The 56992-nt window shown below is 65.7% G+C and carries 52 protein-coding genes, 1 pseudogene and 1 riboswitch (1 of these 54 cut by a window edge); of the genes and pseudogenes, 36 read left to right on the top strand and 17 right to left on the bottom strand.

Going from position 1 to position 56992, the window contains the following annotated elements; all coding sequences use genetic code 11:
- From cydB to QX128_RS09995, 6 genes are all read right to left on the bottom strand, one after another.
- Positions 1-143: the start of a cytochrome d ubiquinol oxidase subunit II gene (gene cydB, locus QX128_RS10020; RefSeq protein ID WP_315801640.1), read on the bottom strand. It extends 868 nt beyond the left edge of the window; 143 of the gene's 1011 nt are visible here — the first part of the coding sequence; its start codon is at positions 141-143; the stop codon falls past the left edge of the window.
- The gene (locus tag QX128_RS10015) at positions 140-1546 is read right to left on the bottom strand and encodes a cytochrome ubiquinol oxidase subunit I (protein WP_315801639.1); all 1407 of its coding nucleotides are present in this window, start codon (positions 1544-1546) and stop codon (positions 140-142) included. Before QX128_RS10015 ends, cydB begins: the two co-directional genes overlap by 4 nt.
- Before the next feature lie 369 nt (positions 1547-1915).
- On the bottom strand, positions 1916-2527 hold the full coding sequence (locus tag QX128_RS10010) for a sigma-70 family RNA polymerase sigma factor (protein ID WP_315801638.1): 612 nt from the start codon (positions 2525-2527) through the stop codon (positions 1916-1918).
- A 231-nt stretch (positions 2528-2758) separates the two neighbouring features.
- On the bottom strand, positions 2759-3502 hold the full coding sequence (locus QX128_RS10005; protein WP_315801637.1) for a response regulator: 744 nt from the start codon (positions 3500-3502) through the stop codon (positions 2759-2761).
- Positions 3499-5244 (bottom strand): DUF3369 domain-containing protein, encoded by a 1746-nt coding sequence (locus QX128_RS10000; protein ID WP_316182052.1) that lies wholly within the window; start codon positions 5242-5244, stop codon positions 3499-3501. Before QX128_RS10000 ends, QX128_RS10005 begins: the two co-directional genes overlap by 4 nt.
- Positions 5214-7199, bottom strand: a complete 1986-nt coding sequence (locus QX128_RS09995; protein WP_409997902.1) for an ATP-binding protein — start codon at positions 7197-7199, stop codon at positions 5214-5216. Before QX128_RS09995 ends, QX128_RS10000 begins: the two co-directional genes overlap by 31 nt.
- A gap of 518 nt (positions 7200-7717) precedes the next feature.
- Between QX128_RS09995 and ugpB the strand changes: the two genes are divergently transcribed.
- The 10 genes from ugpB (at position 7718) to QX128_RS09945 (ending at position 18643) form a co-directional block, all read left to right on the top strand.
- Positions 7718-9043 carry a sn-glycerol-3-phosphate ABC transporter substrate-binding protein UgpB gene (ugpB, locus tag QX128_RS09990; RefSeq protein ID WP_410053141.1) on the top strand — a complete coding sequence of 442 codons (1326 nt, stop codon included), beginning with the start codon at positions 7718-7720 and terminating at the stop codon, positions 9041-9043.
- A gap of 27 nt (positions 9044-9070) precedes the next feature.
- The gene (locus QX128_RS09985) at positions 9071-10024 is read left to right on the top strand and encodes an aminoglycoside 3'-phosphotransferase/choline kinase family protein (protein ID WP_316237371.1); all 954 of its coding nucleotides are present in this window, start codon (positions 9071-9073) and stop codon (positions 10022-10024) included.
- Positions 10025-10237: 213 nt separating this feature from the next.
- On the top strand, positions 10238-11860 hold the full coding sequence (locus QX128_RS09980) for an ABC transporter substrate-binding protein (RefSeq protein ID WP_316237370.1): 1623 nt from the start codon (positions 10238-10240) through the stop codon (positions 11858-11860).
- 196 nt (positions 11861-12056) lie between these two features.
- Entirely contained in the window at positions 12057-13070 is a 1014-nt protein-coding gene (locus QX128_RS09975) for an ABC transporter permease (protein ID WP_316218731.1), read from the top strand.
- Positions 13067-13966, top strand: a complete 900-nt coding sequence (locus tag QX128_RS09970; protein WP_316237369.1) for an ABC transporter permease — start codon at positions 13067-13069, stop codon at positions 13964-13966. The genes QX128_RS09975 and QX128_RS09970 overlap by 4 nt, the downstream gene beginning before the upstream one ends.
- A gap of 138 nt (positions 13967-14104) precedes the next feature.
- Complete coding sequence (locus QX128_RS09965) at positions 14105-15919, top strand: ABC transporter ATP-binding protein (protein WP_316237368.1); 1815 nt, start codon at positions 14105-14107, stop codon at positions 15917-15919.
- A 26-nt stretch (positions 15920-15945) separates the two neighbouring features.
- Positions 15946-16125 carry a DUF4089 domain-containing protein gene (locus tag QX128_RS09960; protein WP_315801629.1) on the top strand — a complete coding sequence of 60 codons (180 nt, stop codon included), beginning with the start codon at positions 15946-15948 and terminating at the stop codon, positions 16123-16125.
- 10 nt (positions 16126-16135) lie between these two features.
- Positions 16136-17536: an AtzE family amidohydrolase gene (locus QX128_RS09955; protein WP_316237367.1), complete on the top strand. Its 1401-nt coding sequence runs from the start codon at positions 16136-16138 to the stop codon at positions 17534-17536.
- Entirely contained in the window at positions 17517-17909 is a 393-nt protein-coding gene (hpxZ, locus tag QX128_RS09950; RefSeq protein ID WP_316237366.1) for an oxalurate catabolism protein HpxZ, read from the top strand. The genes QX128_RS09955 and hpxZ overlap by 20 nt, the downstream gene beginning before the upstream one ends.
- A 2-nt stretch (positions 17910-17911) precedes the next feature.
- Positions 17912-18643 (top strand): GntR family transcriptional regulator, encoded by a 732-nt coding sequence (locus QX128_RS09945; protein WP_315801626.1) that lies wholly within the window; start codon positions 17912-17914, stop codon positions 18641-18643.
- A 175-nt stretch (positions 18644-18818) separates the two neighbouring features.
- Here the strand turns inward: QX128_RS09945 and atzF are convergent, their stop codons facing one another.
- From atzF to QX128_RS09930, 3 genes are all read right to left on the bottom strand, one after another.
- The gene (gene atzF, locus QX128_RS09940) at positions 18819-20606 is read right to left on the bottom strand and encodes an allophanate hydrolase (protein ID WP_316237365.1); all 1788 of its coding nucleotides are present in this window, start codon (positions 20604-20606) and stop codon (positions 18819-18821) included.
- 249 nt (positions 20607-20855) lie between these two features.
- The gene (locus QX128_RS09935; RefSeq protein ID WP_316237364.1) at positions 20856-21398 is read right to left on the bottom strand and encodes a DUF805 domain-containing protein; all 543 of its coding nucleotides are present in this window, start codon (positions 21396-21398) and stop codon (positions 20856-20858) included.
- 345 nt (positions 21399-21743) lie between these two features.
- A complete protein-coding gene (locus tag QX128_RS09930) occupies positions 21744-22250 on the bottom strand; it encodes a MarR family winged helix-turn-helix transcriptional regulator (protein WP_315801623.1) in 507 nt (168 codons plus the stop codon).
- A gap of 77 nt (positions 22251-22327) precedes the next feature.
- Here QX128_RS09930 and QX128_RS09925 point away from each other — a divergent pair, with 77 nt between their 5' ends.
- The 9 genes from QX128_RS09925 to QX128_RS09885 all read left to right on the top strand — a co-directional run bounded on the left by QX128_RS09925 (position 22328) and on the right by QX128_RS09885 (position 30421).
- Entirely contained in the window at positions 22328-23563 is a 1236-nt protein-coding gene (locus QX128_RS09925; RefSeq protein ID WP_316237363.1) for a cytochrome P450, read from the top strand.
- 8 nt (positions 23564-23571) lie between these two features.
- Positions 23572-23895 carry a 2Fe-2S iron-sulfur cluster-binding protein gene (locus QX128_RS09920; RefSeq protein WP_316237362.1) on the top strand — a complete coding sequence of 108 codons (324 nt, stop codon included), beginning with the start codon at positions 23572-23574 and terminating at the stop codon, positions 23893-23895.
- A 46-nt stretch (positions 23896-23941) separates the two neighbouring features.
- Positions 23942-25162 carry an ABC transporter substrate-binding protein gene (locus tag QX128_RS09915; protein WP_316237361.1) on the top strand — a complete coding sequence of 407 codons (1221 nt, stop codon included), beginning with the start codon at positions 23942-23944 and terminating at the stop codon, positions 25160-25162.
- A 261-nt stretch (positions 25163-25423) separates the two neighbouring features.
- Positions 25424-26593 carry an ABC transporter substrate-binding protein gene (locus QX128_RS09910; RefSeq protein WP_316237360.1) on the top strand — a complete coding sequence of 390 codons (1170 nt, stop codon included), beginning with the start codon at positions 25424-25426 and terminating at the stop codon, positions 26591-26593.
- Positions 26594-26737: 144 nt separating this feature from the next.
- Positions 26738-27655, top strand: coding sequence for a branched-chain amino acid ABC transporter permease (locus QX128_RS09905; protein ID WP_315801618.1), 918 nt, complete (start codon positions 26738-26740; stop codon positions 27653-27655).
- Positions 27652-28599: a branched-chain amino acid ABC transporter permease gene (locus QX128_RS09900; RefSeq protein WP_315801617.1), complete on the top strand. Its 948-nt coding sequence runs from the start codon at positions 27652-27654 to the stop codon at positions 28597-28599. The genes QX128_RS09905 and QX128_RS09900 overlap by 4 nt, the downstream gene beginning before the upstream one ends.
- Positions 28592-29362 carry an ABC transporter ATP-binding protein gene (locus QX128_RS09895; RefSeq protein WP_316182028.1) on the top strand — a complete coding sequence of 257 codons (771 nt, stop codon included), beginning with the start codon at positions 28592-28594 and terminating at the stop codon, positions 29360-29362. The genes QX128_RS09900 and QX128_RS09895 overlap by 8 nt, the downstream gene beginning before the upstream one ends.
- A gap of 16 nt (positions 29363-29378) precedes the next feature.
- Positions 29379-30083 (top strand): ABC transporter ATP-binding protein, encoded by a 705-nt coding sequence (locus QX128_RS09890; RefSeq protein ID WP_316182027.1) that lies wholly within the window; start codon positions 29379-29381, stop codon positions 30081-30083.
- 38 nt (positions 30084-30121) lie between these two features.
- Positions 30122-30421, top strand: a complete 300-nt coding sequence (locus QX128_RS09885; protein ID WP_315801615.1) for a hypothetical protein — start codon at positions 30122-30124, stop codon at positions 30419-30421.
- 33 nt (positions 30422-30454) lie between these two features.
- Here the strand turns inward: QX128_RS09885 and QX128_RS09880 are convergent, their stop codons facing one another.
- Positions 30455-30817 carry a hypothetical protein gene (locus QX128_RS09880; protein WP_316182025.1) on the bottom strand — a complete coding sequence of 121 codons (363 nt, stop codon included), beginning with the start codon at positions 30815-30817 and terminating at the stop codon, positions 30455-30457.
- 218 nt (positions 30818-31035) lie between these two features.
- Positions 31036-31137: riboswitch (guanidine-I (ykkC/yxkD leader) on the top strand.
- Positions 31138-31211: 74 nt separating this feature from the next.
- On the opposite strand from QX128_RS09880, the gene QX128_RS09875 reads away from it, so the two are divergent.
- The 5 genes and pseudogenes from QX128_RS09875 to QX128_RS09855 all read left to right on the top strand — a co-directional run.
- Positions 31212-32282: a putative urea ABC transporter substrate-binding protein gene (locus QX128_RS09875; RefSeq protein WP_316237359.1), complete on the top strand. Its 1071-nt coding sequence runs from the start codon at positions 31212-31214 to the stop codon at positions 32280-32282.
- A gap of 146 nt (positions 32283-32428) precedes the next feature.
- Complete coding sequence (locus QX128_RS09870; protein WP_315801612.1) at positions 32429-33250, top strand: ABC transporter permease; 822 nt, start codon at positions 32429-32431, stop codon at positions 33248-33250.
- Positions 33250-34023, top strand: coding sequence for an ABC transporter ATP-binding protein (locus QX128_RS09865; RefSeq protein ID WP_315801611.1), 774 nt, complete (start codon positions 33250-33252; stop codon positions 34021-34023). The genes QX128_RS09870 and QX128_RS09865 overlap by 1 nt, the downstream gene beginning before the upstream one ends.
- Positions 34024-34063: 40 nt before the next feature.
- Positions 34064-35269, top strand: coding sequence for an arginase family protein (locus QX128_RS09860; RefSeq protein WP_316237358.1), 1206 nt, complete (start codon positions 34064-34066; stop codon positions 35267-35269).
- A gap of 143 nt (positions 35270-35412) precedes the next feature.
- Positions 35413-35781: pseudogene (locus QX128_RS09855) on the top strand (hypothetical protein); the annotation flags it as partial.
- 2 nt (positions 35782-35783) lie between these two features.
- Here the strand turns inward: QX128_RS09855 and QX128_RS09850 are convergent.
- The 3 genes from QX128_RS09850 to QX128_RS09840 all read right to left on the bottom strand — a co-directional run bounded on the left by QX128_RS09850 (position 35784) and on the right by QX128_RS09840 (position 37444).
- Complete coding sequence (locus QX128_RS09850; protein ID WP_316237357.1) at positions 35784-36041, bottom strand: hypothetical protein; 258 nt, start codon at positions 36039-36041, stop codon at positions 35784-35786.
- A gap of 4 nt (positions 36042-36045) precedes the next feature.
- The gene (locus QX128_RS09845) at positions 36046-36396 is read right to left on the bottom strand and encodes a PilZ domain-containing protein (protein ID WP_315801608.1); all 351 of its coding nucleotides are present in this window, start codon (positions 36394-36396) and stop codon (positions 36046-36048) included.
- 127 nt (positions 36397-36523) lie between these two features.
- A complete protein-coding gene (locus tag QX128_RS09840; protein WP_315801607.1) occupies positions 36524-37444 on the bottom strand; it encodes a helix-turn-helix transcriptional regulator in 921 nt (306 codons plus the stop codon).
- A gap of 109 nt (positions 37445-37553) precedes the next feature.
- Between QX128_RS09840 and QX128_RS09835 the strand changes: the two genes are divergently transcribed.
- The 4 genes from QX128_RS09835 (at position 37554) to boxB (ending at position 43426) form a co-directional block, all read left to right on the top strand.
- A complete protein-coding gene (locus QX128_RS09835; protein WP_316237356.1) occupies positions 37554-39092 on the top strand; it encodes a benzoate-CoA ligase family protein in 1539 nt (512 codons plus the stop codon).
- 177 nt (positions 39093-39269) lie between these two features.
- Positions 39270-40073 (top strand): alpha/beta hydrolase, encoded by an 804-nt coding sequence (locus QX128_RS09830; protein WP_316237355.1) that lies wholly within the window; start codon positions 39270-39272, stop codon positions 40071-40073.
- 95 nt (positions 40074-40168) lie between these two features.
- Positions 40169-41857 (top strand): 2,3-epoxybenzoyl-CoA dihydrolase, encoded by a 1689-nt coding sequence (gene boxC, locus QX128_RS09825; protein WP_315801604.1) that lies wholly within the window; start codon positions 40169-40171, stop codon positions 41855-41857.
- A gap of 117 nt (positions 41858-41974) precedes the next feature.
- Positions 41975-43426, top strand: coding sequence for a benzoyl-CoA 2,3-epoxidase subunit BoxB (gene boxB / locus QX128_RS09820; protein WP_316237354.1), 1452 nt, complete (start codon positions 41975-41977; stop codon positions 43424-43426).
- 149 nt (positions 43427-43575) lie between these two features.
- Here boxB and QX128_RS09815 read toward each other — a convergent pair whose 3' ends face one another.
- Complete coding sequence (locus QX128_RS09815; protein WP_316237353.1) at positions 43576-44385, bottom strand: SDR family oxidoreductase; 810 nt, start codon at positions 44383-44385, stop codon at positions 43576-43578.
- 115 nt (positions 44386-44500) lie between these two features.
- On the bottom strand, positions 44501-45559 hold the full coding sequence (locus tag QX128_RS09810) for a polysaccharide deacetylase family protein (RefSeq protein WP_315801601.1): 1059 nt from the start codon (positions 45557-45559) through the stop codon (positions 44501-44503).
- 164 nt (positions 45560-45723) lie between these two features.
- Here QX128_RS09810 and QX128_RS09805 point away from each other — a divergent pair, with 164 nt between their 5' ends.
- From QX128_RS09805 to QX128_RS09790, 4 genes are all read left to right on the top strand, one after another.
- Positions 45724-47118, top strand: coding sequence for an OmpA family protein (locus QX128_RS09805; RefSeq protein ID WP_315801600.1), 1395 nt, complete (start codon positions 45724-45726; stop codon positions 47116-47118).
- A gap of 4 nt (positions 47119-47122) precedes the next feature.
- Entirely contained in the window at positions 47123-47428 is a 306-nt protein-coding gene (locus QX128_RS09800; RefSeq protein WP_315801599.1) for a hypothetical protein, read from the top strand.
- 503 nt (positions 47429-47931) lie between these two features.
- Positions 47932-48987, top strand: coding sequence for a lysylphosphatidylglycerol synthase domain-containing protein (locus QX128_RS09795; protein ID WP_315751236.1), 1056 nt, complete (start codon positions 47932-47934; stop codon positions 48985-48987).
- A gap of 28 nt (positions 48988-49015) precedes the next feature.
- Positions 49016-50323, top strand: coding sequence for an ATP-binding protein (locus QX128_RS09790; protein ID WP_316237352.1), 1308 nt, complete (start codon positions 49016-49018; stop codon positions 50321-50323).
- A gap of 120 nt (positions 50324-50443) precedes the next feature.
- Here the strand turns inward: QX128_RS09790 and QX128_RS09785 are convergent, their stop codons facing one another.
- Positions 50444-50959 carry a GcrA family cell cycle regulator gene (locus QX128_RS09785; RefSeq protein WP_315717142.1) on the bottom strand — a complete coding sequence of 172 codons (516 nt, stop codon included), beginning with the start codon at positions 50957-50959 and terminating at the stop codon, positions 50444-50446.
- A 478-nt stretch (positions 50960-51437) separates the two neighbouring features.
- Between QX128_RS09785 and QX128_RS09780 the strand changes: the two genes are divergently transcribed.
- From QX128_RS09780 to QX128_RS09770, 3 genes are all read left to right on the top strand, one after another.
- Positions 51438-52649: an aspartate aminotransferase family protein gene (locus tag QX128_RS09780; protein ID WP_316182001.1), complete on the top strand. Its 1212-nt coding sequence runs from the start codon at positions 51438-51440 to the stop codon at positions 52647-52649.
- An 8-nt stretch (positions 52650-52657) separates the two neighbouring features.
- A complete protein-coding gene (gene argF, locus QX128_RS09775) occupies positions 52658-53584 on the top strand; it encodes an ornithine carbamoyltransferase (protein ID WP_315801770.1) in 927 nt (308 codons plus the stop codon).
- A 264-nt stretch (positions 53585-53848) separates the two neighbouring features.
- Entirely contained in the window at positions 53849-54844 is a 996-nt protein-coding gene (locus QX128_RS09770) for an Hsp33 family molecular chaperone (protein WP_316181999.1), read from the top strand.
- 127 nt (positions 54845-54971) lie between these two features.
- On the opposite strand, the gene QX128_RS09765 is transcribed toward QX128_RS09770, so the two are convergent.
- A complete protein-coding gene (locus tag QX128_RS09765; protein WP_316181998.1) occupies positions 54972-55517 on the bottom strand; it encodes a helix-turn-helix domain-containing protein in 546 nt (181 codons plus the stop codon).
- Between the two features lie 75 nt (positions 55518-55592).
- Between QX128_RS09765 and QX128_RS09760 the strand changes: the two genes are divergently transcribed.
- Complete coding sequence (locus QX128_RS09760; RefSeq protein WP_316237351.1) at positions 55593-56561, top strand: NAD-dependent epimerase/dehydratase family protein; 969 nt, start codon at positions 55593-55595, stop codon at positions 56559-56561.
- The last annotated feature ends 431 nt before the right edge of the window (positions 56562-56992 follow it).

Genomic DNA, 56992 nt, shown 5'->3' with positions numbered 1-56992 from the left:
ATGACGTCGCGGTCCTGCCTGCCGGGAAACAGCGGGAACAGGATGCCCAAGCCGAGATCGAAGCCGTCCATCACGACGTAGATGAACACGGCGAGCGCGATGATGAACGCCCAGAGGGTGGCGAGATCGACGGTGACGCTCATGATCCGACGGCTCCCTGCACGACACCGGCGGCCGGCGTGATGCCGGCGGTGCGGACCGGCTGCTCGCTGCTCGGGCCCGGCTCGCCGGGATGCGGCGGCTCAGCCATCAGGCGCAGGATGTACATCACGCCGGCGGCAAAGATGATGAAATACACGACGATGAAGGCGAGCAGCGACGTGCCGACGGCCGGGGCGGCGAGCGGCGACACGGAATCCGCGGTGCGCAGCAGCCCGTACACCGTGAACGGCTGGCGGCCGGTCTCGGTGGTGATCCAGCCGGCCATGACGGCGATGAACCCCGCCGGTCCCATCGCAATCGCGAAGCGGTGCAGGCCGCGGTTGATGTACAGCCGGCCGCGCCAGCGCTCCCACAGGCTGAACCCGCCGAGCGCCAACATCAGCAGGCCCAGGCCGACCATGATGCGGAACGACCAGAACGTGATCGGCACCGGCGGCCAGTCCTGCCGCGGCACGGTGTCGAGCCCGGCCATCGGAGCGTCGATCTGGTGCTTGAGGATCAGCGAGCCGAACTTGGGGATGCCGAGCGCCCATTTCAGCTCGCCCTTGGCCTGGTCGGGCCAGCCGAACAGGTACAGCGGCGCGCCGTCCTTGTGGCTCTCGAAATGGCCTTCCATGGCCATGATCTTCACCGGCTGGTGCTCGAGCGTGTTGAGCCCATGCTGATCGCCGACCAGGATCTGCAGCGGCGCCACCAGGGCGGCCATCCACATCGCCATCGAGAACATCACGCGCGGGCCCGGCAGGTGCGGATTGCGCAGCAGATGCCAGGCGCCGACGGCGCCGACCACGAGCGAGGTGGTCAGATAGGCCGCGAGCACCATGTGCACGAGGCGATAGGGGAAGGACGGGTTGAAGATGACTGCGAGCCAGTCGACCGAGACGAACTGGCCGTCGGCGTTGACGGCATAGCCGGCCGGCGTCTGCATCCAGGAGTTGGCCGAGAGGATCCAGAATGCCGAGATCAGCGTGCCCACTGCGACCATCAGGGTGGCGAGGAAATGCAGCTTCGGGCCGACGCGCTTCAGGCCGAACAGCATGACGCCGAGGAAGCCGGCCTCGAGGAAGAAGGCGGTCAGCACCTCATAGGCCATCAGCGGGCCGATCACCGGGCCGACCTTGTCGGAATACACCGACCAGTTGGTGCCGAACTGGTAGGACATCACGATGCCGGAGACGACACCCATGGCAAACGCGATGGCGAAGATCTTGAGCCAGTAATTGAAGACGTTGAGATAGACGTCGCGTCCGGTCCACAGCCACAGCGCCTCGAGCACGGCGAGGTAGGACGCGAGCCCGATCGAGAAGGCGGGGAAGATGATGTGGAAGGTGACCGTGAAGGCGAACTGCGCGCGCGCCAGCTCAACCGCATCCAAACCGAACATCAGCACCGTCCGTCATTGCCACGGGGCTTGTAGCATCGCCCCATGACGGAAGATTGCACCGGCAACGCACGATATCAAATGGTCAAATCGCCCTATTGGCGGCGTGAGCGATCCCAAACGACGAAGACCCGGCAGGGGCATCCGCCGGGTCTTCGGAGCAACCTTGGAAGGTGGAGGTAACCTTGAATTTGCTCGCTCCAAACCGAGATCAGCTGGGGGACTGAGGCTCGGCTGATGGAAAACGTTCTAGCGGCCGAAATTTTCCAGGTGATTTCGCCGATTGTTTCAATTGTTTCGTTCGGCGATTTTCTCGATGTCGTCGTCACGGGAACCCGCCGGGACCTTGGTCCCGACGAGAATGAAGGTGAATCAGGCGGCGAGGCTGTGCACGCCGGCGCCGCGCAGCAGTTCGGCGAGGTGCTTGCGGGCGTAGAACATGCGGGTCTTCACCGTGCTCTGGGGGATGCCGATGATCTGGCCGACCTCCTCCACGGACTTCTCGTGGTAGTAGATCAGGGTGATGATCTCGCGATGCGCCGGCGACAGCTTGGCGACGCAGGCGCGCAGGATGGCGCTGGTCGTCGAACGCTCGAGCGACGTTTCCGGGGTGTCGGAGTCGTCGGCGATCTCGCGCACCTCGTCCTGGTCGATGTCCTCGAAGCGGCGCTGGCGCAGTGCGGTCAGCGCCTTGAAGCGGGCGATCGAGAGCAGCCAGGTCGAGACCTGCGAGCGGCCCTCGAACTGCTTGGCGGTGCGCCAGACGTCCAGGAACACCTGGCTGACGAGGTCCTCGGCGATCGTGGTGTCGCGCACGATGCGCAGGATGAAGCGATAGACCCGCACATTGTGGCGCGCATAAAGCGTGTGCATCGCGGTGCGATCGCCATCGGCAATGCTCTCCAGGAGCATGTCGTCCGTGGTCGCCTGGGCTGCGATGATGCCCTGGCTGGCTGCGGAATTGATGGCAACGACGTTCTGCATGGCACTCTCCCGTTCCGCCGCCCCCTTGCGGCGTTTCGACGGGATGGATTGTTAAGGAGCGCCCGTTTCGGGACGTCTGCACGAAAACAGGAAAATGGTTTCGTGCGCCTGCGGAAATGTTTCGTCGCGCCGCACATCGCGAAACAGTCGTGGCGGAATTGTGCCTTATTCCAATTTGCGGAACGAAATGCGGGCGAACAGGTCGCTCCGGCTGCCGCCGGCTGGCCCGCTTCAGGCCTTGTCGCCGGCCGGGGAAAACAGGTAGCCGCCGCCGCGAATGGTCCGGATCACGGCCGGTTTGGTCGGATCCGGCTCGATCTTGCGGCGGATCCGCATGATTCGCAGGTCCACGGCGCGGTCGAAGGCCTCGGCATCGCGGGCATTGGCGAGCTCCAGCAGCCGCTCGCGCGACAGCACCCGCTTCGGGTTGGCGGCGAACACTTTGAGCAGGCCGTACTCGGAAGCCGTCAGCGGATGCTCGTTGCCTTCGTCGTCGCGCAGCGCCTGGGCATCGAGATCCAGCCATTTGGTGCCGAACCGCACCAATTGCGGGTTTTTGGCCTGGGCCGGAGCGGTCTCCGTGACGGCCGCCGCAGCCTTGGCTGGACCGCTGCGGCGCAGCACGGAGCGGATCCGGGCCATCAATTCACGCAATTCGCACGGCTTGGCGACGTAATCGTCGGCCCCGAGCTCGAGCCCGACCACGCGGTCGATCGGGCTGGCGGTGGCCGTCAGCATGATCACGGGGATGTTGGTGCGGCCCTTGAGATCGCGGATGATCGACAGTCCGTCCTCTTCGGGCATGTTGAGGTCGAGCACGACGAGATCGGCCGGGCCGGTTTCGATGGCGCTGCGCAGGCTCTTGCCGCCATCGCACAAGGTCACGGTGAAGCCGTGCATCTTGAGGTAATCACCCACCATTTCGCGGGCGGGCGCCTCGTCGTCGACGATGATGATGTGCTGGCTCTGACTCATGACAATTCGGCCGCCGGCAGTGTGATGGTGAAGGTCGATCCGGATCCCGGCCCTTCGCTCCTGGCCGTCACCTCGCCACCATGCATGTCGACGATGCGTTTGACAATCGACAGGCCGAGCCCGGTCGAGCTCTCGCCCGCGGTCGGTTTGGCCGACAGCCGCTGGAACCGGCCGAACAGCCGGCCGAGATCCTCCGGCGAGAGGCCAGCGCCCTGGTCGGTGATGCCGATGATGGTGTTGTCGCCATCGTCCGAGGCATTCACGATGATCCTGCCGCCGATCGGGCTGTACTTGATGGCGTTGCTCAAGAGATTGTCGATCGCTTCGCGGATCCGGTCGATGTCGCACATCGTCGACAGCAGCGTCGGCGCCGAGACCTCGATGACCTGTTGCTTGTTGAGGGCGAGCGGCTGGTTGGCCTCGACCACCTCGTGGATCAGGGCTGTGATGTCGACCGGCTCGCGGCGGATGGTGATGTCGAAGGCGTCGGCCATCGCATCCGAGATCAGATGGTCGACCATCGAGGTCAGCCGCTTGGCGGCATCACGGATATGTCCGACCTGGCTGGTGATGCCCTCGGCGGATGCACCGGTTGCGATCAACTCGGTCAGCATTTCCGTGCGGCCGAGAATGACGCCCAGCGGATTCTTCAGGTCATGGGCGACGGTGCCGAGAATCTCGTTCTTGAAGCCGTTGGCGCGCTGCAGCCGCAGCCATTGCGCCGACAGCCGCCGGTTGGCCTGCATCAGCGCGCGGGTGCGCTGGGCGACGCGGTCCTCGAGCTGGGTGTTGGCCTCATGCAGCTGCTGATAGAGGATCACGTTGTCGAAGGCGATCGACAGCCGGCTGGAGAAGATCTCGACCAGCGAGCGGTCGGTCTCGGACAGCGGCCGCTCCGCCTGCAGCAGCACCACGACCTCGCGCCCCGAGCCGGTGCGGACATAGAGCACGGTGCGATGGTCGGCGAATTCGTTGCTGCGCTGCCTGAAGGCGGCCTCGACCATGTCGCGCAGGTCGGGATCGAGCGAGCGCGAGGTGACGGCGCCGGAGAAGCGGCTGTAGCAGCCGGAGCCGGCCAGCACCGAGAAATCCTCGGTCTGGCTGCCGTCGTCGCGCAGCACCAGGATCCCGGCGCAATCGACGTTGAGCAGCGACGCGATCTGGGTCAGCACGCCCTCGGCCAGCCGCTGCATCGACTTGAAATCATACAGCGTCGAGGCGGCGTCGATGATGATCTCCAGGCCGCGCCTTGTCTGCACCATGCGCTCGAGCTGCTGGTAGCTGCGCAGCGCTGCCGTCAGCGAGGTGAACAGCTTGTCGGCGGTGAGCTCGGTCTTGGCCTTGTAGTCGTTGATGTCGTACTGGACGATGACGCGCCGCTCCGGCGCCTGGCCGGGCTGTCCGGTCCGCAGGATGATGCGGACGGTCTCGTTCTTGATCTCGTTGCGGATGTATTCGACGAGCTCGAGCCCGGCGACGTCGGTCTCCATGATGACGTCGAGCAGCACCGCTGCGACGTCGGTGTGCTCCCGCATCAGGGCGCGGCCCTCGGCCGCCGAATAGGCGGAGAGGATTTCCAGCCCCTGGCCGTTCAGGCTGTAGTCCGACAGCGCAAAGCGGGTGCCTTCGTGCACGGCATGGTCGTCGTCGATGACGGCGATCTTCCATTTCCGGGCCGAACGGTCGTCCTCGTCGAAACCGGTATCCTCGATCAGTTGGAGGACATCGTCCTGTTCGGCCATTGCGTCGTTCCGTCACCCATTGCTGTCTCGGCGCCGCCCTTGGCGACCCGCGGCATGATAATCCGAAAGGTGGTGCCTTGTCCCTCGCGGGATTCCAGCATCATGCGGCCGCCAAGCTGCTGCGTCACCAGATTGTAGACGATATGCAGCCCGAGCCCCGTTCCCCCTTCGTTGCGGCGTGTCGTGAAGAACGGATCGAAGGCCTGGCGCTGCACGTCGGGGGTCATGCCGGCCCCGTTATCGGCGAAAATGATCTCGATGTCATCCGCGCCGCGCGGCCGCGCCGTGATCGAGATGGTGCCCGCGCGGCCGTCGGCAAAGGCATGGTTGACGGCGTTGAGGAACAGGTTGGTGAGAATCTGACCGTAGAACCCGGGATAGCCGTCGATGAAGAGCCCTTCGGGGACGTCGACCGCCAGCGTGATCGGCGCGCGCTTGAGCACCGGCTTGAGGCTGGTGATGATCTGATCGGTCGCCTCGCTCAGGACGAAGGTCCGTCGCTCCGCATGGGAGCGGTCGACCGCGACCTGCTTGAACGACTGGATCAACTCGCCGGCGCGCTGCAGATTGGCCACCAGCTGCTCCGATGCATCGCGCGAGGTGCGCACGAACTCCTCCAGCTGCGACCGGCGCAGGCCGCCTTCGGGCGACCGCAGCGCCGCCTCGAACATCTCGACCCGGCGCGCGAAGCTGGAGGCCACCGTCAGGCTGATGCCGATCGGATTGTTCACCTCGTGGGCGACGCCGGCGACGAGCCCGCCCAGCGCCGCCAGCCGCTCGGCATCGATCAGGTTGCGCTGTGCGGCGCTCAGTTCGAGCAGCGCGCTCTCGGCCTCTTCCTTCGCGGCGCGGAGCTCGTCCTCGGTCTTGCGCTTGGCGATCGCGTTCTCGCGGAAGGTCTCGACGGCGCGGGCCATCGCGCCGACCTCGTCGCGCGCCTCGGTGCCTTGGACCTCGCGGTCGTAGTCGCCCAGCATGATCGCGCGCATCGAGGCCATGATCTGCTGCAGCGGCAGCCGGATCGACAAGGCGATCAGCACGCCGGCGGAGAGGATCACTCCCAGGAAGATCACCGCGATCGAGAGGACGCGGCGGGAGATGTCCTTCAACGTCCGATCGAACGTCGCCTGCGCCTTCTGCTCGTGCTGGCGCATCTTCACCGACAGGCCGTCGATGGCGCCGATGGTCTCGGCCTGGCTCGCATCGATGGTGTTGCGCAGCAGCTCGGTGCGGTTGGTGAGCTGATCGGTGAGCTTGGAGAATCCCGCGCGCAGTGCCGCGGTCCGGGCCGACAGCCGCTGCAGCGCCAGCCGTTGCAGGTCATTGTCCGCGAGGCTCGACATCACCGGAATGGTCTTCTCGATCGTCTCCGTGTTGCGGCGCGCGTCGTCGGCGGAGGCGGGCGCGAGCGACAGATAGTAGGAATTGGCCGCGACCAGCATGGCGGTGAACGCCTCGCGCGATTTGCCGAGCGAGGGCCAGATCTGCGCGTCGCGATGGCCGGTCGCGCCTTCGATCACCGAATACAGCCCGGCGATGTCGCGCGCGGGGCCGAGAACCTCTTCCTCGTAGGTCTTGGAGATCGTCGCCTGCAGGCTGCGCAGCTCGCCGAAGCCGTCCAGAAAGCGCACGGTGACGCGCTCCAGCTCCTCGACCGATCCCGACAGCATCGGGTCGGTCGAGGCGCGCGTCGTCAGCGTCCCGAGCACGGCCTCGCGCAGCAGCAGGATCTCGGCGAACAGCTCCGGGCTCGGCTGATTGATGTAGCGATGGATGAGGTTATGCAGCCGGCTGGTCTCGCTTTCGAGCAGGGCCAGGACCTTGTCGGATTCGCGGACCTGGCGGACGTCGTCCCAGGCCGTGCCGAGCACCGTCGCGCCATTCCAGATCAGCGCCGCCAGAACGATGACGACCGCCGAGTTCAGCGCGGCGATCGAGAGGATGCGCCAGCGGATCGGAACCGCCCGCAGCGCGCGCACGATTCGTGCCCGCCCCAGGACCGCCAGGCTGAGCGGCCGCGCGACGGATTTCCGCTGCTCGGATCGCGCCACGATCGCTACCTCGGACCGGGCTTACGGAACCGGCCTGCGCGCGATCCGCCGCGGGCACCCGGATTTGTATGCTGCGGCGCATTTAACCGCGCCGCGGAGTACGGGAGGCGTAAAAGGGACGAGCGGTACCGCGCGCCCGCCTCAGCGCGCATCAGCACCGGCGTGACGTCCACTCTCGAGATCGACGAAAGATGGGCGCGGTACACAGGCAACACTTTCCCCTTGATGATGAGGTCGGCCCGGATGTGAAAAGGTTCAATGCTCTCCCGAACAGGTGCTATAAGTCCATTCTGACGTCAAAGCGATACGCGTCAATGGTTTGTTGATAGTTTGTTGCAGCTCTGGGTTGCTGGGCCCCATTTTCGGTCCGATTGCGATCTCAGCCCAGGCAGATTCATCCATGGAATTGGAGTTGGCTCCCGGTGACGGTCCTCTGGCGTTCTGTTCCGTCTGCAATCCTGCTCTGGACGGTTGTTTGTGCAAGCACGGCCCAGGCCGCGACCGAGATCGTGTGGTGGCATGCGATGTCGGGCGAGCTCGGCAGGCAGGTCGACAGGCTGGCCGCCGACTTCAATGCGTCGCAGTCCGACTACCGCATCGTGCCGAGCTACAAGGGCAGCTATACGGAGACCGTGACGGCGGCCATCTTCGCATTCCGCTCGCGCAGCCAGCCGGCGATCGTGCAGGTCAACGAGATCGCGACCGCGACGATGACGGCGGCCAAGGGCGCGATCTACCCGGTCTACGAGCTGATGCGCGACGAGCAGGAGAGCTTTTCGCCGTCGGCCTATCTGCCCGCCATCGCCGGCACCTATGCCGACGCTGACGGCAACATGCTGTCGTTTCCGTTCAACGCCTCCACGCCCATCCTCTACTACAACAAGGATCAGTTTCGCGCGGCCGGGCTCGATCCGGGCGCGGCGCCGAAGACCTGGCCCGAGCTCGGCAAGGCCGCCCGGCGGCTGCGCGACAATGGCGTTGCCTGCGGCTTCACGACGTCGTGGCCGGCCTGGATCAACGTGGAGAATTTCTCCGCCTTCCACAATCTGCCGATCGCCACGCGGGCCAACGGCTTTGCCGGACTGGACGCCGTGCTGACATTCAACAATCCACAGGTGATTCGGCACATCGCCCAGCTCGCGGAATGGCAGAAGAGCAAGGTCTTCGACTATGGCGGCCGCGGCCAGGCAGCCGAGCCGCGTTTCCAGAAGGGCGAGTGCGGCATCTTCATCGGCTCCTCGGCGACGCGCGCCGACATCAAGGCGAATTCGAAGTTCGAGGTCGGCTACGGCATGATGCCGTACTGGCCCGATATTGCGGGCGCGCCGCAGAATTCGATCATCGGCGGCGCGACGCTGTGGGTGCTCCGCGACCGTCCGGCGGCCGAGTATAAGGGCGTGGCCAAGTTCTTCGCCTATCTGTCGCGGCCCGATGTTCAGGCCGCCTGGCACCAGAATACGGGCTATCTGCCGATCACGCAGGCGGCCTTCGATCTGACACGCGCGCAGGGCTTCTACGACCGCAATCCAGGCGCGGCGATCTCGATCGAGCAGGTGACGCTCAATCCGCCCACGGAAAATTCGCGCGGCCTGCGGCTCGGCTCATTCGTGCTGATCCGTGATGCCATCGAGGACGAGATGGAGCAGGCCTTCAGCGGCCGCAAACCGGCGCAGACGGCGCTCGATGCCGCCGTCGAGCGCGGCAACCGTCTGCTGCGCCAGTTCGAGCGCGCGAGCCCGGATCGCTGATGGCGGCGTTGCAGGTGTGAGCGACTGATGGGCCGATTGCCAGACATCACTGCGGGCGCCGAGCTGCGCGGTCTTCGCGCTGACGTCACAGCATGGCTGCCGGTGGCGCGCGATATCGTCCGCCGTCACGGTTGCGAGCATCCCGGCCTCACTCCCTTTGCAGCCGGCACCAACCTCGTCGCGGGAATCGGCGGCGAGCTGATCCTGAAACTGTTTCCTCCGTTCCATCTGCGCCAGTTTCTGTCCGAGCGGAGTACGCTGCGCGTGCTCGCCGGACGCTTGAAGCAGGTCGCCACGCCCGAGTTGCTGCACGAAGGCGACCGCGACGGCTGGACCTATCTGATCATGACGCGGCTCGACGGCATTCCGGCCGCGGAGGTCTGGCCCGGGCTCGACGAGCGCGGGAAGCAATCCTTGCTGAGAGACGTCGGAGAGCTGATTGCGGAGGTGCAGCTTGTGCCCCCTGGCGAACTGCTCGCGATCGGCCCGCGCTGGTCCGACTTCCTGCGAGGGCAGTTCGCAGGCTGCCGCGCCCGCCATCAGCGGCTCGGTCTGCCGGAGGCGCTGCTTGCCGGCCTGGATGATCTCCTGCGCGACGCCGCCGCGCTGCTGCCTCCGGACCCACGGCCCGTCATCCTGACCGGCGAATACATTCCGGAGAACTTTCTCGTCTCTCGCCATGGTGACGGCTGGCGCATCAGCGGTCTGTTCGATTTCGGCGACGTCATGGCCGGCTTCGGTGAATACGACCTGCTCGGGCCGAGCGCCTTCATGGCCGCGGGCCATCCCGGCCGCGTGCGCGCGTTGTTCGACGGCTACGGATTCGCGCCGGCCGACGTCACCTGGCAGCTCAAGCGGCGGCTGCTGGCCTTGATGCTGCTGCATCAGGCCAGCGATCCTGTCCGGCATATCTGCATTCCCGATTGGCCCAGCAGGGTCCGCAACTTCGATCAGCTTCAGGCGCTGATCTGGCCGGACTGATGTCCCCGGTGTCCCGTCTGCGTAAATCGGTCGCATGCGCCTGTGTCAGTCTATAATTTGTGCAAATTCGACCTTCTGTATGCAATTCATAATCTCGGAGACCCGGCGCTGAAGCCGCCGTACTTGCAGTTTCAATGGTTTAGCCGATCGTGAGGCTTGGCACGAAGCTTGCGATCCTTGTTCCCGCCGGTCGTATTCTGGTGGGAGCATTTGATGAAGCGTCGCGATTTTCTGAAATCCGTGTCCGGTCTGGCTGCGGGAGCCGCGCTGCCAATGGCGCCGGCGATCATGTCGTCCGCCAAGGCCGATGCGCGGTCCGAGACGCTGCTGATCGTGTCCGAAGGCGGTCCCAACAACCTCGACATCCACGGCGTCGGCACCAACGTGCCGGGTTATGAGGTCTCCTGGAACTGCTACGACCGCCTGATCAGCCACGAGATGAAGAGCGGCCCGGGCGGCGTGCCGTATTACGACCGCGACAAGTTCAAGCCCGAGCTGGCCGAGGACATGACCATCGGCGACATGTCCGCCACCTTCAAGCTCCGCAAGAACGCCAAATTCCACGACGGCACGCCGGTCACCGCCAAGGACGTGAAGTGGTCGCTCGATCGCGCCGTCAGCGTCGGCGGCTTTCCGACTTTCCAGATGAGCGCGGGCTCGCTGACCAAGCCGGAGCAGTTCGTCATCGTCGACGACCACACGGTGCGGGTCGATTTCCTGAAGAAGGATCGGCTGACGATCCCAGATCTCGCCGTCATCGTACCCTGCGTCGTGAACTCCGAACTGGTGAAGAAGAACGCCACCGACAAGGATCCGTGGGGACTCGAATACGCCAAGCAGCAGACCGCGGGCTCCGGCGCCTACAAGGTGACGAAGTGGACCGCCGGTACCGAAGTGATCATGGAGCGCAACGACGACTGGGTGTGCGGTCCGCTGCCCAAGATCAAGCGCGTGATCTGGCGCATGGTGCCGCAGGCCGGCAACCGGCGCGCGCTGCTCGAGCGCGGGGATGCCGACATCTCCTATGAGCTGCCGAACAAGGACTTCCAGGAAATGAAGTCGAACGGCAAGCACACCGTGATCTCATTGCCGATCTCCAACGGTATCCAATATATCGGCATGAACGTGACCAAGCCGCCGTTCGATAATCCCAAGGTTCGGCAGGCGCTCGCCTATGCAATGCCCTATCAGAAGATCATCGATGCCGTGATGTTCGGCCTGGCCAATCCGATGTTCGGTGCGCCAGCCGACAAGGCGACCGAGGTGGCGTGGCCGCAGCCGACCAAGTACTTCACCGACATGGAGAAGGCAAAAGCGCTGCTGGCGGAAGCAGGCTACCCCAACGGCTTCGAGACCACGATCTCCTTCGACCTCAATTTCGCACAGGTCAACGAGCCCTTGTGCGTGTTGGTGCAGGAGAGCCTCGCCCAGCTCGGCATCAAGACCACCATCAACAAGGTGCCGGGCGCCAACTGGCGCACCGAGCTGAACAAGAAGGAGATGCCGCTCTTCACCAACATCTTCTCGGGCTGGCTCGATTACCCCGAGTATTTCTTCTACTGGTGCTATCATGGCAACAATTCCGTGTTCAACACGATGAGCTACAAGTCGCCGGAGATGGACAAGCTCATCAACGGCGCGCGTGATGCGGCCGCGACCGGCGACAAGGCGACCTATGATGCCGATGTGAAGGGCTTTGTCGACCTCGCCTTCGCCGAGGTGCCGCGCATCCCGCTGTATCAGCCGTTCGTCAACGTCGCGATGCAGAAGAACATCTCAGGCTATCAGTACTGGTTCCACCGTCGGCTGGATTATCGCGCGCTGGTGAAGGGATGAGCTGCGTGAGCTGCCTTGGTTATGTGAGCCGAGCTCTCTCACTCCCTCCCCCCTTGTGGGGGAGGGGCGGGGAGGGGGGTAACCCCACCCACCGTCGCCGCGGCTCACCCCCCACCCCAGCCCTCCCCCACAAGGGGGGAGGGAGCAGACTGCGTATTGTCGTGGGAGCGGTGGAAAATCCGGCGAGGCCTTGGCCATGCTGATGCTCATCGCCAAGCGCCTCGCGTTCGCGATCCCCTCGCTGATCGGCGTCGTGATCGTTACCTTCCTGCTCACCCGCGCCTTGCCCGGCGATCCCGCCGCGTACTTTGCCGGACCTGCCGCCACCAAGGAGGCGGTGGAGCAGATCCGCAAGAAGCTCGGCTTCGACAAGCCGCTGATCGAGCAGTTCTTCCGCTACACCGTCGATCTCGCCCATGGCGATCTCGGCAATTCGCTGACGACAGGGCAGCCGGTCGCCAGCGAGATCCGAAACCGCCTGCCGGCCTCGGCCGAGCTCACCTTGCTCGGTCTGTTGGTTTCGGTCGCGATCGCGCTGCCGCTCGGTGTGCTCGCGGCGACGCGGCCGGGGTCGTGGATCGACCATACCTGCCGTATCGTCACGACCGCGGGCGTCTCGCTGCCGGTGTTCTTCACCGGGCTGGTGCTGGTGTATGTGTTCTACTTCCGGCTCGGCTGGTCGCCGGCGCCGCTCGGCCGGCTCGACGTGTTTTATAGCGCGCCGGATCCCGTGACCGGCTTCTACCTCATCGATACGCTGATCGCGCGTGACGGTGAGGCGTTCCGCTCGGCGCTGAGCCAGTTGATCCTGCCCGCCGCGACGCTGGCGATCTTCTCGCTGGCGCCGATCGCGCGCATGACGCGCGCCTCGATGCTCTCGGTTCTGTCGTCGGAATTCGTGCGCACGGCGCGCGCCTCGGGGCTGTCGCCCTCGACCGTCACCGTGACCTACGCGTTCCGCAACGCCATGCTTCCGGTCATCACCACGCTGTCGATGGTGTTCTCCTTCCTGCTCGGCGCCAACGTACTCGTGGAGAAGGTGTTCGCCTGGCCCGGCATCGGCTCCTACGCGGTCGAGGCGCTGATCGCCTCCGACTTCGCGCCGGTGCAGGGTTTCGTATTGACGATGGCCGTGATGTACGTCGTCCTGAACCTCGTCATCGACATTCTCTATGGCGTCATCGATCCCCGTGTGAGGCTGGAAGGATGAGCACCGTCGCGCCGACCCTCGAGCCCGCTGTCTCCGCCCGCACCTCCGGTCTCATGGCCCTGATCGGGCACACGCGCTATGTGCTGGCCGAGAACAAGGTCACGGGCTTCGCCTTCGGGCTTCTGGTCGTGATCCTGTTCGCTGCGATCTTCGGCCCCTGGATCGTGCCGTATGATCCGCTGGCCAGCGACACGGCGTCCGCGCTGAAGCCGCCGTCGGCGGCGCATTGGTTCGGCACCGATCAGCTCGGCCGCGACATCTTCAGCCGCGTTGTGGTCGCGACCCGGCTCGACACCTTCATCGCGGTCGCATCAGTGGCGCTGGTGTTCTTCATGGGCGGACTTGCCGGCGTCGCCGCCGGCTTCTTCGGCGGTTGGACCGACCGCATCGTCGGCCGCGTTGCCGATACGATCATGGCGTTCCCGCTGTTCGTGCTGGCCATGGGCATCGTCGCGGCGCTCGGCAACACCGTGCAGAACATCATCATCGCCACCGCGATCGTGAACTTCCCGCTCTATGCGCGCGTCGCTCGGGCCGAGGCCAATGTCCGCCGCAACGCCGGCTTCGTGCAGGCGGCGCGGCTGTCGGGCAACAGCGAGATGCGCATCCTGCTCGGCCACATCCTGCCGAACATCATGCCGATCATGATCGTGCAGATGTCGCTGACCATGGGCTACGCCATCCTCAATGCCGCCGGCCTGTCCTTCATCGGCCTTGGTGTGCGGCCGCCGACGGCGGAATGGGGCATCATGGTCGCAGAGGGTGCCTCGTTCATGGTGTCGGGCGAATGGTGGATCGCGCTGTTTCCGGGTCTCGCGCTGATGATCGCGGTGTTCTGCTTCAATCTGCTCGGCGATGGCCTGCGCGACATCGTCGATCCGCAGCGCAGGACGTAATGGGATGAGGGTGTCCCAACAAAACTCCGTCACTGCCGGGCTTGACCCGGCAATCCATCCCCTCAAGCGAGACTTCGTCGGTCTGATGGATGCGCGGGTCAAGCCCGCGCATGACGATGGGAATACGCGGAGCCACACATGACCGCCCAGCCGCTGCTCGACGTTCGCGATCTCACGGTCGAATTCTCCACCCGGCGCGGCGTCGTCAAGGCGGTGCAGCATGTCGATATCTCCGTCGCCAAGGGCGAGACGCTCGCGATCGTCGGCGAGTCCGGCTCGGGCAAGTCGGTGACGTCGTATGCGGTGATGCGCATCCTCGATCGCGCCGGGCGCATTGCCGAGGGATCGGTGATGTTCTCCGGCGTCGACGTCAGGGCGGCCGAGGAAAGCGCGATGCGCGATCTGCGCGGGCGCGAGATCTCGATGATCTTTCAGAACCCGCGCGCGGCCCTCAACCCGATCCGCAAGGTGGGCCAGCAGATCGAGGATGTGCTGAGACAGCACGCCCAGGCGGCCGCGACCGACCGCGCCGAGAAGGCGATCGCGGCGCTCGAGCAGGTCAAGATCGCCCGCCCGCGCGAGCGCTACCACGCCTATCCGTTCGAATTGTCCGGCGGCATGTGCCAGCGCGTCGTCATCGCGCTGGCGCTGGCCTGCAACCCGCAGCTCCTGATCGCCGACGAGCCGACCACCGGCCTCGACGTCACCACGCAGAAGGCGGTGATGGACCTGGTCGTCGAGCTCACCAAGAGCCGGGGCATGTCGACGATCCTGATCACGCATGATCTCGGTCTCGCCGCGGCCTATTGCGATCGCGTGGTGGTGATGGAGAAGGGCCGGGTGGTCGAGACCGCCAAGGCCGCCGACATCTTCGCCAACCCGCAGCATCCCTACACGCGCAAGCTGATGCGCGCGACGCCGCGCCTCGGCGTGTCGCTGCGGGATCTGCTGCCGGAGGAGGAGGCGCTGGCGGCGCCTAATACTCTCTCCGTCATGGCCGGGCTTGACCCGGCCATCCATCCCACTTCGCAGGACTCGCTCCAGGCGATGGACCCCCGGGGCAAGCCCGGGGGTGACGAGCGGAGTGGGGAGGGCGAGCGGAGTGCGGGTAGCGTTCGGCCGCTCCTGCTCGTCGACAAGCTGGTCAAGGAGTATCCGCGCCAGGGCGCTACCGCGACACTGTCAAAGCTGTTCGGACGGAGGCCGGCGGTCGAGCCGGAGGTGTTCCGCGCGGTCGACGGCATCAGCTTCACGGTCGGTCATGGCGAGAGCGTTGGCCTGGTCGGCGAATCCGGCTGCGGCAAATCGACCACGTCGATGATGGTGATGCGGCTGCTCGACCAGACGTCGGGCCGCATCAGCTTCGATGGTGAGGAGATCGGCAACATCCTGCCGCAGGCGTTTGCCCGGCTGCCGCTGCGCAGCCGGATCCAGATGGTGTTCCAGGATCCGACCGATAGCCTCAACCCGCGCTTCACCGCAGCGCGCGCCATCGCCGATCCAGTCCTGCAGCTCGGCGATATCAGGGGCCGCGACGCGCTTCGTGCGCGCTGCGAGGAGCTCGCGACCATGGTCGGTCTGCCGCTCAACCTGCTCGACCGCTTCCCGCATCAATTGTCCGGCGGCCAAAAGGCCCGCGTCGGCATCGCGCGCGCCATCGCACTGCACCCGAAGCTCGTCATCCTCGACGAGCCCACGGCGGCGCTCGACGTCTCCGTGCAGGCGGTCGTGCTCAATCTGCTGCAGGACCTCAAGCAGCAGTTAGGTATGAGCTATCTGTTCGTCTCCCATGATTTGAATGTCGTGCGGCTGTTGTGCGATCGTGTGATCGTGATGCGGTCGGGTCGAATCGTCGAGGAAGGCACCTCCGAACGTGTGCTAGGTGATCCGCAGGATGCCTATACGCGGGAGTTGTTGACGGCGATTCCGCACCCGCCATTGCCGGCGCATTGAGCGTGAAAGCTTGAAGGGAAAAGCTGATGGCGGAGCCATTGGACGACTACATCGACGCAGTCGGGCGTGCATTGGCCCTGCCGATCGAGGACGCGTGGCGCCCGGCGATCCGGGCCAATCTCGAGGTCTCGCTGAGGATGGCGAAGCTGGTCGACGAATTCTCCCTGCCCGACGAAGCCGAGCCTGCCAGTGTCTTCACCGCTTAGTTCTCCCGAGATGACCGCGAGCGCCGTCGCCGCCGCGGTCGCCGCCGGCAAGCTCACCGCCGTCGAGGCGACCGACGCCGCGCTGGCGCGGATCATGGCCCGCGATGGTGTGCTCAATTCGTTTACCGACGTCACCGCCGAGCGGGCGCTCGCGAAGGCCCGCGCCGTGGATGCCGACATTGCGGCCGGGAAGCCGGTTGGTCCGCTCGCCGGCGTGCCGTTCGCGGTGAAGAACCTGTTCGATGTCGAGGGGCTGCCGACCCGCGCCGGCTCCAGGATCAACCGCGATCGCACCCCGGCGACACGCGATGCGACGCTGATCGCGCGCATGGAAGCCGCCGGCGCCGTCCTGGTCGGTGCGCTGAACATGGGCGAATACGCCTACGACTTCACCGGCGAGAACGTCCATGACGGTCCGTCGCGCAATCCGCACGATCCGACGCGGATGAGCGGCGGTTCGTCCGGCGGCTCGGGCAGCGCTGTCGGCGGCGGCCTGGTGCCGATTGCGCTCGGCTCCGATACCAACGGCTCGATCCGCGTGCCGTCGTCGTTCTGCGGCATCTTCGGCCTCAAGCCGACCTACGGCCGGCTGTCGCGGGCGCGCTCGTTTCCGTTCGTCATGAGCCTGGATCATCTCGGTCCGTTCGCACGCTCGGTCGAGGATCTCGCGCTCGCCTATGACGTGATGCAGGGGCCAGATGCGGACGACGCCGCGTGCACCGCGCGTGCGCCGGAGCCGGTCTCCGGCCAGCTCTCGCAAGGCATCGGCAGTCTGCGCATCGCCCTTGCCGGAGGGCACTTCCAGACGAATCTGTTTCCTGAAGCCGCCGAAGCGGTCGCTCGTGTCGCGGCTGCGCTAGAGGTCACCGAGGTGGTCGAGGTGCCCGAAGCGGCGCGCGCCCGCGCCGCGGCTTATGTCATCAGCACCACCGAGGGCGCCTCGCTGCATCTCGACCGGCTGCGCACGCGCGCGGGTGATTTCGATCCGGCGGTGCGCGACCGCCTGATTGCGGGTGCGATGATTCCGGCGCCGATGGTGGACCGCGCGCAGAAATTCCGCCGCTGGTATCGCGGCAAGGTGCTCGAACTCTTCAAGTCTGTCGACGTGCTGATCGCGCCCGCAACGCCCTGCGTTGCGCCCAGGCTCGGGCAGGCGACCTTCGTACTCGACGGCGTCGAGCTGCCGGTGCGCGCCAATATCGGCATTCACACGCAGCCGATCTCGTTCATCGGGCTCCCCGTCGTCGCCGTTCCGATTCCGCTCGAGCCGATGCCCATCGGCGTGCAGATCATCGCGGCGCCCTGGTGCGAACATGTCGCATTGCGTGTGGCCCACGCCTTGCAACAGCTTGGCGTCGCCGCTGCGCCGGCCCCGAGAGGAGTTCTGGAGAATGGAAGTCGATCTGCCTGACGTCGTCGCGGAAGTCACCGCGCAGTTCCAGCGCTATGAACAGGCGCTGGTCCGCAACGACGTCGCCGTGCTCGACGAGCTGTTCAAGCAGGACTCCCGCACGCTGCGCTACGGCATCGGCGAGAACCTCTACGGCTACAGCGAGATCGCGGCGTTTCGCGCCGCGCGCTCGCCGGCTGGACTGATGCGGCGGACCGCGCGCACCGTGATCACCACCTACGGCCGTGACGCTGCGGTTGCCTCGACGCTGTTCTATCGTGACACCGCGCGCGGTAAGGTCGGACGCCAGATGCAGACCTGGGTCCGGTTTCCGGAAGGCTGGAAGATCGTCGCCGCCCATGTCAGCATCATCGACGAAGCAAAGGGCGGCTGAAGATGAGCCTGGACGATCTACCGCCGCGAACGCGCCAGCGGCCCGCCCGCGAGTCCGAGATCAAGCGCATCGACCGCGCGCCGCCTGCGGTTGCGAAGATCACGCGCGCGGAGGAGCTGCGCCTGCAACTCGCCGACGATATCGTGCGCGGCGCGCTGGCGCCGGGGGCGCCGCTGGACGAGACCGAGATCGCCAAGCGCTTCAACGTCTCGCGCACGCCGGTGCGCGAGGCGCTGCGTCAATTGGCGACGTCCGGGCTGATCGAGGCGCGTGCGCATCGCGGCGCCGTCGTGGCGCGGCCCTCGGCCGACCGCCTGACCGGCATGTTCGAGGCGATGGCCGAGCTCGAGGGCCTGTGCGCCGGTCTCGCGGCGCAGCGCATGACGCCAGTCGAGCGGCAGCGGCTGGAAGCCATCCACGAGGAGCTGCGCAATCTCAGCCACGCCGGCAATCCCGAGCGCTTCCACGAGGTGAACGAGCGCTTCCACAACGCGATCTATGCCGGCGCGCACAATGCCTACATCGCCGAGATCACCCTGGCGACGCGGGTGCGGGTGCAGCCGTTCCGCCGCGCCCAGTTCCGCAATCTCGGCCGCCTTGCCAAGTCGCATGCCGAGCACGACCGCGTTGTCGTCGCCATCCTGCGCGGCGACAAGGCCGGCGCGGCGAACGCGATGCGTGCCCATATCGAGCTGGTGCGCGGCGAGTACGAGATCTATGCGGTGTCGGTGTAGGTTTTCGTTCGAGCGGTAGGGTGGGCAAAGCAGCCGCCGTTCGGCGGCAGCGTGCCCACCGTCCCACGGCGAGCTGATCACCAGCGGCATGGTGGGCACGGCGCCGCTGCTATCTCGCTCGGCGAGAGCGTGTGAACGCGCCTTTGCCCACCCTACGATTTTGCGCGTGGAGCCGTCAGTCCTTCTGCGCCATATACGCGCGCCAGCCGCCGAACTCGGAGATGTCGCGCGCACCGTCGAGCGCGGCGGGCTCGACGAGGAATCCTTTGGCGGTGCGGCCATCCGCCAGCCGGATGGTGCCGATCGACAGTGGCGGCGGGATCAGGTTGACGAATTGGCCGAAGCCGGCGGCCGACAGCGCCCAGATCTCGACCGCCATGGCGCTGCCCTTGCCATCGTCGATGCGCAGCATGCCGGGCTTGGGCGGCGTGGTCGACAGCGCATAGAGCTTGTAGTCCGGCGCGGTGGTCGTCGCCTCGAGCAGACGCCCGCCGAGGCTGGTCAGTTCGTGGTTCAATGCCATGCCCGAGAGATGCGCGCCGACGACGACGATGGCGATCTCGTCGCCATGCAGTGACGGTGACACAGGCGCGAGCGGCGGCAGCGGGATCGACTTGGCGCCGACCGGCAGCGCCGTGTCGGCATGAAAGGCGCGGCCGAGGCTGGCGAGCGCCGCATCGCGCGCGGCCGGCGCGAGCAGCGTGATGCCGAACGGAATGCCGTCGCTGCGCATGGCGGCAGGCACGGCGAGCCCGCAAAGATCGAGCAGGTTGACGAAATTGGTGTAGGTGCCGAGCCGGCTGTTGAGCTCGATCGGGTTGGCGAGCACGTCCGCGGTGGTGTAGGCGGTCGGCGCCGTCGGCAGCACCAGCGCGTCGACGTCTGCGAACGTGCGCTCCGCCACCTTCCGCAGCCCCTGCAGACGATACAGCGCGGCAAACGTGTCGGCCGCGCTGCCGCGCGCGCCGCCGATGGTGATCTCGCGCGTCACCGGATGGATCGCGTCGGGATCGGAGGCGAGAAGATCGCGGATCACGAGATAGCGCTCGGCCACCCACGGGCCTTCGTAAAGCAGCCGCGCGGTCTCATAGAACGGCTCGAGGTCGAATTCGACGAGCTCGGCGCCGAGCTTGGCGAAGCGTGCGGCCGCGGAGGCATAGGCTGCTTCGGCGGCCTTGTCGCCGAAGAAGATCAACTGGCCCGAACGGGGAATGCCGAGCTTCACGCCCTTCGGAAAGGCCGTCACAGCGGCCACGGGGCGGTCGCGCGAAAACGGATCGAGCGGATCGGGCGCTGCCATCACCGACAGCACCGCGACCGCGTCGTCGACCGTGAGCGAGAACACCGAGATGCAGTCGAGCGTGCGGCACGCCGGCACGAGGCCCGTGGTCGAGATCATGCCCAGACTCGGCTTCAGCCCGACGATGTTGTTGAGCATCGCCGGCACGCGGCCGGAGCCCGCCGTATCCGTTCCGAGCGACAGCGGCACGAGACCGGCCGAGACGGCCACGGCAGAGCCGGAGCTCGATCCGCCCGGCACGAGATCGGCGCGCACCGGGTTCTTCGGAATGCCATAGGGCGAGCGCACGCCGACGAGGCCGGTGGCGAACTGGTCGAGATTGGTCTTGCCGACGATGATCGCGCCGGCCGCGCGCAGCCGCCCCACCGCGGTGGAATCGCGAGATGGCGTGTACGCGAAGGCCGGGCAGGCGGCGGTGGTCGGCAGCCCCGCCACGTCGATGTTGTCCTTCACCGCGACGGGCACGCCGTAGAGCGGCAGCGATCTGTCCTTGTCGGCGAGGGCTTCGGCCTCCGCGAGCGCGTCCTTCTCGCCGCGCAGGCTGATGAAGATGGCGGGGTCGTTGTGCGCGCGAATCCGGGCGTAACAGCGCGCGATCGTGTCGCTTGGCTTTGTCAGGCCGGCGCGATGGGCGGCGACGATCTCGGCAATGGTCTCGGTCACGCGGCGCTCCGCGTCTCGTCCGAGCCCCAACTCTGGCCTGCCATTCTATTGCGCTCCGCTTCGCCAATCCTGCTGCGAACGTAGCAAGCCATGTGCCATTGTGTACACGGCTGGGATGCGGGCCCGACAAGGGAAAAATCTTGAAAGTCAGTGAGTTGGTATGCCGTCCGACAAGCCGTTGGGCGCGATCGGACACGGTTGCCGAAGGCGATTTGCCTAATTGATGGGCAGGTTGGGCGCCGGCGCCACCTAGTACCCGCGCCGCTCGGCCTCCCCGCCGGTGATGCGCGCGAGCCGTGCCTCGGTGGCCGAGCCCGTGCCACGGGCTGTCCGGAGCGATGCAGACGGCGGGCGGCTCACGGTGGCTCCCGACGACGGTGCGTCGTCAGCCCCACTGGGGAAGAACAGCAGCGCCACGCTCAGGCCGAGATTGACCAGCGCGCCAACCCACGTGCCGTGGTGCGATGATGTCGCCGCGTATTCGGGAAACCGGCCGGCGATCACGTAGTCCAGCACCATGACGGCAATCCAGGCCGGGATCACGCAGACCGGGTCCCAGCCGATGTCGCGGAAGCGCATCGCCTGCAGCATCAGGTTCGCGACCAGGCAAAGGCCAATCAGCACCATGATCGGCAAGCTCACCGTCAGCGCCGACGTCTGCGGGGCGAGCGCGGCAAGGCCGACGGCCACAACCACGATCATGACCACCGAAACCAGCGCAAGACCGAGCGAGGCGAGAAAATATTGCAGACGGCCGAGACGCGCATTGAAACCGAAAATGAACCCCAACATCCGCCACTCCCCGCAGGCCGAGCCGCAATCGAGGGCGCGGCCGACATGGCATATCAGGCTGAAATTGCCGCCCGCCTTCGCCGATAATTAGAATTGCATCGATCGCGTGCGACGGCGCTTTCGCGCTGCGACATCCCGCGCGGCCGAAAATATATCGTTGCTAAAGCAACTAATCTGTGGAACGATCGACCCGATCAGCAATGAGGCGCGGAATGATCCGCGTCTCGAAGAAGGGACGGGAACGTGATGCGCAGCCTGCTCGACGCAGGCGCGGCCGCTTGCGCGCGCGCCAACAGATTGCCGCAGCGGACAGGGCGGCCGCTCGGCGGTGGCCGCCGAAGTGGCTCAGCTCGCGCCCGTGACGGCGTCGAGATTGTCGTGGATCCGGCGCAGCAGGGTGATCAGGACTTCCCGCTCATCCTTGTCGAGACAGGCGAGCAGACGCCGCTCGCGTTCCAGCGCGGCGACGATGACCTTGTCGTGCGTCGCGCGGCCCTTGGCCGTCAACGAAATCGAATGGCTACGGCCATCCGCCGGATCGTTGCGGATCGCGATCAGGCCGCGGCCCTTCATCAGCGCCAGGGTGCGGCTGACCGGCCCCTTGTCGAAGCCGATCACGCTGCAGATCCGCGAGGCCGGGATGCCCGGCTCGATCGCCAGCAGCGACATGATCCGCCATTCGGTGACGTTGACGCCGAAATTGCCCTGATAGAACGCGGTGGCGCTGTTCGACAGCTTGTTGGCGATGAAGGTGATGAAGGCCGGCACATAGCGGTCGAGATCGAGCGTGAGGCCGTGCCCCTCAGGCTCGCGCGGCGGCGCTTTGCGCGGCGTCCCGGATTTCTCGCTCATGATCCCCAGCGTCCATGCATCGCCACTCATACGGATACGAAAAGCCGCATGACAAGGCCAAACTTCGGGAGCTCCGCATGAACCCAACAGGTCTTTCCCCCGCTGCCGGCGTGGCGCCGGCCATCCCGCACCTCGCCATCGATCCGTTCTCATATGAATTCTTCGACGATCCCTATCCGGCGCATCAGGAGATGCGCGAGGCCGGCCCCGTCGTCCATCTGGACGCGTGGAACGTCTACGGCGTCGCCCGCTATGCCGAGGTCTATGCCGTCCTCAACGATCCCCAGGCATTCTGCTCCAGCCGCGGCGTGGGCTTGAGCGACTTCGCCAAGGAAAAGCCGTGGCGGCCGCCGAGCCTGATCCTCGAGGCGGATCCGCCTGCGCATACGCGCACCCGCGCCGTGCTGAGCAAGGTGCTGTCGCCGGCCGTCATGAAGCGGCTGCGCGACGGCTTCATGGCGGCGGCCGAGGCCAAGATCGACGAGCTCGTAGGCCGGAGCTCGTTCGACGCGATTCCGGATCTCGCGGAGGGCTATCCGCTGTCGGTGTTCCCCGATGCGCTCGGGCTGAAGCCGGAGGGGCGCGAGCATCTCATTCCCTATGCGAGCCTGGTGTTCAACGCCTTCGGTCCGCCGAATGAGCTGCGCCAGCAGGCGATCGAGCGCTCGGCGCCGCACCAGGCCTATGTCACGGAGCAGTGCCAGCGCGACAATCTCACGCCCGGCGGCTTCGGCGCCTGCATCCATGCCTTCAGTGACACCGGTGAGATCACGCCGGCCGAGGCGCCATTGCTCGTGCGCTCGCTGCTGTCGGCCGGCCTCGACACCACGGTCTATGGCATCGGCGCCGCGGTCTATTGTCTTGCCCGCTTTCCAGACCAATGGGCGCGGCTGCGCGCCGATCCGTCGCTGGCGCGCAACGCGTTCGAGGAGGCCGTGCGCTTCGAAAGCCCGGTGCAGACCTTCTTCCGCACCACCACGCGGGACGTCGAGCTTGGCGGTGTCGTCATTCCCGAAGGCGAGAAGGTGCTGATGTTCTTAGGTGCCGCCAATCGTGATCCCCGCCGCTGGGAGCAGCCGGACAGCTACGACGTCACTCGAAAAGTCTCAGGTCACGTGGGCTTCGGCTCGGGCATCCACATGTGCGTCGGTCAGTTGGTTGCGCGCCTCGAAGGCGAGGCGGTGCTGACGGCGCTTGCGCGCAAGGTCGGGAGCATCACGATGAGCGGCCAGCCGAAGCGCCGCTACAACAACACGCTGCGCGGGCTGGAGAGCCTGCCGGTGACCTTCACCCCAGCCTGCACTCCAGCCTGAGTCATGCCATGACGACGATCACTTTCATTCATCCCGACAACCGCAGCGAAAGCGTGGAGGCCGAGGACGGCGCCAGCGTGATGCTCGCGGCGCTGACCCACGGCATCGATGGCATCGTCGCCGAATGCGGCGGCAATGCCGTCTGCGCCACCTGCCACGTCTATGTCGACGACGCCTGGACAGCGAGGCTCGATCCGGTCTCCAACGACGAGGATGCGCTGCTCGATGGCACGGCGGCGGAGCGGCTGCCGAACAGCCGGCTGTCCTGCCAGATCAAGGTGCAGCCGGCGCTGGCCGGTCTGGTCGTGCGTATCCCGGACAAGCAGAGCTGACGGCTTCGACAACAATCAGAACAAGCAACACATGGGGAAGGAACACATGAAGCAACTCAGGACCTGTGCGCTCGCGCTGGCCGCGTCATTGGGCGTCCCGGCCGGAGCGTCCGCCGGCGAGATCTCGGACAACGTCGTGCGCGTGGGCGTGCTCAACGACATCTCCGGCATCTTCCAGGACACCAACGGCATGGGTTCGGTCGAGGCCGCGCGCATGGCGGCGGAGGATTTCAGCGGCGGCGGCAAAGGCATCAAGGTCGAGATCGTCTATGCCGATCACCAGAACAAGGCCGATGTCGGCTCGGCGATCACGCGCAAATGGCTCGATGTCGACAAGGTCGATGCCGTCGTCGACGTGCCCAACTCGGCCGTCGGCCTCACGGTCAACGAGCTCTTGCGCAACAGCCGCATGACTTTCCTGGCGTCGTCGACCGCGAGCTCCGATCTCACCGGCAAGGCGTGCTCGCCGAACACCATCCAGTGGGTCAACGACGCCTGGGCGACCGGCAACACCACGGCGGCCGCGATGATGGGCCGTGGCGGCAAGGACTGGTACTTCATCACGGTCAACTACGCGCTCGGCCAGGGCATCGAGGCGGAGGCGACCAACTACGTCGAGAAGCACGGCGGCAAGGTGCTGGGCTCGGCCAAGCATCCGCTCGGCACCACGGACTTCCCCTCGTTCCTGCTGCAAGCGCAGGGCTCCAAGGCCAAGGTCATCGGGCTGGCGAACGCTGGCGGCGACACCATCAACGCCGTCAAGCAGGCGTCCGAGTTCGGCATCCAGCAGGGCGGCCAGTCGCTGGTTGCGTTCCTGCTGTTCATCAACGACATCCACGGCATGGGCTTGAAGGCGGCGCAGGGCCTGCAACTGCTCGAAGCGTTCTACTGGGACATGAACGACGACACCCGCGCCTTCGCCAAGCGCTTCGCGGCGCGCCCCGGCATGAACGGCAAGATGCCGAGCGGCAACCAGGCCGGCGTCTATGCCTCGACGCTTGCCTATCTCAACGCCGTCGCGGCCACCGGCAGTGACGATGCCAAGGACGTCGTTCCGCAGATGAAGACGGTGAAAGGCAAGGACAAGCTGTTTGGCGACACCATGATCCGCGCCGACGGCCGCGTGGTGCATCCGATGTATCTGTTCGAGGTGAAAAAGCCGGAGGAGTCGAAATACCCGTACGACTACTATCGTCTGGTCTCGACGATCCCGGCCGAGCAGGCGTTTCGTCCGATCGCCGAAGGTGGTTGCGCGCTGGTGAAGTGACGCTCTTTGCGGGTGCCACGACAAGCATCCCAGCCGGCCGTGTCGTGCTGACGCGGCCGGCTTCTGCCGTGCAGCAGTATCCTTAACAAGCACTATAGTTCTTGCCTTTGCCCGTTTACGGGAATTATGGTGCATGGGCCGATCGCGCGCTGGATGAGCACCGCGCGACGGATGCTGCGGCGAAACGCCGCCGCTTGTCGTGCTGCTGCGTCGCGGCGACGAAACAACGATAAGAACGATTTGTTTGAGGGGAGGAAGACCATGAAGAGCTTCTGGCTGGCGAGCGCCACGGCGCTGCTGTTTTCGAGCACGGCCTTTGCCGGCGACACCATCAAGATCGGATTCGTCTCGACGTTCAGCGGTCCGACGGCCGTGATCGGCAACGACATGCGCAATTCATTCGAGCTCGCGCTCGACCATCTCGGCCGTAAGATCGACGGCAAGCCGGTCGAGGTGATCTACGAGGACGACCAGCAGAAGCCTGACGTCGGCAAGCAGAAGACCGAGAAGCTGGTGCAGTCCGACAAGGTCGACTTCATCGTCGGCTACATCTGGTCGAACGTGCTCCTGGCCTCGCTCAAGACCGCGGTGGATTCCCAGACCTTCCTGATCTCGGCCAATGCCGGCCCGTCGCAGCTCGCCGGCGAATTGTGCTCGCCTTACGTGTTCTCGACCTCCTGGCAGAACGACCAGACGCCCGCCGCGATGGGCCTCTACATGAACCAGAAGGGCGTCAAGTCGGTGTTCCTGATCGGCCCGAACTATGCCGCCGGCAAGGACATGCTGGCCGGCGTGAAGAGCACCTTCAAGGGCCAGGTCGTCGGCGAGGAATACACGGTGTGGCCGAGCCAGCTCGACTTCTCCGCCGAGCTCTCCAAGGCGCGCGCCTCCGGCGCCGAGTCGATCTTCGTGTTCTATCCAGGTGCGGCCGGCGTGCAGTTCCTCAATCAATACGCGCAGGCCGGGCTCAAGGAGAAGATGCCGCTCTACACCGCCTTCACCGTCGACGAATTGTCGCTGCCGCTGCAGAAGGACAATGCGATCGGCGTGCCCGGCGCCCAGGAATGGGTCAACGACCTGCCGAACGAGCAGAACAAGAAGTTCGTCGCCGACTACCGCAAGAAATACACCGGCCTGCGTCCGACCTATTACGGCGCCCAGGCCTATGACGCGGCCCAGCTGATCAACAGCGCCGTGGTTGCGGTCAAGGGCGACACGTCCAAGAAGGACGCGATGAAGGCCGAGATGGAGAAGGCCAACTTCAAGTCGCTGCGCGGCTCCTTCAAATTCGGCAACAACCACATCCCGATCCAGAACTTCTACCTGCAGGACGTGGTCAAGGACACCGACGGCCAGCTCTCGCTGAAGACGGTCGCCACCATCGTCGAGAACGATCAGGACCGCTTCCACGACAAGTGCCCGATGAAGTGAGCGAAAAGAATTCCGAGCCAGGGACGAAACAGGCCTGGAATTTGCTTGAAGCTTAAAACATCTCCGGCCTAAGATCGGGACGGACATGGCGGCAGCGCCTGGAACGGGTTCTGCCGCCGTCTTTTTGAGCGTGAAGTGAGGGGCATGCTTCTCGTCGTCGAACAATTCCTGAACGGGCTGCAGTTCGGACTGCTGCTGTTCCTGCTGGCCGCCGGCCTGACGCTGGTGTTCGGCATCATGGACTTCGTGAACCTGGCCCACGGCTCGCTCTACATGATGGGCGCCTATTTCGCGGCGACCTTCGTGGCCTGGACCGGCAGCTTCGTGCTCGGCGCCGTCATGGCGCTCGGAGCCACGCTTCTGCTCGGCATCGTGCTCGAATTCACGGCACTGCGCCATCTCTATGGGCGCGATCACCTTGACCATGTGCTCGCGACGTTCGGCCTGATCCTCTTCTTCAACGAGGCCGTCCGGCTGATTTGGGGCCCGGCGGGACTGGCGCTGCCGCTGCCATCCTGGCTCGCCTTCCCGGTCACGATCCTGCCCGGCATCCAATATCCCGCCTATCGGCTCGCCATCATCGTCGTGGCGCTCCTGGTGGCGCTGCTGCTCTATCTCGGGGTGATGCGGACGCGGATCGGCATGCTGATCCGCGCCGGCGCCTCCAACCGCGAGATGATCGGTGCGCTCGGCATCAACATCAAGCTGCTCTATACGCTGGTGTTCGGCCTCGGCGCCGCGCTCGCGGGCCTCGCCGGGCTGATGCAGGCGCCGATCCTGACCGTGCAGATCGGCATGGGCGAGAACATCCTGATCCTTGCCTTCGTCGTGATCGTGATCGGCGGCATCGGCTCGATCCGCGGCGCCTTCATCGCCGCGATCATGATCGGCCTGATCGACACGATGGGCCGCGCCTTCCTGCCAAACCTGTTGCGCCAGGTGCTGAACTCGGCGGCGGCGTCCACGGCGGCGCCGGCGATGTCGTCGATGCTGATCTATCTCCTGATGGCGATCGTGCTGGTGGCGCGGCCTGAAGGTCTGTTTCCGGCCAACCGCAGATGAAATCACAGCTCAACGTCTCAAGCCTCGTGGCCGCACTCGTCGTGGCCGGCCTGGTGCTGCTGCCGGTCTATTCCAACCTCTCCGGCAACATTTTCATCCTCACGCTGTTCACCCGCATCGTGATCCTGGCGCTGGCGGCCGTCAGCCTCAACCTCATCATGGGCTATGGCGGCATGATGAGCTTCGGCCATGCCGCCTATCTCGGCATCGGCGGCTACGCCGTCGGCATCCTGGCGCAGGAAGGCATCGGCTCCGGCTGGGCGCAGTTCGCGGTGGCGATCGCGGTGTCGGCGCTCTATGCGCTGGTGATCGGTGCGCTTTCCCTGCGCACCCGCGGCGTCTATTTCATCATGATCACGCTGGCTTTTGCGCAGATGGCCTACTACGTCGCGTCCGGCCTCGCCCGTTACGGCGGGGATGATGGGCTCACCGTCTACAAGCGCAGCGATTTCGGTGGCCTGATCAACCTCGGCAACCGCGTGCAGTTCTATTATCTCTGCCTGTGCTGCCTGCTTGCCGTCGTGGTGCTGATCTGGCGCATCGTCAATTCGCGCTTCGGCCTCGTGCTGCAGGGCCTGCGCTCCAACGAGCAGCGCATGCAGGCGATCGGCTTCCCGTCGAAGCGGTACAAGCTGGCGTGCTTCGTCATCGCCGGCATGCTGTGCGGCCTGTCCGGTGCGCTGCTTGCCAACAATACCGATTTCGTCAGCCCTGCCGTGATGTACTGGACCCGCTCCGGCGATCTCATGGTGATGGTCATCCTCGGCGGCATGGGCACCCTGATGGGGCCGGTCGTCGGCGCGGTGGTGTTCCTGGTGCTGGAAGAGGTGCTGTCGCAGATCACCGAATATTGGGCGTTGATCATGGGGCCGCTGCTGCTCCTGATCGTGCTGTTCGGCCGCGGCGGCATCATGGGCATGCTCGGGAGGTTGAACCGTGGCTGAGTCGCTGCTTCGCGTCGACAATCTCGTGCGCCGGTTCGGCGGCATCGTCGCCACCGATCATGTCTGCCTGGACGTTGCCAAGGGCGAGATCCACGCCATCATCGGGCCGAACGGCGCCGGCAAGACCACGCTGATCAGCCAGCTCACCGGCCACCTGGCGCCGCATGCGGGGCGCATTTTCTTAGGCGGCCGCGACATCTCGCATTTCCCCGCCTATAAGCGCAGCGCACTGGGGCTGGCGCGTTCGTTCCAGATCACCTCGCTGCTGACCGACTTCACCGCGGCCGACAATGTCGCGCTGGCGGCGCAAGCCCATGACGGCAAGCACTCGTTCCGTTTCTTCGCAGCCGCGCGCAAGGACAAGCCGCTGCGCGCCGCCGCGCACGCCGCGCTGGAGCGCGTCGGTCTCGGCCATCGCGCCGACGTGCTGGTCTCGAAGCTCAGCCATGGCGAGCAGCGCGAGCTGGAGCTCGCGGTCGCGCTCGCGACCAAGCCGCAGCTCCTGCTGCTCGATGAGCCGATGGCCGGCTTGGGGGTGACCGAGTCGCAGCGCATGGTGAAGCTGCTCAATGAGCTGCGCGACGAGGTCTCGATCGTGCTGGTCGAGCACGATATGGAGGCGGTGTTCGCGCTCGCCGACCGCATCTCGGTGCTGGTCTATGGCCGCATCATCGCCTCGGGCAAGCCGGACGAGATCCGGCAGAACGAGGAGGTCAAGCGTGCCTATCTCGGCGATCAGCATGTGGTGGTCGGCCATGGTTGATCTGGGGACAAGCGCCATGCTGCTCGAGGTCGACGGCATCGAGACCTGTTACGGCCTGAGTCAGGTCTTGTTCGGCCTGTCGCTGGCGATCCGTCCCGGCGAGATGGTCTCGCTGATGGGCCGCAACGGCATGGGCAAGACCACCACGATCCGCTCGATCATGGGCCTGACCCAGGCGCGCGCCGGCCTGATCCGCTTCAGCGGCCAGGAGACGCGAAAGCTGCCGTCCTACAGGATCGCCCAGCTCGGCGTCGGCCTGGTGCCGGAGGGACGGCAGATCTTTCCGAATCTGACCGTCACCGAGAATCTCGTAGCGGCTTCGGCCAACCGGCTCGGCGCGTCCGATCCTTGGACGCTCGACAAGATCCACGCGCTGTTTCCGCGGCTCGCCGAACGCGGCAGCAACATGGGCAACCAGCTCTCCGGCGGCGAGCAGCAGATGCTGGCGATCGGCCGGGCGCTGATGACCAACCCAAAACTCCTCATTCTCGACGAGGCGACCGAGGGGCTGGCGCCGTTGATCCGCGAGGAGATCTGGAACTGCCTGTCGCTGCTGAAATCGCGCGGGCAGTCGATCCTGGTGATCGACAAGAATGTCGAGCATCTGACCCGCATCTGCGACCGCCACTATATCATCGAGCGTGGCCGCACGGTGTGGCACGGCACATCGGACCAACTGATGGCCGAGCCGGAGCTGCAGCACCGTTATCTCGGTATCTGAGGGCGGAGCGCTGCCGGCTATGACGACGTGGAAGCGGATTGACTCAAATCAAGATCGCGTCGCGCGAGGGGCGTAGATTTCATAGTCGTGCTGGCGTGCGCCGATTTTTCGCATTGAGGCGCGGCGTGGACGGGATCATTCTTCAGGGTAGTACTTTGTTTCACCCTTTACCAAAGGTTGAGCAAATGCGTGCGCCTCATCTCCGAATCGAAGCACCGAAAAAGGCCGCGGCCAGTCTGCGCAGCTTCTGGTCTGCTCATTCCGACCTCGAGACGGCGCTTTGTCTCGCCTTCATGCTGATCGTCGGAATCATCGTCAAGATGACGCCGCCAACCTAGGCGCCGCCGATCTGCGCATCGCCGCCTCCGCGCTCAGCGGTCGAACGGGATGTACTTCTGGTATTCCTTCGGCACCCGGCTGCGATAGCGCGAGGGCACCTTGCCGCTGCGCAGGGAGTCTTCGACTTCCTGCCGGGTGGTCTTGGTACGCTTCTTCTTTTTCGTGGCGGCCGCATCGGCGGCCGGCTTTGTCTCGGCCGGCTTTTCGGTCGTGGCTGCCGGCGCCGGAGCAGGTGCCGCCGCGGCAGGGGAGGGACTTGGCGTCGGAGAGGGAGTTGCGGCGGGAGCAGGCTGGGCCGGCGCATCCGCTGCCGGTGCGCTCTGCGCCATGGCCGCTCCGGACGCAAGACTCACGACCAGCATGCTTGCCATTGCGATCCCTGACAACTTGATCATGACAACGAGACTCCCAACACAGCACCGGACGTGCCGACCTGATGAGGTCGTTCGCGCTCGGCCACCGGTTCATGCCACTGATGAATGGCCGCCGAGCGCCGACGATCCTCATCGCCTAAGATGAATTCGTGATGCCGTCTTTTTGAGCATATGCTGTGATTTGTTCCGTTGAATCGCAAGCATTTTCCGTGGCACGCGGATTGCTCTTCCAGTTGCTCAGAGTTGGCAGCTAGGGTTCCGGTTCTCGGTCGAGAACGCTGGTCCGAGAGCAGCCGCCAGGGGAGAGCCCTGGTGCACGGCGGGATAAAAACCCGGGAGACCTCAGTGGCCGCGCTTGGCAGGCACGAGGTTCTTCATGCCAGTCCGCGGTCAGAAAACCGATGAGGGACTGGACATGTTCAAAGCGCGAAATCTGTTTGTTGCCCTGCTCGCGGCATCGACGCTGGCGACCGCGTCGCTGTCATCAGCGTCAGCCGAGAAGAAGAAGGAATTCAACATCGCCTGGACGATCTATGTCGGCTGGATGCCGTGGCCCTATGCGGCCGAGTCCGGGATCGTCAAGAAGTGGGCCGACAAATACGGCATCACGATCAAGGTCACGCAGATCAACGACTACGTCGAATCGATCAACCAATATACCGCCGGCAAGTTCGACGGCGTCACCGTCACCAACATGGATGCGCTGACCATCCCCGCTGCCGGCGGCGTCGACACGTCGGCCATCATCATGGGCGACTACTCCAACGGCAATGACGGCGTCGTGCTCAAGAAGGGCAAGACCATGGCCGACATCAAGGGCCAGAAGGTCAACCTCGTCGAGCTCTCGGTGTCGCATTATCTGCTGGCGCGCGGTCTCGAGACCGCGAAGCTGTCCGAGAAGAACATCAAGACGGTCAACACCTCGGACGCCGACATCGTCGCCGCCGCGAAGTCGCCGGACACGACGGCCGTGGTCACCTGGAATCCGCAGCTGCTGGAGGTGAAGGCCGAGCCTGGCGCGACGCTGGTGTTCGACTCCAGCAAGATCCCCGGCGAGATCGAGGATCTCATGGTCGTCAACAGTGCGACGCTCAAGGACAATCCCGAGCTCGGCAAGGCGCTGGTCGGCATCTGGTACGAGACCATCGCGCTGATGAAGGACCAGAGCGAGAAGGGCAAGGCCGCGCGCGAGGCCATGGCCAAGCTGTCGGGCACCGATCTCGCCGGTTTCGAGACCCAGCTCAAGACCACGTTCATGTATTATGAGCCGAAGGACGCGCTCGCCTTCGTGACCGGACCGGAATTGCCGAAGATCATGGATCTCGTGCGCACCTTCTGCTTCGATCACAACCTGCTTGGCGAGAACGTGAAGTCGAAGGACGCGGTCGGCATCTCCACGCCAACGAAGACGCTGGGCGCGGCCGGCAATGTCAAGCTGCGCTTCGATCCGACCTTCATGAAGATGGCCACCGACGGGAAGCTCTGAGCCGTCTGTCCGCTGCGCAACTCGTGTCACCCCTCACCCTGAGGAGCTTGCGTCAGCAAGCGTCTCGAAGGGTGAGGCCGAGGTGGGCCTCATGGTTCGAGACGGCGCTGCGCGCCTCCTCACCATGAGGAGTTAGGGAGCCATCCATGACGCGTGCGATGAACGTCGTCCCGAACCGGGGCAGCCGGCTGTTGCTGGCGCTGCTGCCGTTCCTGCTGATCGCGCTGATCTACGTGGTGGGGTCGGCGCAGCGGCGTGCGGACAATCCGGACGACAAGCTGCTGCCGCCGGTCTCCGAGATGGTCGCGACCTCGAAGCGGCTCGCGACCGAGCCGGATCGTCGCTCCGGCGACTACGTGCTGTGGTCGGACACGGCCGCGAGCCTGCAGCGGCTCGCGCTCGGGCTCGGCATTGCCGCCGTCATCGGCCTCGTGCTCGGACTCGCCATCGGCTTGCTTCCGATCGCCGGCGCCGGCTTCGGCACGCTGATTGCGGTACTGTCGATGATCCCGCCGATGGCGGTGCTGCCGGTTCTGTTCATCGTGTTCGGCCTCGGCGAGCTGTCCAAGGTGGTGCTGATCATCATCGGCGTTACGCCGACCCTGGTGCGCGACCTCTCGCTCGAGGTGCAGAACATGCCGCGCGAGCAGCTGATCAAGGCGCAGACCCTGGGCGCCTCGACCTGGCAGGTCGCGATCCGCGTCGTGCTGCCGCAGATCATGCCACGCCTGATCCAGGGGCTGCGGCTCATGATCGGGCCCGCTTTCCTGTTCCTGATCTCGGCCGAGGCGATCGCCTCCGATGTCGGGCTCGGCTACCGCATCTTCCTGGTCCGGCGCTATCTGTCGATGGACGTGATCCTGCCTTACGTCGTCTGGATCACGCTGCTCGCCTACATCTTCGACTATGCGCTGGTCTGGTTCGGACGGCGCGCCTTTCCCTGGGCCTATGCGCGAGGGAGCCGCTGATGAGCACGCTGTCCTTCCGCAACGTCTGGGTCGAATATGGCAACCAGGTCGTGCTCGAGCGCATCAATCTCGAAATCGCCTCCGGCACCTTCCTGTCGATCGTCGGCCCTTCAGGTGCAGGCAAGAGCACCTTCCTGCGCCTGATCCTCGGCCAGGAGAGGCCGACCCAGGGCGCGGTGCTGCTCGATGGACAGCCGTTTCCGGCCGAGCCGGGGCCGGACCGCGGCATCGTGTTCCAGCGCTACTCGGTGTTCCCGCATCTGACCGTGCTCGGCAACGTGCTGCTCGGCTACGAGCTTGCCGGCAGCCCGTTCACGGCGCGGCTGTTCGGGTCGGCGCGCAAGGAGGCGATGGAGAAGAGCCGCGCGCTGATCGAGGCCGTCGGCCTGGCCGAGCATCGCGACAAATATCCGAGCGCGCTGTCCGGCGGCATGCAGCAGCGGCTGGCGATCGCGCAGGCACTGGCGAAGCAGCCGCGCGTGTTGCTGCTCGACGAGCCCTTTGGCGCGCTCGATCCCGGCACGCGTGCGCAGATGCATGGGCTGATCAAGCCGTTGTGGCGCGAGCACAACATGACCATCGTGATGGTCACCCACGATATCAAGGAGGCGTTCGGCCTCGCCACCCGGTTGATCGCGCTCGACCGCCCGCGCAAGGATCCGCAGGCGCCCGAGCGCTTCGGCGCGCGCATCACCTACGACCTCGATCTCACCCGCGACAGCGCCGTGCCGGTGCTCGGATTCATCCGCGCCAGCCTGCAGGCGGCGCAATAGTCAGTTCAAGAAACGTCGAAAGAAACGAAGGAGAGTCTCCATGTCATTCCCACTCATGCGCCGGTCGCACCGCGCCGGATTGCACGCGCAGCGCCGGCTCATGCGGCGTCACCATCCGGACTTCGACAAGATGGCGACGCAAGGCTGGCAGGCGCTGGAGGCCGAGGGCAGGCTGCCGAGCAACGGCTGGCGCAGGGAGAAGCAATGGGCGCTCGACATGGGTTTGCCCGGCGCCGACACGCTGACGGATCGCGAGATCCCGACCTTTGCGCGCGGCGAGCTGCCGCATTTCGCCGGGATCAACACCTTCATGAAGGCGCCGTATGTCGAGAACGTCCGCGACGTCGGCAAATACGACGCCGCGGTGATCGGCATCCCCTTCGATTCCGGCACCACCTATCGGCCCGGCACCCGCTTCGGGCCGCAGGGCATCCGCCGCATCTCCGCGCTGTACACGCCCTACAACTACGAGCTCGGCGTCGACCTGCGCGAGCAGATGACCCTGTGCGATGCCGGCGACGTCTTCACCATCCCCGCCAATCTGGAAAAGAGTTTTGACCAGATCAGCCGCGGCGTCGCGCATGTGTTCTCGTCCGGGGCGCTGCCGATCATGCTCGGCGGCGACCATTCGATCGGCTTTCCCTGCGTGCGCGGCATCGCTGAATGTACCGACAAGCGCATCGGCATCATCCATTTCGACCGCCACATCGACATCCAGGAGAAGGATCTCGACGAGCGCATGCACACCACGCCCTGGTACTGGGCGACCAATCTGCCGAACGTGTCGCCGACCAATCTGGTGCAGCTCGGCATCGGCGGCTGGCAGGTGCCGCGCGAGGGCGTCGAGGTCGCGCGCAAGCGCAATACCAACGTCCTGACCATCGCCGACATCGAGAAGATCGGCCTGGAGAAGACCGCCGAAATCGCACTCGAGCTGGCGTGGAAGGACGCCGACGCCGTCTACATCTCGTTCGACGTCGACTCCATCGATTGCGGCTTCGTGCCCGGTACCGGCTGGCCCGAGCCCGGCGGCTTCCTGCCGCGCGAGGCGCTGAAGCTGCTCGGCCTCGTCGCCGCCGAGGGCCTGTGCGGGCTCGAAGTGGTCGAGGTCTCGCCGCCCTACGACACCTCGGACATCACCGCGCTGATCGGCGTGCGCGTCGTCGTCGAGGCGCTCGGCTCGATGGTCGCCCACGGCAAGCTCGGCAGCCACAAGTCCATCATCAACAAGCCGGTCAGCTTCTGAGGCTCGCGATGCGTCATCATCACCACCATCACGGCCATCATCATCACGATCATGGCCATGCGCATGATCATGATCACCACCATGACCACGATCACCCCCCGCACGGTCCCGGTCACAACCATCCCCACGGCGGCCGCTCGCCGGTACAGTGGCAGACGCCGCATCAACCGGACGGCGCCAAGCCCGCCGCGGCGGCCGAACCGGATCTCGACAAGGTCGAGGCTGCCTTTGTCGACGGCTTCATCGCCGCGCCGGATCCGACCAGCTTCCTGCGGCTGGCGCGGGTTCCGTTCGAGATCCTGCGCGACGGCACGAGCCTCAAGCTGCTGCGCGTCGAGATCGACGCGCTGACCGATGTCGGCAGCCTGACGCCGCATCTCGGCGGCGGCACCTTCCGCTACGATCCGCTGCCGTCGAACTTCGTCTCCCGCCGCCGCCGGTTGCGCTTCGTCTATTTCGATGGCGCCAGCCTCAAGCCGCTCACCTACGCGGAGCTGCGGGAAATGGAATGAGCTTACCGCAGCGGCGTTCGCTTGAGCGCCGCTGCGAGGGCCTCGAAGCGGTCGACGACCTCCGGCAGCACATAGGATCGCACGGTGGACGCCGCTGCGACGCCGATCAGCAGCACGATGACATATTGAGCGGCGAGCAGGAGGGCGACGCGCCGCAGCCACGCCAGCCGCGGCCGGCGCTCGGCAGCGCGAGCGGGGCTCTGCGGCGCATCGGGACCTGCAAGCAGCAGGTCGTCTCGGTCTCGCGAGACCTCGGACATCAGCTCAGTACCCCGACAGAATCTGTTCGAGGCGGGATTTGAGCCGCTTGTTGGTGCGTTCGCGGTCGCGCAGCGTGCGAGCCCATTCCAGCGAGACGACCTCGCTCTCCTTGTCGAAGGCGAGGCCGGCGCCGGCACCGTCGCGCCACACCATGCGGGCCGGCCGCGACCATCCGCGCCGTTCGATCGTGACGTCGACGCGGTCGGGCAGCAGCACGCTCCCTTCCAACTCGATCTTGATGCCTCGGTTGTTGAAGTTGCGCACGACGCAGGCGAGCGTCGAGCAGCCGGCGTTGAATGTCAGAACGCCGCCATAGTAGACGCGTTGGCGGGCCTCGTTGCGACGGTTGTCCATGACACGTCCTCCAGTCACTTAACGATCTATTAAGCAATCGGAGGGTGTGTGGCCACCATCGGCGGTATGAAAATGACGGCGGTGGTTAACGCATGCCGGGATGTGCCGGCATTGACGTTGCGCGCGTTCACCCTCGCGCAAACATCCTGGCCTCTTTGGCGATGACCGGCTTCACAGCTTCACCCAGCCGCGCGGCGGCCGCGTCGACCGACAGGCCCGCTGTATCCACGACGGCGTTGGCCCTTGCGTACAGCGGCTCGCGGCTGGCGAGGATGTTGCGCAGCTCGGCCATCGCCGAGCGGTCGTCGGCCATCGGGCGGAGGTCGCCCTGCTTGCGCACGCGCCCCATGTGCTCCTCCGGCTCGGCCTTCAGCCAGATCGTGTAGAACGAGGTCAGGATCAGGTCGAAGGTCACCGGTTCAGAGACGATGCCGCCGCCGGTCGCCAGCACCATCGGCTCCTTGCGCGCCAGCAGCTGCACCAGGGCGGCCTGCTCCATGCGGCGAAAGCCTTCCTGGCCGTAGAGCGCGATGATCTCGGCAACCGACAGCCCGTTCTGCCGCTCGATCTCCTTGTTCAGCTCGACGAAGCTCCAGCCGATCCGCGCCGCCAGCATCTTGCCGAGCGTCGACTTGCCGGCACCGCGCAGGCCGATCAGCGCAATGCCCGAGAACGAACGCCGCAGCGGCGCCGATGCGCCGCCGGCAAGCAGCTCCTTGACCTCGGCGATCTGGCTCGGGCTCGCCTTCTTCAGGAGATCGCGAATGACTGGCCAGTCCGGCGATGGCTCGCCGCCGGGGATGATGTCGTCGAGCGGCGCGTTGATCGCGTTGGCGATGCGGCGCAGCAGCACGATCGAGACATTGCCCTTGCCGCTCTCGAGCTGGGCGATGTAGCGCTCGGAAATCCCGGAGACCTCGGCCAGCACCTTGCGAGACATGCCGGCGAGGCCGCGCATCCGCCGCACCCGCTGGCCCAGCTGGTCGAGGAAATCGGTCTCGGCCGCGGACTGGCCGTCGTCGCGCGGGGCATCGCTGTGTGGCGTCATATCCCTGAGGTACTCTTTTGAGCAGGAAACATAATGCCGGGGAGGATTGACAGCAAGCGATGTTGGTGGCCTTGTATGAATTATAATTCAAAAATCCGGGGAGAATGCCGTGAAGTCGTACAATGCGGTATCGTGGTTGCTTGACCGCAATGTCGAGGCGGGGCGCGGCGACAAGCTCGCCTACACGGACACGGTCTCCGAGCTGACCTATCGCGGTTTGCAGCAGCAGACCTGCCGCGTCGCCAACATGCTGCGTCGCCTTGGCGTCCGCCGCGAGGAGCGCGTGGCGATGATCATGCTCGATACGGTGGATTTCCCCGCGGTGTTTCTTGGCGCCATGCGCGCGGGCATCGTCCCGGTGCCGCTCAACACGCTGCTGACCTCGGAGCAATACGCCTATGTGCTGGCCGACTGCCGCGCCCGCGTGCTGTTCGTGTCCGAGGCGCTGTATCCGGTGGTGAAGGACATTGTCGGCCGGATGCCCGATCTCGATTGCGTCGTGGTCTCCGGCGCCAATGCCTTCGGCCACAAGCTGCTCACCGAGGAGCTCGCGCGCGAGAGCGATCAGTTCGACACGGTCGCCACCCACGAGGACGAGCCGGCGTTCTGGCTGTATTCGTCGGGCTCGACCGGCATGCCCAAGGGCGTGCGCCATCTGCACGGCAATCTCGCCGCGACGGCGGAGACCTACGCCAGCCAGGTGCTCGGCATCCGCGAGAGCGATGTCTGTCTGTCAGCCGCAAAGCTGTTCTTCGCCTATGGCCTCGGCAATGCGCTGACTTTCCCGCTCTCTGTCGGTGCAACCACGATCCTCAATTCCGAGCGTCCGACGCCGGCGCTGATGTTCAAGCTCCTCAACCGCTACAATCCGACCATCTTCTACGGCGTGCCGACCTTGTTCGCCGCGATGCTGCACGATGAGTCGCTGCGCCATGAGAAGGCCGGCAGCGCTCTGCGCATCTGCACTTCGGCCGGCGAGGCGCTGCCGGAATCGGTCGGCAATGCCTGGAAGGCGCGGTTCGGCGTCGACATTCTCGATGGCGTCGGCTCGACCGAGCTGCTGCACATCTTCCTGTCCAACGTGCCCGGGGACATCAAATACGGCTCATCGGGGCGCCCCGTGCCGGGCTATCAGGTTCGTCTTGTCAACGAGGCCGGTGAGGGCGTGCCGGACGGCGAGGTCGGTGAGATGCTGGTGCACGCGCCCTCGGCTGGCGAAGGCTACTGGAATCAGCGCCACAAGACCCGCTCGACCTTCGAGGGCTATTGGACGCGCACCGGCGACAAATATGTTCGCGATGCCGATGGCCGCTACACCTTCTGCGGCCGCTCCGACGACATGTTCAAGGTCTCCGGCATCTGGGTGTCGCCGTTCGAGGTCGAGAGCGCGCTGATCACGCATCCCTCCGTGCTGGAGGCCGCCGTGGTGCCGGAAGCCGATCCGGAGGGCCTGCTGAAGCCGAAGGCCTATGTCGTGCTGCGCCCGAGCGTCGATCGCTCGACCCTGCACGAGGCACTGAAGGAACACGTCAAGCAGAAGATCGGCCCGTGGAAATATCCGCGCTGGATCGAGGTGGTGGAATCCTTGCCGAAGACCGCGACCGGCAAGATCCAGCGCTTCAAGCTGCGCGAGGGGGCGAGCCAGTAATTGGTCTTCCTGCCCGTAAGTTGGCCCTGCTTTTAGTTGTCGTCATGGCCGGGCTTGACCCGGCCAACCATCCCGCCGCGACGAAGAAAGGCGTGGATGCCCGGGCCTTCGCCGCGTCGAAGCGGCTTCGGCCGCGCAGGCGGGTCAAGCCCGGGCATGACGAAGGAGAGAGTGACCGTGCAGCTTTCACCGAACGGCTTCCTCACCATCGACTCCGCCCAGCTCGAATATCGTCTCATCGGCCCGCAGCCGTCCGACGCCCCTTGCATCGTGCTGCTGCATGAAGGGCTGGGCTCGGTCGGCCTGTGGGGCGACTTCCCCGACAAGCTCCAACAGGCCACCGGCGCCTCCGTGCTCGCCTATTCCCGCGCCGGCTACGGCGCCTCGAGCCCGGTCACTCTGCCGCGCCCGCTCGACTACATGCAGCGCGAGGCGCGCGATGTCCTGCCGAAGCTGCTCGACGCGATCGGCTTCCGGCGCGGTCTTCTCGTCGGCCATTCCGACGGCGCCTCGATCGCGGCGATCTATGCCGGCAGCCACGCCGACCATCGCCTCCAGGGTATCGTGCTGATCGCGCCGCATGTCATCGTCGAGGACGTTTCGGTGTCGTCGATCGCCGCGATCAAGACAACTTACGAAACCACGGAGCTGCGCACCAAGCTCGGCCGCTGGCACAAGGACGTCGACAATGCGTTCCATGGCTGGAACGGCGCCTGGCTCGATCCGGCGTTCCGGACCTGGGACATCACGGCTGACCTCGCCTACATCCGCGTCCCCGTGGCCGTGATCCAGGGCGTCGATGACCAGTACGGCACCGTCCGCCAGGTCGAGATCCTCCAGGAGGAGTGCTACTGCCCGGTCGAGGTGACGATGCTGCCCAAGACCGGCCATTCCCCGCATCGCGAGGCGCCCGAGGCGACCCTGCGCGTTATCGCCCAGTTCGCCGCAGCCACCTTGCCGTCACCGGCATCACAAACATGAAACAAAGTGCATGTTCTGGCATTTAACGGTAGACGCCAGCCATAACATGAATTATTGTGCATCTCAACGATAAGCACTCCAACGAAGGGTGACTCATGGCCGGGGAAGACCGCGTGCTCGCGGGAGGCAAGACGTTCATCGATTTTCAGACCGATCCCTCCCGCTACAAACATTGGAAGCTCTCGATCGACGGCGAGGTGGCGACGCTCGCCATGGATGTCGACGAGAATGGCGGCCTGTTCGAGGGCTACCAGCTCAAGCTCAATTCCTATGATCTCGGCGTCGACATCGAGCTTGCAGATGCCGTGCAGCGGCTGCGCTTCGAGCACCCGCAAGTGAAGGTCGTGGTGCTGCGCTCGGCCAAGCCGCGCGTGTTCTGCGCCGGCGCCAACATCCGCATGCTCGCGGGCGCGACCCACGCCCACAAGGTGAACTTTTGCAAGTTCACCAACGAGACCCGCAATGGCTTCGAGGATTCATCCGAGAATTCCGGCCAGCGCTTCATCACCGTGGTGAACGGCACCGCGGCCGGCGGCGGCTATGAGCTCGCGCTCGCCACCGATCACATCATCCTCGCCGATGACGGCTCGTCTTCAGTGTCGCTGCCGGAGGTGCCGCTGCTCGCGGTGCTGCCCGGCACCGGCGGCCTGACGCGCGTCGTCGACAAGCGCAAGGTGCGCCGCGACCGTGCGGACGCGTTCTGCACGACGGAGGAGGGCGTCAAGGGCAAGCGCGCCGTGCAATGGCGTCTCGTCGACGAGATCGCGCCGAACTCCAAGGTCGACGCCAAGGTCGCCGAGCGCGCCAGGGAGTTCGCGGCCGCATCCAAGCGCAACGGCAGCGGCAAGGGCGTCGCGCTCACGCCGCTCAAGCGCATCATTGACGCGAGCAGCGTGCGCTACGGCTTCGTCAATGTCGACATCGACCGCGCCGCCCGCATCGCCACCATCACGGTCTCAGCTCCCGAGGCCGCGCCGCCGGCCGACATCGACGGCATGATCGGGCAGGGCGCCTCGTTCTGGCCGCTGCAGGTCGCGCGCGAGCTCGATGACGCCATCCTGCATCTGCGCATCAACGAACTCGGCATCGCAATGCTGGTGTTCAAGTCGCAGGGCGAGAACTCCCAGGTCCTGGCCTACGACGCCTTCCTCGAAGCCAACAAGGCGCATTGGCTGGTCAACGAGATCAGGCACTATTGGAAGCGCGTGCTCAAGCGCATCGACGTCACGTCGCGCACGCTGGTGACGCTGGTCGAGCCCGGCTCGTGCTTCGCCGGCACCTTGGCCGAGCTCGTGTTCGCCTCCGACCGCTCCTACATGCTGATCGGCACCATCCAGGGCGACAACCGCCCGGCGCCTTCCATCGAATTGTCGGCGATGAATTTCGGTCCCTATCCGATGAGCCACGGTCTGACCCGGCTGCAGTCGCGCTTCCTCGACGATCCCAACGGGCTCGAGCGCGTGCACGAGCAGGTCGGCAAGCCGCTGGAGGCAGATGAGGCCGAGGAGCTCGGCCTCGTCACCTTCGCGCTCGACGATATCGACTGGGAGGACGAGATCCGGGTCTTCCTCGAGGAGCGCGCCAGCTTCTCCCCCGACAGTCTCACCGGCCTCGAGGCTAATCTGCGCTTCGCCGGTCCCGAGACGATGGAATCGAAGATCTTCGCTCGCCTGACCGCCTGGCAGAACTGGATCTTCCAGCGCCCCAACGCGGTCGGCGAGGAGGGCGCGCTCCGGCGCTACGGCACCGGCGAGCGGCCGCAATACGACATGACGCGCGTGTAGTTATCATCCGTCATGGCCGGGCTTGGCCCGGCCATGACGGGCTCATCGACACGAACGACGTGGATGCCCGGCACAAGGCCCGGCATGACCACCGGGAAGATTTCAGGGAGGCACGCCATGAACATGAACATCATGAACGTCGACTACTCGACCAAGATTCCGAACAACGTGAATCTCGCCGAGGACCGCCAGGTCCTCAAGGCGCTGGAAGGCTGGCATCCCGGCTATGTCGACTGGTGGAACGACATGGGCCCGGAAGGCTTCCAGCAGTCGCTCGTGTATCTGCGCACGGCCTATTCGGTCGATCCGCGCGGCTGGGCGAAGTTCGACTACGTCAAGATGCCGGACTATCGCTGGGGTATCCTGCTGGCCCCGCAGGAAGAGGATCGGAAGATTCCGTTCGGCGAGCATTATGGCGAGCCGGCGTGGCAGGAGGTCCCCGGCGAATATCGCGCGCTGATGCGCCGCCTGATCGTGATCCAGGGCGACACCGAGCCGGCCTCGGTCGAGCAGCAGCGCCATCTCGGCAAGACGGCGCCGTCGCTCTACGACATGCGCAACCTGTTCCAGGTCAACGTCGAGGAGGGCCGTCACCTCTGGGCGATGGTCTACCTGCTGCAGAAATATTTTGGCCGCGATGGCCGCGAGGAGGCCGACGAGCTGCTGCGCCGCCGCTCGGGCGATGCGGACAGCCCGCGCATGCTCGGCGCCTTCAACGAGAAGACGCCGGACTGGCTGTCGTTCTTCATGTTCACCTACTTCACCGACCGCGACGGCAAGATGCAGCTGCACAGCCTCGCGCAGTCCGGCTTCGATCCGCTGTCGCGCACCTGCCGCTTCATGTTGACTGAAGAGGCGCATCACATGTTCGTCGGCGAGACCGGCGTCGGCCGCGTCATCCAGCGCACCGTCGAGGCGATGCGGGCCGCCGGCATCGACGATCCCACCGATATCGCCAAGGTCCGCGCGCTCGGCGTCATCGACCTGCCGACCATCCAGAAGAAGCTGAACCTGCACTACACGCTGTCGCTCGACCTGTTCGGCTCGGAGGTCTCGACCAACGCGGCGAACGCTTTCAACGCCGGCATCAAGGGCCGCTATCACGAGACCCAGATCCAGGACGATCACCAGCTCAAGAACTCGACCTATCCGGTGCTCAAGCTGGTCGACGGCGAGATCAAGCGGGTCGACGAGCCGGCGCTGACCGCGCTCAACATGCGCCTGCGCGACGACTACTCGCAGGACTGCATCAAGGGCCTGTTGCGCTGGAACAAGATCATCACCACCGCCGGCTACGACTTCCAGCTCAAGCTGCCGCATACCGCCTTCCACCGCGCCATCGGCGAGTTCAAGGACGTCCATGCGACGCCCGAGGGCATCCTGATCGACGAGGGCACGTGGGCGAAGCGCAAGGGCGACTGGCTGCCCTCGGCCGACGACGGCGCCTACATCGCCTCGCTGATGAAGCCCGTCACCGAGATCGGCGAATACGCGTCGTGGATCGCGCCCCCGAAAGTCGGCATCGACAACAAGCCGGGTGATTTCGAGTACGTGAAGATCGAGACCTGAGACCTGGACCCGGTCTGTTCCCTCCCCCCTTGTGGGGGAGGGCTAGGGAGGGAAGCCGCGGAGACGGTCGTTCGTGGCTTACCCCCCTCTCCACCCCTCCCCCACAAGGGGGGAGGGAGCCGACCTTTCCTTGGGTTACTAATTCGGCCTCAACTATCCCAGCCCGCGCCTGGAATGCCGGGATTCGCGTAGACGATGCCGCCATCGACGGCGATCGTGTTTCCCACCACATAGTCGCCCGCCCGCGACGCCAGGAAGATCGCCGTCCCCGCCATGTCCTCGTCGGTGCCGATGCGGCCCGCGGGCACGCGCGCGGCGACCTCGTCGGCGTTGTCGCGCGCGGCCTTGTTCATGTCGGACTTGAACGGGCCCGGCGCGATCGCGGTGACCACGATGTGGTCCTTGATCAGCTTGGCGGCCATGCGCCGCGTCAGATGGATCAGGCCGGATTTGCTCGCCGCATAGGAATAGGTCTCGAGCGGGTTGACGAAGATGCCGTCGATCGAGGCGATGTTGATGACCTTCGCCGGCCGATCGGCGCTGGCCGCCGCGCGCAACGGCGCCGCCAGCGCCTTGGTCAGGAAGAACGGCGTCTTGAGGTTGAGGTTCATCACCTTGTCCCAGCCGCTCTCGGGAAACTCATCGAAGTCGGCGCCCCAGGCGGCGCCGGCATTGTTGACGAGGATGTCGAGCCTGGGCTCGCGCGTCTTGATCTCGGCCGCGAGCATGTCGATACCCGCCATCGTCGAGATGTCGATCGGCAGCGCGATGCACTCGCCGCCATATTCCGCCGTCAGTGCCTTGGCAGTCTCCTCGCACGGACCGGCCTTTCGCGCCGTGATGTAGACCCGCGCTGCGCCCTGCGCGAGCAGCCCGGATGCGATCATCTTGCCGATGCCGCGCGAGCCGCCGGTGACGAGCGCGGTGCGGCCTTCGAGCGAGAACAGGTTCTTGAGCATGGTGCCTCCCTTTTGCTTATGTCGTGCGCGCTTGTGTGCGGGACGCGCTGGCACTGTCAAGTGAGACGCAGTCGCAAGGATTTGCCGCAATTCATCGGGGGTGTGAAGACGCGGCCTATGCCGCGTCGATGCGGCGGAATCCGTTCCACATCGCGGTCGCGGCGCCCGAGGTCAGCACCGGCAGCACGCGGGCGTCCTGGTAATGGCCGTTCAGCGAGACGCGCGACAGAGCCGTGAGATGATCGGCGCTTTCGGCGAAGATCATGCCGGGCCGGGTGGTGACGGCGGTCTTGTAGCCGCTCGCGGCCGCCAGCACGAATTCGCGCTGCGAGGCGGCGGCGCGGTCGCCGTAGGGGTAGGCCATGTGCAGCACAGGCCGCTGCAACTCGTTCTCGATCCGGGCACGGCTGTCGGCGATCTCGATGCGCGCCGTCTCCTCGGTCTGCTTGGCGAGATTGCAGTGACTGATCGAATGCGCGCCGATCGAGATCAATGGCTCCACCGACAGCGCCCGAAGCTCGTCCCAGGACAGGCAGAGCTCACGGCAGATCGACGCCTCGTCGACGTCGTAGCGCGCGCACAGCGCGCTGATCTCGCGCCGGACGTCGTGTTCGCCCGGCAGTGCGCGCAGCCAGTCGTGCAGGCGCTGGAACGTCACGCATTTGGCTGCCGGCGTCGATGCATCGAGCTGCAACGACAGCCCGCCGATCTTGATGTCGATCGCGTTGGTCTTCGCGACCAGCCGCTCCAGCGTCACCCACCAGAGCCGGCCGTTTCCGGACGCGAAATCGGTGGTCACATAGATCGTGAACGGCGCATCGAACTCGCGCATGACAGGCAGCGCGAAGTCGCGATTGTCGCGATAGCCGTCGTCGAAGGTGAAGCAGGCAAAGCGGCGCGAGAAGTCCTTCGCCATCAGCCGGCTGTGCAACTCGTCGAGAGTGATGATCTCGATGTCGTGGTCGCGCAGGTGCGACAACATCTCGCGCAGGAAATCCGGCGTGACCTCGAGGTGACAATTGGGCTGGAAATCGGCGTCGCGGTGCGGCCGCACATGATGCAGCGTATAGATCGCACCCACGCCCGAGAAGATCGGGCGCAGCCAGACATGCGCGCCGCTCAGATACAGCGCTTCCAGGCCGGCACGGATAAAGGTTTTGCGAAATCGCCTCATCTGAAACATGCGGCCCGGTGAGTGTCGGGACAAGGTTACCGACGAATGATTGAAGAAAACCTTAGCCTGCGGTCGCAACGTACCGTGCGGCGCTCCTCATTTCCGGTTTGACAGGCATGCAAGGGTTTGTTTTCTCTCTGCTTCCTCGATGCGACGGATGACGAATGCGCGGACTTTTCAGGTGGAGCGGGAAATGGTGGCCTGGTGTCATCCCGCTGATCGTGCTTTGGGGCTTCGCGGCCTGGACCAGCACCGTTCCCCTGGAGAATGATCTCGCCGGTCGCAGTGCGGCCGCCCTGAAGGGGGCGGTGCTCGACAGGACGAGCATCACGGTGGATGGCCGCGATGTCTCGCTGCGCGCCAATGCGTTTTCCGAGGCCGGGCGCCGCGATGCCGTCGCCGCGGTCGACGCCGTGGCCGGCGTGCGGCTCGTCAACGACGAGACTCGGCTGGTCCCCGAGGCCAAGCCGTTCGTCTGGTCGGCCGAGCGTGACGTCGTCCGGGTGACGCTGGGTGGCAGCGCGCCGTTGCCCGCCTTGAAGGGCAAGCTGATGGACGCGACCCGGGCGGCGCTGCCGGGCGTGGAGGTCGCTGACCAGATGGGCCTGGCGCGCGGCGCGCCGGCGCGCTTCGAGGATGCGGCGCTGCTGCTGATCGGCCAGATCGCCAAGCTGAAGGACGGCAAGTTCACGATCTCCGACGGCGACGTCACATTGTCCGGCATGGCGCGCGAACTCGGCGGCCGCGAGGCGATCGCGGCAGCGCTCGGAAAGCTGCCTGACGGCTTCAAGGTCGCCAGCAACGAGGTCAAGGCGCCGCCCTATGTCTTCCAGGCCTACAAGGACCCGGTCGCGGTGACCGTGACGCTCGCCGGCAACGTTCCAGACGAGAACATCCACGCCGTCGTCATCGGCTCCTCATCGCGCAAATTCTTCAGCGAGAAGGTCGTGGACAATCTCAAGAACAGCCTCGGCGCGCCGGCCAATTTCGTGAATGCGGTGGTGCCGGCGCTGGGCGCCTTGTCGCGGCTGTCGACCGGCACGCTGGTGGTGTCCGACCGCGACATCAAGATTTCGGGTGATGCGCTTTACGACGCCGCCGCCGCCCAGATCCGGACCGGGCTCGCCAAGGACGTGCCGCAGGGCTGGCAGGTGAAGGCCGAGATCACGGTTAAGCCGGCAGCCGCCCCGGTCGATCCCACGGTGTGCCAGCAGCTGTTCTCCGACCTGCTCGGCAAGGCCAAGATCCGCTTCGAGACCGGCCGCAGCGACCTCGACCGCGATTCCACCGGTCTGCTCGACCGCCTCGTCGAGATCGCGTTCCGCTGCCCCTCCGCCAATGTCGAGATCATCGGGCACACCGATGCTGAAGGCGACTCTGCGGCCAATCAGGTGCTGTCGCAGAAGCGCGCCCAGGCGGTCGTCGATTATCTGGTCAAGGCCGGGCTGCCGGCCGATCGTTTCAGCGCGATCGGCTATGGCAGCACCCAGCCGATCGCGGCCAACGACACCGCCGACGGCCGGGCGCAGAACCGGCGCATCGAATTCGTGGTGAGGTAACGTCATGGCCTATCTCGTTGCCTTTCACTGGGGCTGGCTGGCCGGCGCATTCGCCATCGGGCTGGCGATGGGCTGGGTCGCCGTGGTGCATCGCGCCCCGCGCGTGTCGGGCTGGCTGACCTGGCTGCTGGCGGCGCTGGCCGCCGGCCTGGTCGCGGCGGCCGTGGTCTCCCTGATCCCCGGCCGGGCCGGCTACTGGCTCGAGCTGTTGCTGATCATGTTCGTGCCCTACCTCGTCGGCTGCGCCATCGGCACCTGGCTGCGGGCGCTGGTGGTGATCCGCAGCATGCGGACGAAATCGGCGGCCTGAAACCGCCCACACCGGACTGCACCCGACGCCACCTGCCGAGACTGCGGCGGGCGCGCCCACCGTCCGCGTGCCCAGGTCATCGCAACTGCGAGACACGAAGGTTTGACGAGGCGCGAACCTGTCAAACGCGCAGCTCGCGCTTATCGTTGAGCCATGCCGACCCGCCGAGCCATGGGGCGCCCCGGAAAGCCCGGAGATCCGCGTTCCTCACCAAAGTTTAACCTGGGGTTTGCAGGCTGGCGGGAGCGTGCGCTGACCCGCCGTCCTGCATGATGCCTTGCCTGACGTCTTTGCCTGATGTCTTGCCTCATGTGCGGCAAAACGGTGCATCGCATTTCCGTAAAGCCTGCTAAGTATATCCATGTGTACGCTTTTGTTCGCACGCTCCGTGTTCCCCAATGCGTCGAAACGCGCTACGAGGGCGTTGTATGCGCACATGATGCTGCGGCCTCCGGGGCGCGGCATCCCCGGCCGTCGTGATCGGATCACGGTGAGAGGTGTAGATGCTTGAAGCCATACGCAGAGCGGCCACGTTCCTGCGCGAGAAGCAAGTCCTGCACAAGCTCGGCGTGCTGATCAGCATCGCGGTGATCGCGGTCGCCTGCTACGTCCTCTACCACATGCTGCGCGGCATCGACACCTACGAGGTGCTCGAGGCGATCAAGAGCACGGAGCCTCATCAGATCGCGCTCGCCGCGCTGTTCGTCGCCGCCGGCTATTTCACGCTGACCTTCTACGATCTGTTCGCGGTGCGCGCCATTGGCCACGACCACGTGCCCTACCGCGTCAACGCGCTGGCCGCCTTCACCAGCTATTCGATCGGCCACAATGTCGGCGCCAGCGTCTTCACCGGCGGTGCCGTGCGCTACCGCGTCTATTCGGCCCATGGGCTGAACGCCATCGACGTCGCCAAGATCTGCTTCCTCGCCGGCCTGACGTTCTGGCTCGGCAATGCCGCCGTGCTCGGGCTCGGCATCAGCTATCATCCGGAGGCGGCGGCCTCGATCGACCAGCTGCCGCCCTGGGTCAACCGCATGGTGGCGATCGCGATCCTGGTCGGCCTGTTGGGGTATGTCGCCTGGGTATGGACCAAGCCGCGCGTGGTCGGCCGCGGGCCGTGGACCGTGGTGCTGCCGAGCGGCCCGCTGACCCTGTTGCAGATCGCGATCGGCATCATCGACCTCGGTTTCTGCGCGCTGGCGATGTACGTACTGGTGCCGGACGAGCCCAATCTCGGCTTCGTCGTGGTGGCCGTGATCTTCGTCTCGGCAACCCTGCTCGGCTTCGCCAGCCATTCCCCCGGCGGCCTCGGCGTGTTCGACGCCGCGATGCTGGTCGGGCTGTGGCAGATGGACCGCGAGGAGCTGCTGGCCGGAATGCTGCTGTTCCGGATGCTGTATTATTTGGCGCCGTTCCTCATTTCTGTAATCTTGCTGACGTTTCGCGAGGTTATCATCAGCACGCGGTCGAAGCGGCTGCGGCAGGCCGCGCTCAGCCTCGATCCGGGCCCCCCGCCCGAAGCCGCTTTTGTGAGGAAACGCAGCGATTCCGGTGCCTGACGCCAGTTCAAGGGAACAATCGGACCAGATGGCCCTCGACGCTCCCTCCGACACCTCGCTCTCGATCTTCACCCCCTGGCCGGACCGGCTGCGCCATTCCGCGATCATCCTGCTCGCTGCGGCGCTCGCGCTTGTCGGGCTCGTGCTGCTGGACGAGCTGCTGCCGCTGCGGGCCCTGGCGGTATTCCTGTGCATTGCCGCCGCCGCCCTGGTGCCGTGGCGGCTGCATGGCGCGGTCGCCAAGCGCGAGGAGGAGCGCCACGCCAACCCGGTCGAGGCGCCGGCCGTGAGCGCGGTGGTCGAGGGCATCCCCGATCCCGCCGTGCTGCTCGACCGCGCCGGCCGCGTCATCCACCTCAATGGCGCCGCCGCGCAGCTCGCGCCGGCCCTGCGCAAGGGCGAGCTCGCCCAGTTCGCGCTGCGCACGCCGGAGATCATCACCGCGCTGCGCGAGGCGATCGCCACCACCGAGATCCGTCGCGCCACCTATCACGATCACGTTCCGGTCGATCGCTGGATGGAGCTGATCATCACGCCGGTGCCGGTGCCGACGGCGTTCGGCGGCACCGACAAATGCATGCTGATGACGTTCCACGATCTAACCCCGCTGCGCCGGGTCGAGGAAATGCGCGCCGACTTCGTCGCCAATGCGAGCCACGAGCTGCGCACGCCGCTGGCGGCGCTCTCGGGCTTCATCGACACGCTGCAGGGGCCGGCGAAGGACGATCCGAAGGCGCGCGAGCGCTTCCTCGGCATCATGCACATCCAGGCGACGCGCATGGCGCGGCTGATCGACGATCTCCTGTCGCTGTCGCGGGTGGAGCTGTCGGCGCATGTCCAGCCCCACGCCATGGTCGACGTCGTCCCCATCATCCGCCAGGTCACCGACGGGCTGGAGTCGCTGGCCAGGGAGCGCCAGGTGGTGATCGAGACCAGCCTGCCGGAGGCGCCGGTGACGATCGCCGGCGACCGCGAGGAGCTGCTGCGCGTGTTCGAGAACCTGATCGAGAATGCGCTGAAATACGGCGCCTCGGGCGGGCGCGTGATCGTCTCGCTGGAGCAGGCCGTCTCCGCCGAGAACGCGCCGGAGATCCGGGTCAAGGTGCGCGATTTCGGCCCGGGCATCGCGCCCGAGCATCTGCCGCGCCTGACCGAGCGCTTCTATCGCGTCGATGTCGGCGACAGCCGCGCGCAGGGCGGCACCGGGCTCGGCCTCTCCCTGGTGAAGCACATCCTCAACCGCCATCGCGGCCGGCTGCTGATCGAGAGCGTGCCGCGCAATGGCGCCGCCTTCACGGCCTGCTTTCCGCAGTCGAAGCCCGCGCGGGGCGCCTGATCGGCGGGCGCATCCTGCGGCCCGGCGCAGGCCGGGCACACGTCATCGATCGTTCTGAGTAAGCAGCCGGAGATCACGGGGCGATGTGGAGCATCCTCATCGCCCGTCGCGGCCAACCGCTCAGCGCGTGGTCGACTTCGCCGGCTGGCGGCGGCGGTCGGCCGCAGGCTGATAGGCGACGCGCGAATGCTGCGCGCAATAGGGCAGGCCGGACAGCGCCTTGCCGCCGCAGAAGAAGAAATCCGCGCTCGAGGGATCGCCGACCGGCCAGTGGCAGGTCGCCTCGTTGAGCTCCAGCAGCGACAGCCGCTGGTTCATCGGCACGACGTTGTCGAATGCAACCGGATCGGGCTCCGCCTCGACCTCGAAAACCTGTGCGAGCGCCGTGTTGCCGCGCGCAACCGGGCGTGCCACCCGCATCATCGGCTGGGCCGGGCGGGCCGCCTTGCGCTGGCGCGGTGCCGCGGTGGCCGGGCTCTTGGCGCGGCCGGACAGGCCCAGCCGGTGCACCTTGCCGATCACGGCGTTGCGCGTCACGTTTCCGAGTTCCGCGGCGATCTGGCTGGCCGATAGTCCGGCTTCCCAGAGTTTTTTCAGTTGCTCGACGCGATCGTCGGACCAGGTCAATACGGTCATCGAACCTTTCCCTTCGCGTTGCGCCGGCCAATTCCGGGACGGCGCTGCGATGCTGTCTCAAGAAAATCCCTGGCGGCAGAATCCCTTATCCCTCGCCGGGCGCGCACGAGGCACCCGGACGTTACGCAAACTCAGAGAACTTCGAGAGGGATCAGAACTGCCGCACGAGATGTCGTACTCGACGTCGAAAACGCTACAATATGGCGTGACTCTCGCGCAAGAGTCGGTGGCCGCAGTCCACACATTCCGTGGTTCCCTGTGGCACGTCTCGAGCCGTGTCGTGCGTCCGCAATCTCACGGGCCGGCCCCGCCATGCATCGGCTGACGCGTAGTTGACTCCCACCGCTGCCCGCATACAATAGATGTACGTGCCGCCTTGAAAAGGCGGCACATTTTGTTTTCCAGGGTGGGGTCCCTGATGCGCGATGGCGCCGCGTGGCGCGTGTCTCGGCCGGCCCGTCAGCTCATGTGATCCGCCATGACCAGTGTTGCCGCTACGCATCTCCTCCCCGTATTCGCCCGGGTCGATCTTTCGTTCGAGCGCGGCGAAGGCGCGTGGCTGATCGCGACCAATGGCGATCGCTATCTCGATTTCACCTCGGGCGTCGCCGTCAATTCGCTCGGCCATGCGCACCCGCATCTGGTCAAGGCGCTGCAGGAACAGGCGGCCAAGCTCTGGCACATGTCGAACCTGTTCAAGAGCCCGGATGGCGAGCGCCTCGCCGCGCGGCTGTGCGAGCAGAGCTTTGCCGACTACGTGTTCTTCGCCAATTCCGGCGCCGAGGCGATGGAAGGCGCGATCAAGATCACGCGCAAATATCACGCCGCCAAGGGCCATCCCGAACGCTACCGTATCATCACCTTCGAAGGCGCGTTCCACGGCCGCACGCTGGCGACGCTCGCCGCGACAGGTTCCGCGAAATATCTCGACGGCTTCGGTCCGCCGATGGACGGCTTCGATCAGGTTCCGTTCGGCGACATCGAAGCGGTGAAGAAGGCAATCGGTCCGCACACCGCCGGCATCCTGGTCGAGCCGGTGCAGGGCGAGGGCGGCGTGCGCACCGCGCCGCTGCCGTTCTACAAGGCGCTGCGCCAGCTCTGCGACGACAACGGTCTGTTGCTCGTCATCGACGAGGTCCAGACCGGCATGGGCCGCACCGGCGATCTGTTTGCGCATCGCTGGCTCGGCGTCACGCCGGACGTGATGTCGCTGGCCAAGGCGCTCGGCGGCGGCTTTCCCATCGGCGCCGTGCTCGCCACGGCCGAGGCCGCGTCGGGCATGACGCCGGGCTCGCACGGCTCGACCTTCGGCGGCAATCCGCTGGCGGTCGCCGCGGCCAACGCCGTGCTCGACGTGATGCTGGCGCCCGGCTTCTTCGATCACGTCCGCAGGATGTCGCTGCTGTTGAAGCAGAAGCTTGGTGCCGTCCTCGATCGTCATCCCGACATCATCTCCGAGATCCGCGGCGAGGGCCTTCTGATCGGCGTCAAGGCGGTGGTGCCGTCGGGCGATCTGGTCGCGGCGCTGCGCGATCAGAAGCTGCTCACGGTGGGCGCCGGCGACAACGTCGTGCGCTTTCTGCCGCCGCTGATCGTCAACGAATCCGAAATCGAACAATCGGTCGAGATGCTCGATCGCGCCTGTGCGGCGCTGTCGGGCAAGCCTGCCAGGCAGGCGGCCGCATCATGAGCAAGACCATGGGCAATACGCCGCGTCATTTCCTCGATCTCACCGAGATGCCGGTCGAGGAGCTGCGCAACGTGCTGGCGCTGTCCAGCGCGATGAAGAAGACCTTGAAGGCGCGCGAGCCGGCGAAGAAGCCGCTCGAGGGCAAGGTGCTGGCGATGATCTTCGACAAGCCGTCGACCCGCACCCGCGTGTCGTTCGACGTCGGCATGCGCCAGCTCGGCGGCGAGGCGATCATGCTGACCGGCACCGAGATGCAGCTCGGCCGCGGCGAGACCATCGCCGACACCGCGCGCGTGCTGTCGCGCTATGTCGACGCCATCATGATCCGCATCCTCAGCCACGAGGCGCTGCTCGAGCTCGCCGCGCACGCCACCGTGCCGGTGATCAACGGCCTGACCCGGCGCTCGCATCCCTGCCAGGTGATGGCCGACGTGATGACCTTCGAGGAGCATCGCGGTTCGATCGAGGGCCGCACCGTGGCCTGGACTGGCGACGACAACAACGTGCTGGCGTCCTGGGCGCATGCCGCCGAGCGCTTCAAGTTCCGGCTCAACGTCGCCACCCCGCCGCAGCTGTCGCCGGGCAAGCCGATGAAGGATTTCATCCGCGCCACCCGCGCCGACATCCATCTCGGCCACGACCCGGAAGTGGCCGTGGCGAATGCCGACTGCGTCGTCACCGACACCTGGGTGTCGATGGGCGACAAGGACGGCGAGCATCGCCACAACCTGCTCAAGCCGTATCAGGTCAATTCGAAGTTGATGTCCTTGGCCAAGCCCGAGGCGCTGTTCATGCACTGCCTGCCCGCCCACCGCGGCGAGGAGGTTACCGACGAGGTGATCGACGGCCCGCAGTCCGTCGTCTTCGACGAAGCCGAAAACCGCCTGCACGCCCAGAAGGGCATCCTGGCGTGGTGCTTCGGCGAGCGGGCGTAGGGTTCGACGGCGCTACACCACAATTGTCGTCCCGGCCTTGAGCCGGGACCCATACCGCGTGATCGAACTGGTTTGCAGCGGTGGCCGTTGCTCTGCTTAGTTGTCGGGATCGTGGTTCGTTCGTCAAGGCCTGGTGTGGGCTACAAGACGAGTGACTACTACCGACGTCCCTCGATAGCATCCGCGGTATGGGTCCCGGCTCAAGCCGGGACGACAGCCGGGGGGTGCCCTTCCATTCGTGCCAAAAAACCCCAAATACGCCCCATGACAGCCAATCCCCCCGCTACCAACATCAACCTCGACACCAGCCGCGCGCCCTCGGCGGTGCCGGTCGACGACGCCGTGCTGCCGTTCGAAGTCGCGGCGCTCGATCTGCGCGGGCGGCTGACCCGCATGGGCCCGGCGCTCGACGACATCCTCACCAAGCACGCTTATCCCGCGCCCGTGGGCAAGCTGCTCGGCGAAGCCATCGTGCTGACGACCCTACTCGGCTCCTCGCTGAAGTTCGACGGTCGCTTCATCCTGCAGACCCAGACCGATGGTCCGGTCTCGTTTCTGGTTGTCGACTTCCAGGCGCCCGACCGGTTGCGCGCTTACGCACGCTATGACGAGGCGCGGCTCTCGGAAGCGAAGGACTCCGGCGGCCTGCTCGGCAAGGGCCATCTGGCGATGACCATCGACCAGGGCGCCGACATGAGCCGCTACCAGGGCCTCGTCGCGCTCTCCGGCGGCAGCCTGGAGGAGGCCGCGCACGAATACTTCCTCCGCTCCGAGCAGATCCCCACGCGGGTGCGCCTCGCCGTCGGCGAGGAGTGGAGCGGCGGCAAGCACCGCTGGCGCGCCGGCGGCCTGCTGACGCAATTCCTGCCGCAGGCGCCCGAGCGCCTGCGCCAGGCCGATCTGCATCCCGGCGATGCGCCGGAGGGTACCGAGCTGCACGCGGTCGAGGAAGACGAGGCCTGGATCGAGGGTCAATCGCTGGTCGCGACCGTCGAGGATATCGAGCTGATCGACCCGGCGCTGTCCGGCGAGCGGCTGCTGTATCGCCTGTTCCACGAGCGCGGCGTGCGCGTGTTCGACACCGTGCCGCTGCAGGCGCGCTGCTCCTGCTCGCGCGACGCGGTCGCCAACATGCTGAAGAGCTTCTCGTCCCAGGACCGCGCCGACATGGTCAAGGACGACAAGGTCGTCGTCACCTGCGAGTTCTGCTCCTCGGTCTATCAGTTCACCCCGCACGAGGCGGGCGTGACGGAGAACTAGGCCGTCGATTCACGACGCGACGGCCCGGCAGGAGTGATTGGACGGCCGGCGATGCCCCAGCGAGCGATGCCGCAAGGCGTGATGCGCAACAGGGCGCCGGATCGTGACGCGATGGGATGGAGTCGCATTACTGATCAGTTCGCACAAACCTCGCGACAAGCGCCTCCAGCAATATGTCGCTCGACCGCTTGATCTCGGCGGCCGGCACGTCCTGCAAGAACAGGGTCAGAACGCCGTTCGAAGCCGCCCAGATCGTTCGTGACGCGGTGTCCACGTCGGTCGTCAAACGCCCTTGGGCTTCAAGCCGCTCGACCACCGCCCGCATGAGTCCGAAAGCCTCTCTGGACGCGCCTGGGTCCGACCGGGTTTGATCGATCATCATGCGGAACAATTTTGGTCGTTCGAGTGCGAAAGCGATCCAGCCGTTCCAGCCGCGCTTCAGATCGGCGAGGGCGTCAGCGGTGTGACGGTTGGTCCGCTTCTGTGTCATGAACGTCTCGACCCCCCGCAAGACCAGGGCACGCAGCAATCCGCTCTTGTCACCGAAGTGGTGATAGAGCGTTGGCGCGGTGACGCCCGCCGCTTGGCACACCGCCCGCGTCGTCACGGCTTCGGGGCCCTGCCGTTCCAGGATTTCAGCGGCGGCGGATAGAATCTGATCTTCGGTCGACATCGACTGTCCCTGACGGATCTTGCATTGGCCTATAGCGGTGCTATATGAGTGCTATAGCAACGCTATAGGGGTAGCATGAAAAACGTCTTTGTCACAGGCGGCTCCGGCTTCGTCGGCAAGCGCCTCATCGCGCGGTTGCGGGAGATGAATGTGCGAGTGGTCGCGCTGGTTCGCAGCGACGAGGCGGCGGCGGCCGTCGAGGGCCCGGGTGTCGTGACCCGTCGGGGCGACCTTCAGGATGAGATGGCGCTGACCGAAGGTATGCAAGGGTGCGACACGGTCTTTCACGTGGCCGGGCACTTGAGCGAGTGGGACCCTCATACGCTGTTTCGCGAGGCCAATGTTGACGGCACGCGCAAGATGCTGGCCGCCGCCAAGGCGGCTGGCGCATCGACATTTGTCGCCGCCGGAGCCGCCGCGGTGGTGATGGGACGTCCGAAGCCGATGAGGGACGTCAGCGAGGATGCGACGCTGCAAAGGCCGTCCTGGGCGCCCTACATCGCGACCAAGGCGGACGCCGACCAGATGGTGCGGCAGGCCAACACGGCTGCGTTTCGCACGATCGTGGTCCGGCCGCCGCTGATCTGGGGCGAGGGGATGCCGATGCTCGATGCCATGGTCGAAACCGCGAGGGCAGGTCATTTCGCGCTGCCCGACGGCGGTGGACAGCTCATGTCCACGAGCCACGTCGACAATGTCGTCGCATGCCTGCTATTGGCGGCCGAAAAAGGCCGGGGCGGGCAGGCCTACCATGTCACCGACGGGCAGGCCGGCACGCTCAAGCAGGTGATCACCGATCTGCTCGGCACCCGGGACGTTCCCCCCATCCAACGATCCGCACCGTTCGGCATCGCCTGGCGCATGGCGGCCGTCATGGAGACCGTCTGGCGCATGTTTCATCTGCGCTCCAAGCCGCCGATCACGCGCCAGACACTGCGCATGATCGGCCAGGATTTCACGCTCGACATCAGCAAGGTGCGAAGCGACCTCGGCTACACCCCGGTCGTGACCTGGGCCGAAGGCATCGCGCGCATGCGGGGATGATCGAAGGGCGTCGCGCTGGCGGCACGGTGGCCCCGACGGCGCCTCCGAGCGTGATCGCGTTCCCACGATCGCGAGCGGTGGTCGCGGGCGGTGGGCACGGCGCCGTGCACTTGTGCCTCTATCGTCGGGCCTCCAAGTGCCTTTTGCCCGCCCTATGGTCCGGTGCTTCGTCGCTATTAGTTCATCCTGGATCGTGCCGACCGCACTGCCCGTCGCGCTCCTTTGTCGCAGCAACAAACAACTTGTGTCGTCGGGCAAATCACTGGCACATTTCCGCGCGTCTCTGCTGCCGCATGAGGGGCGTTTCGCGACCGTCACGAACCGTTGGCAGTGGGATGCGATGGGCGTGTATTGCCGGAGCGTGGATCAGTCCGCGCGGACGAACGGCGATGCACGCACGGTCAAGTCGCGCGGTCCTGATATCCCGACGC

The sequence above is a fragment of the Bradyrhizobium sp. SZCCHNR1015 genome (genome assembly GCF_032489875.1).
Classification (GTDB): domain Bacteria; phylum Pseudomonadota; class Alphaproteobacteria; order Rhizobiales; family Xanthobacteraceae; genus Bradyrhizobium.
Note: the sequence above shows the minus strand (reverse complement) of the source record. Positions and strands in the feature narration are given on the sequence as shown.

Excerpts from the sequence above, each read along its gene's own strand:
- boxB (WP_316237354.1), top strand. The coding sequence starts at position 41,975 with ATGAACATGAACATCATGAACGTCGACTACTCGACCAAGATTCCGAAC.
- QX128_RS09800 (WP_315801599.1), top strand. The coding sequence starts at position 47,123 with ATGGCCTATCTCGTTGCCTTTCACTGGGGCTGGCTGGCCGGCGCATTC.
- QX128_RS09935 (WP_316237364.1), bottom strand. The coding sequence starts at position 21,398 with ATGTTGGGGTTCATTTTCGGTTTCAATGCGCGTCTCGGCCGTCTGCAA.
- QX128_RS09850 (WP_316237357.1), bottom strand. The coding sequence starts at position 36,041 with ATGTCCGAGGTCTCGCGAGACCGAGACGACCTGCTGCTTGCAGGTCCC.
- QX128_RS09760 (WP_316237351.1), top strand. The coding sequence starts at position 55,593 with ATGAAAAACGTCTTTGTCACAGGCGGCTCCGGCTTCGTCGGCAAGCGC.
- QX128_RS09970 (WP_316237369.1), top strand. The coding sequence starts at position 13,067 with ATGAGCACCGTCGCGCCGACCCTCGAGCCCGCTGTCTCCGCCCGCACC.
- QX128_RS09945 (WP_315801626.1), top strand. The coding sequence starts at position 17,912 with ATGAGCCTGGACGATCTACCGCCGCGAACGCGCCAGCGGCCCGCCCGC.
- QX128_RS09765 (WP_316181998.1), bottom strand. The coding sequence starts at position 55,517 with ATGTCGACCGAAGATCAGATTCTATCCGCCGCCGCTGAAATCCTGGAA.
- QX128_RS09975 (WP_316218731.1), top strand. The coding sequence starts at position 12,057 with ATGCTGATGCTCATCGCCAAGCGCCTCGCGTTCGCGATCCCCTCGCTG.
- QX128_RS09980 (WP_316237370.1), top strand. The coding sequence starts at position 10,238 with ATGAAGCGTCGCGATTTTCTGAAATCCGTGTCCGGTCTGGCTGCGGGA.
- QX128_RS09780 (WP_316182001.1), top strand. The coding sequence starts at position 51,438 with ATGACCAGTGTTGCCGCTACGCATCTCCTCCCCGTATTCGCCCGGGTC.
- QX128_RS09985 (WP_316237371.1), top strand. The coding sequence starts at position 9,071 with ATGGGCCGATTGCCAGACATCACTGCGGGCGCCGAGCTGCGCGGTCTT.
- QX128_RS09770 (WP_316181999.1), top strand. The coding sequence starts at position 53,849 with ATGACAGCCAATCCCCCCGCTACCAACATCAACCTCGACACCAGCCGC.
- QX128_RS09900 (WP_315801617.1), top strand. The coding sequence starts at position 27,652 with ATGAAATCACAGCTCAACGTCTCAAGCCTCGTGGCCGCACTCGTCGTG.
- QX128_RS09790 (WP_316237352.1), top strand. The coding sequence starts at position 49,016 with ATGGCCCTCGACGCTCCCTCCGACACCTCGCTCTCGATCTTCACCCCC.
- QX128_RS09785 (WP_315717142.1), bottom strand. The coding sequence starts at position 50,959 with ATGACCGTATTGACCTGGTCCGACGATCGCGTCGAGCAACTGAAAAAA.
- QX128_RS09815 (WP_316237353.1), bottom strand. The coding sequence starts at position 44,385 with ATGCTCAAGAACCTGTTCTCGCTCGAAGGCCGCACCGCGCTCGTCACC.
- QX128_RS09925 (WP_316237363.1), top strand. The coding sequence starts at position 22,328 with ATGAACCCAACAGGTCTTTCCCCCGCTGCCGGCGTGGCGCCGGCCATC.
- QX128_RS09920 (WP_316237362.1), top strand. The coding sequence starts at position 23,572 with ATGACGACGATCACTTTCATTCATCCCGACAACCGCAGCGAAAGCGTG.
- argF (WP_315801770.1), top strand. The coding sequence starts at position 52,658 with ATGGGCAATACGCCGCGTCATTTCCTCGATCTCACCGAGATGCCGGTC.
- QX128_RS09845 (WP_315801608.1), bottom strand. The coding sequence starts at position 36,396 with ATGGACAACCGTCGCAACGAGGCCCGCCAACGCGTCTACTATGGCGGC.
- QX128_RS10005 (WP_315801637.1), bottom strand. The coding sequence starts at position 3,502 with ATGAGTCAGAGCCAGCACATCATCATCGTCGACGACGAGGCGCCCGCC.
- hpxZ (WP_316237366.1), top strand. The coding sequence starts at position 17,517 with ATGGAAGTCGATCTGCCTGACGTCGTCGCGGAAGTCACCGCGCAGTTC.
- QX128_RS09930 (WP_315801623.1), bottom strand. The coding sequence starts at position 22,250 with ATGAGCGAGAAATCCGGGACGCCGCGCAAAGCGCCGCCGCGCGAGCCT.
- boxC (WP_315801604.1), top strand. The coding sequence starts at position 40,169 with ATGGCCGGGGAAGACCGCGTGCTCGCGGGAGGCAAGACGTTCATCGAT.
- QX128_RS09795 (WP_315751236.1), top strand. The coding sequence starts at position 47,932 with ATGCTTGAAGCCATACGCAGAGCGGCCACGTTCCTGCGCGAGAAGCAA.
- QX128_RS09805 (WP_315801600.1), top strand. The coding sequence starts at position 45,724 with ATGCGCGGACTTTTCAGGTGGAGCGGGAAATGGTGGCCTGGTGTCATC.
- QX128_RS09865 (WP_315801611.1), top strand. The coding sequence starts at position 33,250 with ATGAGCACGCTGTCCTTCCGCAACGTCTGGGTCGAATATGGCAACCAG.
- QX128_RS09840 (WP_315801607.1), bottom strand. The coding sequence starts at position 37,444 with ATGACGCCACACAGCGATGCCCCGCGCGACGACGGCCAGTCCGCGGCC.
- QX128_RS09860 (WP_316237358.1), top strand. The coding sequence starts at position 34,064 with ATGTCATTCCCACTCATGCGCCGGTCGCACCGCGCCGGATTGCACGCG.
- QX128_RS09810 (WP_315801601.1), bottom strand. The coding sequence starts at position 45,559 with ATGAGGCGATTTCGCAAAACCTTTATCCGTGCCGGCCTGGAAGCGCTG.
- QX128_RS09960 (WP_315801629.1), top strand. The coding sequence starts at position 15,946 with ATGGCGGAGCCATTGGACGACTACATCGACGCAGTCGGGCGTGCATTG.
- QX128_RS09915 (WP_316237361.1), top strand. The coding sequence starts at position 23,942 with ATGAAGCAACTCAGGACCTGTGCGCTCGCGCTGGCCGCGTCATTGGGC.
- QX128_RS09880 (WP_316182025.1), bottom strand. The coding sequence starts at position 30,817 with ATGATCAAGTTGTCAGGGATCGCAATGGCAAGCATGCTGGTCGTGAGT.
- QX128_RS10015 (WP_315801639.1), bottom strand. The coding sequence starts at position 1,546 with ATGTTCGGTTTGGATGCGGTTGAGCTGGCGCGCGCGCAGTTCGCCTTC.
- QX128_RS09875 (WP_316237359.1), top strand. The coding sequence starts at position 31,212 with ATGTTCAAAGCGCGAAATCTGTTTGTTGCCCTGCTCGCGGCATCGACG.
- QX128_RS09910 (WP_316237360.1), top strand. The coding sequence starts at position 25,424 with ATGAAGAGCTTCTGGCTGGCGAGCGCCACGGCGCTGCTGTTTTCGAGC.
- QX128_RS09890 (WP_316182027.1), top strand. The coding sequence starts at position 29,379 with ATGCTGCTCGAGGTCGACGGCATCGAGACCTGTTACGGCCTGAGTCAG.
- QX128_RS09965 (WP_316237368.1), top strand. The coding sequence starts at position 14,105 with ATGACCGCCCAGCCGCTGCTCGACGTTCGCGATCTCACGGTCGAATTC.
- QX128_RS09870 (WP_315801612.1), top strand. The coding sequence starts at position 32,429 with ATGACGCGTGCGATGAACGTCGTCCCGAACCGGGGCAGCCGGCTGTTG.
- QX128_RS09905 (WP_315801618.1), top strand. The coding sequence starts at position 26,738 with ATGCTTCTCGTCGTCGAACAATTCCTGAACGGGCTGCAGTTCGGACTG.
- QX128_RS09955 (WP_316237367.1), top strand. The coding sequence starts at position 16,136 with ATGACCGCGAGCGCCGTCGCCGCCGCGGTCGCCGCCGGCAAGCTCACC.
- QX128_RS10010 (WP_315801638.1), bottom strand. The coding sequence starts at position 2,527 with ATGCAGAACGTCGTTGCCATCAATTCCGCAGCCAGCCAGGGCATCATC.
- QX128_RS10000 (WP_316182052.1), bottom strand. The coding sequence starts at position 5,244 with ATGGCCGAACAGGACGATGTCCTCCAACTGATCGAGGATACCGGTTTC.